General features: G+C 48.5%; 48 protein-coding genes, 1 tRNA gene and 1 pseudogene (1 of these 50 cut by a window edge). 16 read left to right on the forward strand and 34 right to left on the reverse strand.

Annotated features, from left to right (window positions below):
* The 6 genes from mobV to H6A34_RS00535 form a co-directional block, all read right to left on the reverse strand.
* Nucleotides 1-124 carry the 5' portion of a MobV family relaxase gene (gene mobV, locus H6A34_RS00510; protein ID WP_087249261.1) on the reverse strand. The gene continues 1,337 nt to the left of window position 1, outside the view, so the window shows 124 of its 1,461 coding nt (coding positions 1-124); its start codon is at nt 122-124; its stop codon lies beyond the left edge, outside the window.
* Nucleotides 125-345: 221 nt separating this feature from the next.
* Nucleotides 346-1,188 (reverse strand): hypothetical protein, encoded by an 843-nt coding sequence (locus tag H6A34_RS00515; RefSeq protein WP_087249263.1) that lies wholly within the window; start codon nt 1,186-1,188, stop codon nt 346-348.
* Nucleotides 1,189-1,288: 100 nt separating this feature from the next.
* Nucleotides 1,289-1,780 (reverse strand): hypothetical protein, encoded by a 492-nt coding sequence (locus H6A34_RS00520; protein ID WP_087249265.1) that lies wholly within the window; start codon nt 1,778-1,780, stop codon nt 1,289-1,291.
* An 18-nt stretch (nt 1,781-1,798) separates the two neighbouring features.
* On the reverse strand, nt 1,799-2,149 hold the full coding sequence (locus tag H6A34_RS00525) for a hypothetical protein (RefSeq protein WP_087249267.1): 351 nt from the start codon (nt 2,147-2,149) through the stop codon (nt 1,799-1,801).
* Nucleotides 2,146-2,598 carry a hypothetical protein gene (locus H6A34_RS00530; protein WP_087249269.1) on the reverse strand — a complete coding sequence of 151 codons (453 nt, stop codon included), beginning with the start codon at nt 2,596-2,598 and terminating at the stop codon, nt 2,146-2,148. The genes H6A34_RS00525 and H6A34_RS00530 overlap by 4 nt, the downstream gene beginning before the upstream one ends.
* Before the next feature lie 47 nt (nt 2,599-2,645).
* On the reverse strand, nt 2,646-3,749 hold the full coding sequence (locus tag H6A34_RS00535; RefSeq protein ID WP_239480703.1) for a hypothetical protein: 1,104 nt from the start codon (nt 3,747-3,749) through the stop codon (nt 2,646-2,648).
* A 381-nt stretch (nt 3,750-4,130) separates the two neighbouring features.
* Between H6A34_RS00535 and H6A34_RS00540 the strand changes: the two genes are divergently transcribed.
* Nucleotides 4,131-4,733 (forward strand): recombinase family protein, encoded by a 603-nt coding sequence (locus H6A34_RS00540; protein ID WP_087249293.1) that lies wholly within the window; start codon nt 4,131-4,133, stop codon nt 4,731-4,733.
* A gap of 83 nt (nt 4,734-4,816) precedes the next feature.
* Here the strand turns inward: H6A34_RS00540 and H6A34_RS00545 are convergent, their stop codons facing one another.
* From H6A34_RS00545 to H6A34_RS00610, 14 genes are all read right to left on the reverse strand, one after another.
* Nucleotides 4,817-5,161 carry a hypothetical protein gene (locus H6A34_RS00545; protein WP_140406908.1) on the reverse strand — a complete coding sequence of 115 codons (345 nt, stop codon included), beginning with the start codon at nt 5,159-5,161 and terminating at the stop codon, nt 4,817-4,819.
* A gap of 11 nt (nt 5,162-5,172) precedes the next feature.
* Nucleotides 5,173-5,526: a hypothetical protein gene (locus tag H6A34_RS00550; protein ID WP_087249277.1), complete on the reverse strand. Its 354-nt coding sequence runs from the start codon at nt 5,524-5,526 to the stop codon at nt 5,173-5,175.
* Between the two features lie 17 nt (nt 5,527-5,543).
* Nucleotides 5,544-5,870: a hypothetical protein gene (locus tag H6A34_RS00555; protein WP_087249279.1), complete on the reverse strand. Its 327-nt coding sequence runs from the start codon at nt 5,868-5,870 to the stop codon at nt 5,544-5,546.
* Entirely contained in the window at nt 5,867-6,109 is a 243-nt protein-coding gene (locus H6A34_RS00560; protein ID WP_087249281.1) for a hypothetical protein, read from the reverse strand. The genes H6A34_RS00555 and H6A34_RS00560 overlap by 4 nt, the downstream gene beginning before the upstream one ends.
* Nucleotides 6,110-6,120: 11 nt before the next feature.
* Nucleotides 6,121-6,408 carry a hypothetical protein gene (locus H6A34_RS00565; protein ID WP_018667469.1) on the reverse strand — a complete coding sequence of 96 codons (288 nt, stop codon included), beginning with the start codon at nt 6,406-6,408 and terminating at the stop codon, nt 6,121-6,123.
* A 407-nt stretch (nt 6,409-6,815) separates the two neighbouring features.
* On the reverse strand, nt 6,816-7,085 hold the full coding sequence (locus H6A34_RS00570; RefSeq protein WP_087249285.1) for a hypothetical protein: 270 nt from the start codon (nt 7,083-7,085) through the stop codon (nt 6,816-6,818).
* Between the two features lie 21 nt (nt 7,086-7,106).
* Nucleotides 7,107-7,595, reverse strand: a complete 489-nt coding sequence (locus H6A34_RS00575; RefSeq protein ID WP_018667466.1) for an SLOG family protein — start codon at nt 7,593-7,595, stop codon at nt 7,107-7,109.
* Nucleotides 7,592-8,155, reverse strand: a complete 564-nt coding sequence (locus tag H6A34_RS00580) for a ribonucleotide-diphosphate reductase subunit alpha (protein ID WP_420870785.1) — start codon at nt 8,153-8,155, stop codon at nt 7,592-7,594. Before H6A34_RS00580 ends, H6A34_RS00575 begins: the two co-directional genes overlap by 4 nt.
* Before the next feature lie 756 nt (nt 8,156-8,911).
* Nucleotides 8,912-13,918 carry a helicase-related protein gene (locus tag H6A34_RS00585; RefSeq protein ID WP_205102809.1) on the reverse strand — a complete coding sequence of 1,669 codons (5,007 nt, stop codon included), beginning with the start codon at nt 13,916-13,918 and terminating at the stop codon, nt 8,912-8,914.
* A 636-nt stretch (nt 13,919-14,554) separates the two neighbouring features.
* A complete protein-coding gene (locus H6A34_RS00590; RefSeq protein WP_205102811.1) occupies nt 14,555-15,823 on the reverse strand; it encodes a PcfJ domain-containing protein in 1,269 nt (422 codons plus the stop codon).
* Between the two features lie 3 nt (nt 15,824-15,826).
* Nucleotides 15,827-16,255, reverse strand: coding sequence for a PcfK-like family protein (locus tag H6A34_RS00595; protein WP_087251037.1), 429 nt, complete (start codon nt 16,253-16,255; stop codon nt 15,827-15,829).
* A gap of 5 nt (nt 16,256-16,260) precedes the next feature.
* Complete coding sequence (locus H6A34_RS00600; protein WP_087251035.1) at nt 16,261-16,512, reverse strand: DUF6926 domain-containing protein; 252 nt, start codon at nt 16,510-16,512, stop codon at nt 16,261-16,263.
* 17 nt (nt 16,513-16,529) lie between these two features.
* On the reverse strand, nt 16,530-16,709 hold the full coding sequence (locus H6A34_RS00605) for a glyoxalase (RefSeq protein ID WP_205102812.1): 180 nt from the start codon (nt 16,707-16,709) through the stop codon (nt 16,530-16,532).
* 374 nt (nt 16,710-17,083) lie between these two features.
* Nucleotides 17,084-17,473, reverse strand: coding sequence for a single-stranded DNA-binding protein (locus H6A34_RS00610; protein ID WP_087251031.1), 390 nt, complete (start codon nt 17,471-17,473; stop codon nt 17,084-17,086).
* 105 nt (nt 17,474-17,578) lie between these two features.
* Between H6A34_RS00610 and H6A34_RS00615 the strand changes: the two genes are divergently transcribed.
* From H6A34_RS00615 to H6A34_RS00625, 3 genes are all read left to right on the forward strand, one after another.
* Entirely contained in the window at nt 17,579-18,028 is a 450-nt protein-coding gene (locus H6A34_RS00615; protein ID WP_205102814.1) for a hypothetical protein, read from the forward strand.
* A gap of 180 nt (nt 18,029-18,208) precedes the next feature.
* Nucleotides 18,209-18,706, forward strand: coding sequence for a LexA family protein (locus H6A34_RS00620; RefSeq protein ID WP_087251027.1), 498 nt, complete (start codon nt 18,209-18,211; stop codon nt 18,704-18,706).
* 3 nt (nt 18,707-18,709) lie between these two features.
* Nucleotides 18,710-19,981 carry a Y-family DNA polymerase gene (locus tag H6A34_RS00625; RefSeq protein ID WP_013619409.1) on the forward strand — a complete coding sequence of 424 codons (1,272 nt, stop codon included), beginning with the start codon at nt 18,710-18,712 and terminating at the stop codon, nt 19,979-19,981.
* 512 nt (nt 19,982-20,493) lie between these two features.
* Here H6A34_RS00625 and H6A34_RS00630 read toward each other — a convergent pair.
* From H6A34_RS00630 to H6A34_RS00640, 3 genes are all read right to left on the reverse strand, one after another.
* A complete protein-coding gene (locus tag H6A34_RS00630; RefSeq protein WP_013619410.1) occupies nt 20,494-20,691 on the reverse strand; it encodes a hypothetical protein in 198 nt (65 codons plus the stop codon).
* Nucleotides 20,692-21,220: 529 nt separating this feature from the next.
* Nucleotides 21,221-22,453, reverse strand: coding sequence for a site-specific integrase (locus tag H6A34_RS00635; protein ID WP_087251025.1), 1,233 nt, complete (start codon nt 22,451-22,453; stop codon nt 21,221-21,223).
* Nucleotides 22,454-22,750: 297 nt separating this feature from the next.
* A tRNA-Ser gene (locus H6A34_RS00640) sits at nt 22,751-22,838 on the reverse strand.
* 625 nt (nt 22,839-23,463) lie between these two features.
* Between H6A34_RS00640 and pncB the strand changes: the two genes are divergently transcribed.
* Nucleotides 23,464-24,669, forward strand: coding sequence for a nicotinate phosphoribosyltransferase (pncB, locus tag H6A34_RS00645; RefSeq protein WP_021947110.1), 1,206 nt, complete (start codon nt 23,464-23,466; stop codon nt 24,667-24,669).
* Nucleotides 24,670-24,731: 62 nt separating this feature from the next.
* Here pncB and H6A34_RS00650 read toward each other — a convergent pair whose 3' ends face one another.
* The 3 genes and pseudogenes from H6A34_RS00650 to H6A34_RS00660 form a co-directional block, all read right to left on the reverse strand.
* The gene (locus tag H6A34_RS00650; RefSeq protein ID WP_205102859.1) at nt 24,732-25,313 is read right to left on the reverse strand and encodes a GNAT family N-acetyltransferase; all 582 of its coding nucleotides are present in this window, start codon (nt 25,311-25,313) and stop codon (nt 24,732-24,734) included.
* A 12-nt stretch (nt 25,314-25,325) separates the two neighbouring features.
* A pseudogene (locus H6A34_RS14860) lies at nt 25,326-25,766 on the reverse strand (GNAT family N-acetyltransferase); the annotation flags it as partial.
* 13 nt (nt 25,767-25,779) lie between these two features.
* Nucleotides 25,780-26,646 (reverse strand): mechanosensitive ion channel family protein, encoded by an 867-nt coding sequence (locus tag H6A34_RS00660; RefSeq protein WP_205102815.1) that lies wholly within the window; start codon nt 26,644-26,646, stop codon nt 25,780-25,782.
* A gap of 439 nt (nt 26,647-27,085) precedes the next feature.
* On the opposite strand from H6A34_RS00660, the gene H6A34_RS00665 reads away from it, so the two are divergent.
* The 7 genes from H6A34_RS00665 to H6A34_RS00695 all read left to right on the forward strand — a co-directional run bounded on the left by H6A34_RS00665 (nt 27,086) and on the right by H6A34_RS00695 (nt 35,053).
* A complete protein-coding gene (locus H6A34_RS00665) occupies nt 27,086-27,991 on the forward strand; it encodes a serine O-acetyltransferase (RefSeq protein ID WP_205102817.1) in 906 nt (301 codons plus the stop codon).
* A gap of 150 nt (nt 27,992-28,141) precedes the next feature.
* On the forward strand, nt 28,142-29,608 hold the full coding sequence (locus tag H6A34_RS00670; RefSeq protein WP_021948688.1) for a THUMP domain-containing class I SAM-dependent RNA methyltransferase: 1,467 nt from the start codon (nt 28,142-28,144) through the stop codon (nt 29,606-29,608).
* Entirely contained in the window at nt 29,598-31,811 is a 2,214-nt protein-coding gene (locus H6A34_RS00675) for a S9 family peptidase (protein ID WP_205102861.1), read from the forward strand. Before H6A34_RS00670 ends, H6A34_RS00675 begins: the two co-directional genes overlap by 11 nt.
* A 39-nt stretch (nt 31,812-31,850) precedes the next feature.
* Complete coding sequence (gene purD / locus H6A34_RS00680; RefSeq protein ID WP_205102819.1) at nt 31,851-33,119, forward strand: phosphoribosylamine--glycine ligase; 1,269 nt, start codon at nt 31,851-31,853, stop codon at nt 33,117-33,119.
* 105 nt (nt 33,120-33,224) lie between these two features.
* Nucleotides 33,225-34,190, forward strand: coding sequence for a hypothetical protein (locus tag H6A34_RS00685; RefSeq protein ID WP_205102821.1), 966 nt, complete (start codon nt 33,225-33,227; stop codon nt 34,188-34,190).
* Nucleotides 34,178-34,630, forward strand: a complete 453-nt coding sequence (locus H6A34_RS00690) for a YqaA family protein (RefSeq protein ID WP_021948684.1) — start codon at nt 34,178-34,180, stop codon at nt 34,628-34,630. The genes H6A34_RS00685 and H6A34_RS00690 overlap by 13 nt, the downstream gene beginning before the upstream one ends.
* 171 nt (nt 34,631-34,801) lie before the next feature.
* Nucleotides 34,802-35,053 (forward strand): hypothetical protein, encoded by a 252-nt coding sequence (locus tag H6A34_RS00695; RefSeq protein WP_205102823.1) that lies wholly within the window; start codon nt 34,802-34,804, stop codon nt 35,051-35,053.
* 427 nt (nt 35,054-35,480) lie between these two features.
* On the opposite strand, the gene H6A34_RS00700 is transcribed toward H6A34_RS00695, so the two are convergent.
* Nucleotides 35,481-36,296: an MBL fold metallo-hydrolase gene (locus tag H6A34_RS00700; protein ID WP_205102825.1), complete on the reverse strand. Its 816-nt coding sequence runs from the start codon at nt 36,294-36,296 to the stop codon at nt 35,481-35,483.
* Nucleotides 36,297-36,801: 505 nt separating this feature from the next.
* Between H6A34_RS00700 and H6A34_RS00705 the strand changes: the two genes are divergently transcribed.
* The 4 genes from H6A34_RS00705 (at nt 36,802) to H6A34_RS00720 (ending at nt 42,402) form a co-directional block, all read left to right on the forward strand.
* A complete protein-coding gene (locus H6A34_RS00705) occupies nt 36,802-40,128 on the forward strand; it encodes a protein O-mannosyl-transferase family (RefSeq protein ID WP_205102826.1) in 3,327 nt (1,108 codons plus the stop codon).
* Nucleotides 40,129-40,289: 161 nt separating this feature from the next.
* The gene (locus H6A34_RS00710; RefSeq protein WP_205102828.1) at nt 40,290-40,901 is read left to right on the forward strand and encodes a polysaccharide deacetylase family protein; all 612 of its coding nucleotides are present in this window, start codon (nt 40,290-40,292) and stop codon (nt 40,899-40,901) included.
* Entirely contained in the window at nt 40,879-41,793 is a 915-nt protein-coding gene (gene queG, locus H6A34_RS00715) for a tRNA epoxyqueuosine(34) reductase QueG (protein WP_205102830.1), read from the forward strand. The genes H6A34_RS00710 and queG overlap by 23 nt, the downstream gene beginning before the upstream one ends.
* Before the next feature lie 102 nt (nt 41,794-41,895).
* Nucleotides 41,896-42,402 carry a hypothetical protein gene (locus H6A34_RS00720; RefSeq protein ID WP_205102832.1) on the forward strand — a complete coding sequence of 169 codons (507 nt, stop codon included), beginning with the start codon at nt 41,896-41,898 and terminating at the stop codon, nt 42,400-42,402.
* A gap of 67 nt (nt 42,403-42,469) precedes the next feature.
* Here the strand turns inward: H6A34_RS00720 and H6A34_RS00725 are convergent, their stop codons facing one another.
* The 7 genes from H6A34_RS00725 to glmM all read right to left on the reverse strand — a co-directional run bounded on the left by H6A34_RS00725 (nt 42,470) and on the right by glmM (nt 48,813).
* On the reverse strand, nt 42,470-42,787 hold the full coding sequence (locus H6A34_RS00725; protein ID WP_021948367.1) for a heavy metal-binding domain-containing protein: 318 nt from the start codon (nt 42,785-42,787) through the stop codon (nt 42,470-42,472).
* A gap of 28 nt (nt 42,788-42,815) precedes the next feature.
* Complete coding sequence (locus tag H6A34_RS00730) at nt 42,816-43,553, reverse strand: HNH endonuclease (RefSeq protein WP_205102834.1); 738 nt, start codon at nt 43,551-43,553, stop codon at nt 42,816-42,818.
* Nucleotides 43,554-43,556: 3 nt separating this feature from the next.
* The gene (locus H6A34_RS00735; RefSeq protein WP_205102836.1) at nt 43,557-43,709 is read right to left on the reverse strand and encodes a hypothetical protein; all 153 of its coding nucleotides are present in this window, start codon (nt 43,707-43,709) and stop codon (nt 43,557-43,559) included.
* 158 nt (nt 43,710-43,867) lie between these two features.
* Entirely contained in the window at nt 43,868-44,359 is a 492-nt protein-coding gene (locus H6A34_RS00740; protein ID WP_205102838.1) for a very short patch repair endonuclease, read from the reverse strand.
* 72 nt (nt 44,360-44,431) lie between these two features.
* The gene (locus tag H6A34_RS00745; protein WP_205102840.1) at nt 44,432-44,593 is read right to left on the reverse strand and encodes a hypothetical protein; all 162 of its coding nucleotides are present in this window, start codon (nt 44,591-44,593) and stop codon (nt 44,432-44,434) included.
* Nucleotides 44,594-44,990: 397 nt separating this feature from the next.
* Nucleotides 44,991-47,090: a VapE domain-containing protein gene (locus tag H6A34_RS00750; protein WP_205102842.1), complete on the reverse strand. Its 2,100-nt coding sequence runs from the start codon at nt 47,088-47,090 to the stop codon at nt 44,991-44,993.
* Between the two features lie 337 nt (nt 47,091-47,427).
* On the reverse strand, nt 47,428-48,813 hold the full coding sequence (gene glmM, locus H6A34_RS00755) for a phosphoglucosamine mutase (RefSeq protein WP_205102843.1): 1,386 nt from the start codon (nt 48,811-48,813) through the stop codon (nt 47,428-47,430).
* Nucleotides 48,814-48,912 lie beyond the last annotated feature (99 nt).

Here is a 48,912-nt window from a genome sequence, read left to right on the forward strand (position 1 = left end):
TGCCGTGCCTCGTCGCCCATTCCCAACCTCTTTCCGTCCAGTTGCGCTGGTGCTCGTTGCTCTGGCCATCGCTCATGCCCTTTCCGGGCCTGATGTCAAATACCTGTTTGATGCTTTCTGCCATATAATCCGGTCGTTTTTTACAGCTTGCTGCCGCCCCCGGCGGTTCCTGCATTTTGCCCCTTTAAGGGCAAAGTGCGTATTAGGCTACGCAGGCAGAGCCTGTCTTCGTGGGCAAGCCCTGTCGTCAGGGTCGGAGGTCAAGACCTCCGTTAATACCCATCCCGTCTGTCGGGATACCATGCACTTGGTTTGACGAAACTCAGCGCGGGGGAAGCAAGACGTTTAAACTTGGTTATCTGTTCCACCTGTGGACTTGGTTCCCTCGTGCGGTTTAAGTCCGTTATGGGGCTTTTCTTGCGTTATAAAGGGAAGATAATACTGCAGAATGATGTCGGCCGTTTCATCGCCGCTACAAGTGGCTTGCGCTTTCAGTGGGGTCTCAGCCTCAATGAGCCGCAGTCCGGCAAGCGTCAGCCGCTGAAGGAAACACGCAAGGTCTTTGCCGCATTCTTCCAAGAACAGCCGTTCAAGGGCTTCATTCACCCGTGTGTTGGCTGGAATGATGCCTGTGCGTTGGAGGATGGTATGGGCTATCAGCTTATGCAGACGTTCGCCTGTGGATGCTTGCCGGTCGGAGCGTTTGCCTGTCGGTTCGGTTACGAACAGCTTGTCAGTTTCGGTTATGAAGTGTACAAGCATTTCCACCCATTCTTCAATGGTGAGGTATCCACACAGCCAGCGGTTCAAGAGCAGTTCCTCCTCCGACAACAAAGGGGTATTTATGTGTCCGTCTTCTGGCAATACACAAGTCATCGAGAGGATGAAATACCCACTGCGTCCTGTAACTTTGGCGACTTCCGATAATTCCAATTCGGTGAGGAATTTGCGCACCGTGTTACGATGCCAGTTCCAATGCTTGGCAAGCCCGCTGACCGTCAATGCCACCTGCCCTTGCGGCAAAGGCTTGGCGATGGCTGGGAACTCTTTCTTGTCCTTAGTAGAGAGGTCTAACAAGTTGCGGAACGCCGCCAGTTTCGAGTGCTTCTCGTTCGATTCGGGATTGAGGAATGCAAGCAATCCGCTGTCAATTAGGATGCGGCATCTTGCCGCTTTTTCTTCTTTCATTCTTGGGGCTGTTTTAAGCGTTATTCTGTTCAATTGAGTAAAAATGGAATGGCAGGGGAAGGACTTACATGTAAGTAATGATTCCGACAGCCTAAGTTCCTTATGACCATTTATAATAGGTGTCTACAATGCTATGAGGAAACTCCAAATAGTCATCCAACGTGTCAGGAAATGTGTTACGAGCCACCTGCGAGGGATAAAACACGGTGCCGAATACGACTGTGGCCAACGTAATGCCAAGGGGCAGCATATGCGGTACGAAGAGCAGGATTACCGCTGCCATTGCCGCCCAGGAAAGGTGATGCTTCCGTTGCAGGAAGTCAAACGCCCGTTCCGTGTTTTTGTGGGAATACAGGGCCAAACAGGCAATGGATGACAAGGCCAGTTCATGGACATTCCCAAAGAAATTCAGATGGTAGAAGTGGAACACCATGAGGGTGGCGAGCATTCCTAGCGTATAGCATCTGCGGAAGCTGCGCCTCCAAGCCATGCGCAAATAAAACTGGAGCATGGCAGGGCGTTTGCTCTTGTAGAGAAACGGCACGGCGGCATATGCAAGGATGTAAAGCATATAAAGGATTGGAATAATCATTATCTTGTGGTTTAAGGGTTACAGTTCAAGTTCCAAGTTGATGAGTTTGTGCGAGGCGAGGTGGATGATGTCCTCCGCGTCCTGCATGGAAAGCGTGCCCAGCCTGCAGCGTTCCTTGAAGCCCGGCCGCCGTTTGAGCGAGTTCACCGCACGGTCAAGACGGTATTCGGGAATATCCCACACATGCCCTTTGGGGTATGCGCCATGTGCCGTCCGTGCCACCAAGGAAAGCACCCTGCAACGGACGGGGTGCAGCCCTCCGCCGGAGTGCAGCATGAAGTTGCACTCACGGTCTGTATCCAGCACGTCCACCCAAGTGCGGCATTCATGGATGGTGGCGGCGAGTTGCCTGTACAGGACTTCCTTCATAGGCAGATGAAGTCTTTGAGCAGTTCCTCTTCCTTGACGGCGTACAGGAGTTTGCCGCCATTCGCCACTCTCGCAAGCTCCTCGCGGAGTTCGCTGCCCATCACTTCCAATGAATCGTAGAGGGTCACATAGAGCGTATCACACTCGATGCGGTCGTCGGCTTGCGCGTTCAACTTGTGCATGTGGCCGAAGCGGGGATTGGAGTAAGCACAGCACCGCTGGCCGAACGGGGTGTCTTTGCTCGGCACATGGTGGTAAAGGAGTTCCAGCTCCATCTGGTCCTCCAGCTCGTCGATAAGTTCCTCGATGGGATAAACTTTGGGCAGGCGGAAAGTGAGCAAGGCGTAATCCTCGTACACCTCCGCCCCTTGGAAAAGGCTTTGTGAAACCAACGCCGGCATCTGCAAGGATGCCAACGTTACAAAACGGTCAATTTGTTCTTTCTGCATATAGTTGTAGTATGTTTGATTAGTTTCGGAATCGTTGGGGACAAGATTTATTCATATCCCAAGATGAATGTTTTGATCAGCAGCGCGGGTAACCCGTCGGCATCCAGCGGAAGATCCGACTCTTCCAATTTGTCCAAAGCCTTGGGTGTCATTTCCGCAAGCTTTTCCATTGTCCGCATCTGTTCCTCGTCCATGAGTGCGTAAGCAAAGCCGTCCAATGAAATCCACGGTTGAAGAATCATCCACAGGTAGGCTGTAGCCTGCCCGTTATCAACCCGATGTAAACGGTGCAGACTCTCCAGACAGGCTTCCGCATTTTGCAACAACCGTCTGTTGTTACGCATCGCCAGCAGTATGACAACTTCTGATTTACCGAACACGGGATATTCATCGGCTGACAGGCTGATAATTCCGTGCATCACCTCGCCCGTTTTCTTTGTAATATCGTCAAGCGGTATGTTGCCAGTGCTCAATGTTGATAGATGGAGAAGAAACGAGCGGAAAGCCACATCCTCATTTCGTAGGAAGTCAATGGCATCATGCTTGGTGCGGATGCCTTTAGCAAGTGAGCCATCCAGCAATCGGTTGTATTTGCCGATAACTTCTTTCGCGCTTCCTTTCAAAGGAGCGGCTGTACCGGCATCGTGGTAGAACAGATGGACGGAAGCCACTAACTTTTGAGACACTGAATCCATCTCTATGTCATTCAATCCTCGCACCACGGCAAGGTAGTCGGAATAGCTCCACGTTCGGCTGTCAATCAAGCGAGACATTTGAAATTTGATGGAATCCCCAATGGAAATATGCCTGGCATCGGCATGGGCAGTCGTGTCACTTTCTAAGGTTGCCGAAACGGCAGTCTTCAATTTGCGCCATTCCTGTACCAGTGATATAAGTTCTTCCACGTTCAAGGCCTTTTTTGACTTGATTATCGTGAACAATTCGTTATAAGAGACCAAGGCATCGCCTATTGAACTGGGGGAATCATTGGAAACAGGTTGGCAACTTGCCAGCAATGTTGCCATAAAAGACAAAATGAAGATTAAAGTATGATTTTTTAGAGTCGGAAAGACATGGCATTTTCCACTCATAAAGTGCAGAAATTTTGTTGGCCATTTGGTGGCTGGTTCATCCGATAGTATCCGTTTCATCTTGGCAAATTTGATTTTGACGGTGCAAAATTATACCTTGCAGGCCATAATACCATATCTCTCCTACAACATTATCCATTCTTAGAAAATCATACTCCAAGTATGGTTTTTGTATTTGTCTGTCAGCCAGTTAGTGGCTAAAATGTGCTATAAAAAAGGAAATGATTGCGAGAACAGGAATTTATGGAATTACAGCTATTCAAACGTAAATAATCAGCCCGGACATTTGCCACAACAAACAGGCAACACCCAAACTGGACAAAGAGCCAAACAGGTGACATATGAAAAGAGAATTAAATTGGAAATTCAGCTTGGAGATGCAGGTTTTATCCTGCAAAAATCATACTTTTGCAGTCAGAATTAAATTTGGACTTAAACTATATGGCTAAGATTGGTTACATGCCGTATCTTCCCAAGTATGCGGAGGGAGCGGCTGATAGGAAGTGGATGGAGGATTTCGGCTGTGAGAACATCGTGGAAGAACAGCCGGTTGAAGGAGCGTACCGCTTGGGGTGGGACAGACTTTTGGCAAACATTGGCAAAGGCGACACGTTGGTCATATCTAAATTCGCCCATGTTGTCAAGGGAGCAAGGCAGTTGTCATTCTTTTTGGAACTCTGCCGGATAAAATCCGTGCGCCTTGTTTCCTTGCATGACGGCATTGATTCAGGCAATGAACTGTTCCCGGAAACCAAAGTGTCTGATGTATTGAGTATGGTGGCCAAGCTGCCCGAAGAAGCCAACGCCGTGCGCAAGATGGTTTCCAAACCGGGCAGGCTGACAAAAGGGATTAAAGTGCTTTCACAGGCTGCATACGGTCGAATGGAAAGGAAGAAACTGGTGGTAAACATGTACAAATGCGGCTATACCATCGAGGACATTTGGAAATCCAGCGGTTTCCGAAGCCGCAGTTCCATCTTCCGCGTATTGAAGGATGCTGGAGTGGAGTTGAAACGTTCCCGAAACAAGATGAAAGACAACTAAAACAGGGGTTAGAAAAGATTTTATAATAGGACTGTGCGCAAGTGTGATGGGACACCCATTGGCATCCCATCCACTCAGAAAAGTCAAGCGGTCTGCTTTTGCCGCGCCAAGGTGTTTCGGACGGCATCGTTCACTTGCATCAGCCAAATGTGGCTACCGCATGGAAGTTGCTGTTCGTCCAAGATAAAGGGCAGGGAATGGTCTGCCACTTGTACTTTCAACCGTTCTCCGTCAAAGCTAAGCCCTGTTAGCGTTCTGCTGCGTGTGCGACCGTCTTCGTCAGTCCAACCCATGCGGATATCACCGCCCAATGGCACGGATTGGAGTTGCCCCTCTTGAATTGTTTGCTTGACGGCTTGCAGGGCGTTGTGCTTCATGCTGTCAAGGACAGCCCCGATGGATTGGGGCGTAGATGTTCTTGTAATCATAAGTTGTCCGTTTATGAAAAACATTCCTTCCAAAGAAACCGTTGATACTCGGCTTCGTCCTTGCCCCGCTCGATGGCTTCATCAATGACACGGCCAAGTTCGTCGAAATACACTTCCTCGCCGATGCACTCTGTGCCGGCATAGTTCTGCAAATAAACCTCGTAGTAGTCCAATGCGTTGTAAGCGATGATGACATTGCCACTGAACAACCGTCCTTGCACATGGAATTTAAGGGCTGCCATGCCCTTGTATTCCGTTGCCACAAAATTTTCGATGCCCCATGAACGAATGACATTCAACGGGGTCATGCCCACCAGTTGGTCTTTGATGGTATTCGCCATCTGCAATACAAAATCTTTATCCATATTCAATTTTATTATGATTAGTCAAAATTTTCTTCTTCCTCGATGATTACATGGACGCTCCTTTTGCCATAGATGCGCCAGAATGCTTGCACTATGATGTCAAACAGTCTGTCGCTTTCCGTGTACCCAATGTCCAGCTCCTTCGTCCAATAGTCGAAGCTGAAATCAGCCGTTTCGCCCGAATAACGGTCAGCCGTGTTGTAAACCGTTACATCCACATAGTCGGTCGTGCCACTTTGTAGGCTTACCAAATGCCCATAATAACAGAACTCCATGTTGTTGGAGGGGCTGGTGGTAATTTTCTCCGCCAGCCTGCGAATGTAATTGTATCTTTTCCTGTTCATAGCGGCACCATTTCATCAATTCCTACCGTAAACCCATAGCCGTCCTCCGTGCGGAACTCATACAGCCGTTCAAGGTCGTGAAGCACTTCGCCTTTGCCGAAATTCTCTATTGCTCCCTCTATCTCCACATTCATGGCGGCTTTCGCACGTTCAAGGGTGGCATACAAGGCATGGCAGTCTGACACGCAGTCATTTTGTTCAATCAAGGTGTAAACCAGATACACAGCGTTCTTTTCCATAGTCCAATGTTTTAGATGTGTGGGATATAATGTCCGTTCTCTTCCAAGTAAGCCACGATGTCTTTTGCTTCCTCATGCGATGCACGGTTGCGGTCATCATACCGCCTTTTGTCATCGGCTATCACCACCAGGCACTCCTTCAATAGCTTATAGAGTTTTTGCTGCAAAGTCGGGTGCATCAGTGGGATGGAGGCGGCAAAGGTTGCATAGTCAAAGCCGTAGTCGTTCAACGCATTTTCCACCTGCATGGCAAGGCGGTACTCTTTCGTTTCTTTGAGGTTGTCAAATTTCTTGTTCATATCCGTAGATGTTTAAGTGAAACTTTTCCCTTTCATCGGCTCCTTTCCCCGAAGCCTGTTTGGGATTTACGGATGCTTGGTCCGGACATCGGTCCTGCTTCACCTGACGCTTTTTCTTGCCGAATACGCTCCGCAGGAGGAAGATTCTGCAAGAAATCCATTTCAAAGCGTGACAGGTCAAGCGCGATGCCCGACATTCGCAGCCGGAAAGCCAAACAGTGAGGGACAAGAGCGAAATGCCATGCAGACAGGTATAAAAGGAGCAGTGGTTGGCTATGAGAAGATAAGGGAATTAGGCAAGTATAACAGGGATAAAACCGGGTAAAGCAAGTGCTATAAGTGGAACCAGGCTGGGTAGTCCATACAGGGAGGCCGTACTCCGACCTCTCCCACATGGATTTTCTTTGTCAGAACCATTCGAGATTATCCCTCCTTAGCTCCTCCACCAGCTCTTTGTCGGGCAAGGCAAGGGTACGCTCATCGGTGAAGAAAAAAATCTCATCGTAGATGTCCGATGCTTCCTTACTGGTAAATTCCTCGTTCTCGTCCTCGAAACTGCCGGGGTGCAAAGCATCAAGCAGGGCTGTGCTGCCTATAATCAGATATTCGCCTTGGTTGTCTTTCACCATGCGGCATGGGTACTCCACACCGCCAAATTCAATATTCGCTGTAATCATACGTTTGTATGGTTAAATGGGTTAGTATAAATTGGTTATCTCCAAATTCATGCGCTTTGCCCTGCGGCAAGTATAGAACGTGCCGCCTTTCGGCTCGCCATTGTAGTAGGCGATGATGTGGCTGGCTCGCTCCAGCATATAGTCGTTACGCCGAAGGAAACAGCCGTCAAAGTAAGTTTCGCTCAAGCATACCATATCGTCAGCCTTGCCAAGAATGGAACGATACCTCTCTTTGTCCGCAGGGTTGAACTTGCAGGATTGCCCACGGAAAGGAATGACGGCTGTCAGCCGGATGTCGGAATAGTCGGCTTTCATCGCCAACAGTGTTTCAGCCGCAAGCATGTCAAAGCCTGCCGCCATGCCGCAAAGGAAGTGGCGGATGCCCGAATGGTAGCAACCCGTGATTGCCCTTTCAAGATTGGTTTTCAACTGCTGTCTGTCCTTGTAGCGGATAAAACGGTGTCCTGTGAACGCTGCCGTCTTTGTAATGTCTGTCCGTATCATCATCATACCTTGTAGAATGTCTTTGCCAAGAACAAACCGCCCAACACGTTTGCCCCACACGCTTCCAAGTTGTCGGCTGTGGTGGCATAGGATATGCCTTTGGTGATGATGTCGTCAAAGAGCAACACATCTTTGCCCTTGAAGAAATCAGTGTCATAGTCTGCCATTTGTGCCGTCCGAGCCTCGGTTTCGTCCTTTCGGTGTTCGTGTACTGCCAACCGTCCTGCCGACACCTGCATATGGGGATAGCCGTTGATGGCATGGGTGAGTTCGCATACCCTTTCCGAAAAACGCTTGTAGCGCAGTTCGTTCTTCTCTTGCGTTGATGCAGGTACACAGGTGAATACGATGCTTGTGAGCCGACTGCCGAAAAGTTCTTGCAAGTGTCTGGCAGTCATTTGGGCTACTTGCTCGTATGCCCGTCCGTCCTTGAAATTCCAAATGGTCTGCCGGTCAGCCTTTTGCTGCTCACCCACGTTCTTGATGCGTACAGGATAGTATTTCATCAGCCACACCATTATTTTGTTCGCCTGTCCTATTATGTTTTTGTCCATCGCCATTAATATTGAGGGTTTAACTTCTTTCCCTGTCTTCGGCTTCCTTACAAGCCTGCATCGGGGTTATTTTTCTGCCCCGTCAATGGGCAAAGGACAACCGGCAAATCCGGTGGTGGAAATACGCTTTCAGTGCAGCGGAAAGGAAGATTTCCACCAACCACCCGTGGCGGCTTGCCGGATTTGCAAGGATTGGACACGGCCTGTTAGTTTTGCAGGAAAATAATCCGAAGCAGGTGCAGAAACCGCAATGGCATCAGACAAGTATAAAAGGTGGAGCGTTTTGTAAAAGGGATTCGTCGATAAAACTGGACTATAACAGTATTCCGGCTTGGGTGGGTCAAACAAACCCTGCTAGGCAGACAAAAGAGGACGCTTGTTGGGCGGGGGACAGGCATACGAGGTTGTTTCAGCAAGGCTGAAGTTCCCGTGTGCCTGCCAAGGACAACGTGCGTCCGTCTGTCCTCCTTGTGTGGGTCTGCCCAATGGACAGACGTGCGTAAGAACAGGCTTCCGCTGATTATTCCGGGTCGGGAAACCGGATATGCTTGGTATAAAGGAAGATGGCAAAGTCCATATAAAAGGCAGGGAAAATACAAGTGGCGGAAACCGCAGGTATAAATTGCTTTGGGCAGCTATATATAATAGGTATAGGGCAGCTTGTCTCCCGTCGGCTTGGGCTGCCAACAAAGACAAGCTCTGGCAAATGGGAAAATCCCCTGCCGTGTTTCTCAACAAAGCAGGGGAAAGTGTCAAATATGAAGTTGGCTATGCCGCCGGTACTGCCACTGGCTCGGTGCCTGGTGTCGGTACGGTTGGGCGTTCCGCTTCTTCAAGGGTGCGGTTGATGCGCTCCTCCAATTCCTTACACTCCTGTTTGAGCCGTTTCAGTTCTTCTTCCTTGCTCCAACGCCGTGCCATCACTTGTCGCAAGGTGGTGATTTCTTCCTCCAAATGTTTTTGCCGCTCGGCTTGGCGTTCCATTAGCTTGGGTATGTTTTCCAAAGTGGTCTGTGGGAACACCGCAGCCGCCGCAAAACTTGGTGGCAATGAGCCGGACTTGCCGCACTTGTATTTCAAGCCGCTCTTGCCCTCCACGAAAAACGTGTTGCGGTCAAAGCTGCCGTCAAGACGGTACTCGCTGCGCACCAACAGCCGTAAGCCATTGTAACTGCCAACGGACGTAAAGTCGCCACGGTGTTTCCTTGAAATTGAATGCAAGGCTCGTCCTGTTTCTTCGGCTGTCAGTTGGGCATTGCCGTTTACCTCAATGCTGCAATCCTCCTTACGGCTGTTGAAATACTCCCAATCTTCTGTCATGCGCCCGATGTTGCGCTTGCAGTTGTCAATCTCTTGACGGTTGCTCTCCGCCTTACGTTCCGCACGGTAACGTTCCTTGTTGCAAACTGCCTGTTCCTTTTCCAACTGCATAATCTTGTTGTCGAGCTTCGCCTTGTCCAAAAGGTCGGTGTTGCCCGAAAGGATGGCCACGAACTCGGCAAAATTCATGCCTGTGTCCTCGTCCATACCGTCCTCGTCTATGCGGCGCACGGCTATCGTGCCGTTGTTGATTTGGTTGATGAAAAGCTGCTTGTTGCGCAAGAGGTTGAACTTGTAGGCATCCAAGGTCTTTTCCGTGCCGTAGATGATGATGTCAACCACGTTGCCGCCCCACTGCTTCACGGTATTGCCTTTGCGTACCGCCCGACCGTTGCGTTGCTCCAAATCGGCCGGCCTCCAGGGTACCTCCAAATGATGCACCGCCACTGCCCTCTGTTGGGCATTCACACCTGTGCCGAGCATGGAGGTAGAACCGAACAGCACACGGATAGTGCCGTTGTTCATGCCCTCAAAAATCTTCTTCCTTGCCTTTTCGGTCTTGGCGGTTTGGATGAATTGTATCTCATTGGCCGGAACACCCATTGCAACCAACTTGTCCTTGATGTCTTGGCAAACATTCCACTCATTAGGCTTGTAAGTGGAAAGGTCGCTGAAAACGAACTGTGTACCACGGTGAGCGTTTGATTTCACATAATACTCATAGATGGTCTGTGCGCAGCGTGAGGCTTTGTTGGCAGGGTCATCGCTGAACTGGTCACTCAACAGACGCATATCCAACGCCATCTTCCTTGCCACGTTAGTAGCAATCAGCATCTTTGCCTTGTCCATGTGTTCGGGCGCAGGGGCTTCCAAGCCCAAATCCGACCATTCACCGCTGTTGGCAAAACGTACCAACCGTTCTATCATCGCCTCCTGTTCCATGGTCGGTTTGTCCGAAAGGAAACGCACGTTCTTGTCGGGGATATCAAGATTTATCATTTCTGCCGTGCGGTAATCCGTGATTTCACGCAGGAAAGCCGCCAATTCCGGCACTTTGATGTAGGTACGGAAACGCTCTTTGCGTTTGATAGAACCTGTCACGTTCAACTCGTAGTCAGTCGTTTTCTTAGTAAATATAGCAGCCCATGCGTCAAAGCAACTCACACGCTGCTTGGCAAGCTCTTTCGGGCGCAGGTACTTGAAAAGCACGTACAATTCGGTCAAAGCATTTACGACCACCGTACCCGACAGGAACGTAGCCCCCAAGTCCTTTCCTGTGCGTTCTTGTATGTCACGGATGGCAATCAGCAGGTTCATAGCACGCTGTGAACCTTGGTTGTTGCCGATGCCCGCAACCCTCGTGTGGCGTGTCTGGAACATCAAGTTCTTGAAGTAGTGCGACTCATCTACAAATATGTGGTCTATGCCCATCGTATGAAAGTCTATGCCTCCGTCTTTCTTCTCCTCAATGCGTGTTTTCAACGACAGGAGGTTTGCCGACAGGTTCTCTTGCCGCTTCTCCAACGCTTTCTGCATACGGCGGTTGCGCCACCCCATGCCGCTTTCTTCCAGCACCTGCAAGGAGCGTTCCACATCGTCAAGTTCCTGTTGCATGATGCCGAACATTGTTTCTTCCGACTGCGGTATCTTTGCGAACTGGTCATGCGTCAGAATGATGCAGTCCCAATTATTGTTCTTGATTTTGCTGAAAAGTTCCTCACGGTTGGCAGGGGTGAAGTCCTCCTTGCCGGGATAGAGCAACTTTGCCGATGGGTAAGCCTTGCGGAAACAGTCGGCTATTTCATGCACGTTGGCTTTCAGCCCTATTATCAAAGGCTTCTGTACCAACCCCAAGCGTTTCATTTCGTATGCCGCCACGCACATCACCATTGTTTTACCTGCGCCTACCTCATGCCAGCACACACCGCCGCCATTCTGCTTAATCATCCAGATGGCGTCTTTCTGCGAGGGGTATAAGTCATCGTAAGGGAACTGTGCAAAGGAAAGGCGGGGGAATGTTTGCGCCGAACCGTCATAGGACGGACGCACATAACAGTTGAAACGCTCGTTGTAGAGCCTTACCAACTCGTCACGGACGGCGATAGGCTGGCTGTCAAGCCAAGCGTTGAACTTGCCCCTTATCTCCTGTATCTTGGTTGCCACCTCCTGCATGGCTTCTTCATCGGGTACTTTCACCCATTCACCGCCACGCATCACCTCTTTTTTTATTTCGGGTATGGTGTCATGCAGGGCATGGGCAAACAGTTTCTCGCCTGTGTAACCGTGCGAGGCATAGATGTTGTATGCGGCAGGGGAATATCCATGTAAGGAAATAACATAGGTGTCGTTCACGTCAAAGTACACCACATCGACCTTGACATCAAACAGGTATTCGGCAAAGTCGGCATAGACTTCTGTCGGAATCCACCGCTCGCCCATGTTGAAGTCAAGCTCCTCATAAGGTATCAGTTCGGGCGTGACCTCTTCCAACGCCCTTACCGTCTTTTCAGTCCAAGCCCTTGCCTGTCCTGCAAGGCTATGGATATGTCCGGCGAACGCTTTGCATTTCTCCACCACGTTACCTGCAAGTATGCGCCCCTTTTCTTCCCATGCGCTGGTTTCAGGGTTGTAGAACATTTCGCCCTCCAACGCCTCTATCACCTCGCTCTCGCTGCATCCTGTCGATTGCGCAAGGTAAACCATATCCACCCTGCCGTAATAGTTCAAGCTGCTTGCCAACGCTTCCATCGGGGCAAGGCGTACCGATGTGTCTATTTTCTTGAAAGCCACAGGCTCGCGCATGATGTCGGATTTCATCACCTCGCCACGCACTTGCATTTCGATGGAATACACCTCAAAGCCCAAGCTGTCAAGCGTCATCATTTCTTTGTTGCCGTCCGTGTGGAAATTGCCCCACTTGGTCACAAACGCATCGTATGTCTTGTTCAGCCGTTCACGGAGCAAGGGTTGTTCTTCCCTTGTTTCCGCTTCGCTTTCCGACAACTCGAAGTAAGCCTTTCGCACGGGAAGGTAGTCCTTTGCCCGTTCCATGTCCGCACCGTTGACTTTTATCGGGTTAAACCATGCGGTCATTTCGGAAAAACGGTCGGTTCTTCTGCTTTGTATAGTGCCAAGTTGCCCCTCGAACAGCACCAATGCACCGTCTTTCATCCAACCGGGCATTTCGTCCGTGTAGGGTCGTTTGCCAGTGTTTGGCTTGTACTGTGCCGCTGCCGTGGCTTCCCCGAAAAGGTCAAAGAGGGATAGCATCGCTCCCTGCTGCGGCTGCGCTTGCTTTTGCCAACCAAACAGGAAGGGCTTGAAATAGTGGGTGAAATTGGCTCTCAATATCTCGGCAAGCCGTTGGTGTATGGCTTCTTCTGTGCCGTTCCACTCGTACTTGCGCACCAACTTGCCGAATTGGTTTGTGCCGATGGCCGTGCCTGTGGACAACGTGCTTTGTGGTAAGGAGAATGCCTTGTTTGCGTGTTCTGTTTCCAGCCCCTGCGATGTGCGCTCCCTGCACGTTTCCAAGAACAGGCGTTCCCTTGTGGTGAGGTTTTGCTTGTGGCTGTCCTTTTGCAAGATGATAAGGTCGCTGCCTACCTCGATGCCGCCGGTCTGCATGAAAAGCGTGTCGGGCAAGCGCAGGGCGGTGATGATATGGGCGTGATGCACCAGATAGTCACGCACAAAGCGATTGGATGGGCTGTCAGCCACGCCCCTTGACGTGATGAAAGCCAGCAAGCCGCCCTCATTTAACAGTTCCATCGCCTTGATGAAGAAATAGTTGTGAATGGCTTTAAGGGATTGTTTGTAAGGCGTTCCCCTGCGTTCAAAGTCCGCATCGAACACGTTTATCGTGCCGAAAGGTATGTTGGACGCTATCACATCGAATGAGCCGTGTTCCAACTCCTGTGCGCCAATGGTTTCAAAGCCGTCAACAATCACCCTTGCATCGGGGTGCAAGGCTGAAAGCACAAGCCCTGTCGCCAAGTCCTTTTCAAACGCTGCCTTGTAAGTGTCGGACATAGAAACTGGCAGGAAGCCACCAATTCCTGCGGATGGTTCAAGAAAGGATTTCATTAACAAACCGTTGGCTTGGAACGTGGCTTGTATTTGGTCGGTCACCGCCTCTATGAGAAATTTCGGGGTATAGAAAGCGGTAAGGACGGATGCCTTTATGCTATCCACAAGCTCCCTGTATAGTGTTTCGTCGTCTTGTGCTATGGCTTGCAATACGCACACAAGATGGTCTAAAGTCTGTTTCATCTTGTCGGACATGGGGGCATTTGTTCCTAAATCCAATACTTCCTTGATGCCCCCAAATCCCGAATACAGGGAGAGGGTTTCACGTTCGACTGCTGTCGCCGTCCTTTTCTCGTTCCGCACCCGATAGGCTGTTTCGATAGCTGCTGTGTTCGCCGCCAATGCTTGCAATTTGTTGTAGTTCATATTCTTCATATTTGACAGATTTTGTTCTTTCCCCTGCTATCGGCCATATTTCGATGGCTCTTGTAGGTTATTTTTCTGCCTCCGGAATGGGGCGGAATGGCTTTTCGGCAAATCGGACGGCAGAAATACGCTTGGAGTGAAGCCCCAAGGAAGATTTCTGCCAAGGCCGGTTTGCAACGGCAAGCCACGCCACATTTATTTTGCAGCAAAATAACCTGCAGGGCATCGATTGGCAGGATGACAAAAAGATGAAAGGGTAGAAAAGGAGATATACTACCCTAAAACAGTATATGTTAAGTGGAATATAAAAGGGATATAACAGGCTCGGCTTGCAAAAAAAGAACTGACGGGTTGCCGGGCAAACTAAAGGGGAACTCGCCATTTCCTTGTCAGCGGACTTGTACGCCGGCAGGAAAGGGTGTGTTCACGTTTGCCCATGCCGCAGAAGCCTCGCCGCCGTTTACAGCGGCATGGCCTGCGGCACAGCCCGTCATACCTGTGATATAGGGCAAGCCGTGGGTATCAAAGATGGATATAAGTGGGATGGGCTTTTATAAAAGGGATGTAACAGGAGAAGGCAGGGAGGCAGGGCACACCGGGAATATTCCCGATATGCCTTACCTTACCCAATGGTGATTAAGCACTAATCTGCTTCCTAATCAAGTTCATATTGCTGTTTACAAGGTTGACGATGCGCTCGTGGTATTCTGTGTTTTTGTTGCATAAGCCACGGCTTTGTACCACGCATAATCTTTCCAAGTCAACCTCCACAGTTTCAATACGTTTCCCATCAATGGTAGCCGATAATATCAGCGAGTTCTCCTTGCGGTAGTATGCGTTGGCATATACACAATGGTGCATCAGCGTACCCTCTTCCGCTATCTCGGCCACGCTTTCCAACACTCTGACTTTCAGCGTTCCGTCCGTGATGAGGATGCCGAAGAACTTGCCTTTCTGCAACAGGTACTCTTTCTCATATTGGGCGGCTTCCTTTCGGCGCAACGCCAGACGTTCACGTTCCTCCTTGCGGTTGCGCTGTTCCACCAATTTGTCGTGTTCCGCTTTCAAGTCGGCAGGGCAGACATATTTCGGGCTGCGTGTGTCCTTGCCCATTCGCCTAAGCAGGTCAATGGTATCGCACCACATTGAGCCGTCAGTAATGGTATATCCATTCCGCAGGCAGATTTTCACAGACGGCCAGTAATCGTCCAGACAAGTTGATGAGTGCAGGCAATAGCGCAACAAGTCATATTGTCCGGCTTTCAGTAGAGTTTCAACTTTCGGGTCGGTCAGCAATGCCGGTATGAGTTTTGCCGATTCAATGTCTTGCAAGTCGCTGCGGAAACCGTTTCTTTGCAAAGTGTCGATAACGCTGTATCTCGGATAGGTGTCAAAAGTGGCAATATGGCGGTACACTTCGTTGTCTCCCCGAATGGCCATTGGCGAAACGAAAGAAAAGGTGTCCATGTACCTGCCCAATATGCGCTGAATGGCTACAAGCGTCTGTTTGCCTTTGTCGTTCCACCAATACTGCCCGATTTCCAAGGCGTAAGGGTGCGCCTTGCAGCCTTTCTCCATTTCCACCACAAGCAGGAACATTCGCAGGGTTTGGTACTTCCCACACTTGTCAAGCAGGGTAAAATATGCCTTTTGCCGTATTTTGCGGACAAGGGTATTCTTGACCTCCAGCTTTGCGTGGCACTTCGGGCAGGTGCAATGCCCTGTCGCTTTTTCTCTTACCCATTCATGGCCGCAGTCCATGCAGGTTGTCCGACCCTTGGGCAGTCGGTGTGCAAAATGGCTGACACACTCACGGAATGCCCAAGCAAGCTGTGCCTTGCTCAAGGGGCGGAGCTTGCCGCTTTGGGCAAGTACAGCTTTCTCGAATTTGTTGCGTGGTTTCATCGTTCAAAAGCCGAATAAGTTAGGTTCTGTTTGTTTGGTCTCCTGTGGTTTTGCCGCCGACTTGCTCTTACGTTGCTGCATCTTGCGCAATTCCTCGGCTTGGTATTGGCTGATAGCCCTCTGCCGTGCCTCGGCTTTCTCTTCCTCGGTCAGTTCAATACGGTTGTTGACTATCACCTCGCAGTTGACGGGCTTGCCTATGTCTATGATGTCCTCGTCATAAAAATGGCAGGCGAGCGAATACACGTCATCGTCAGCCATGCCGACACAGCCCTCATTGGCCATTGCTTTGACTTGGTTGAGTATGAACGTGATGCAATCGTCCAAGTTCTTGTTTTCCTTGACATAAGCCACTGCAAAGAGTTCGTCCGTCTTGGCTCTTTCGTCCAAATAGCTCTTGATGGCCTGTTTGAAATGTTCAGTTCCTTTCATGGTTGTCATTGTTTGGTGGGTTGGATATAAAAGATGTCGCAGTCCACTACCTCTGTCGGCAAGCCGAAAGCAGGGCAAGGTGAAAAATAGGGTTGCAGGTTGCATTCACTGTCCATGACGGGCGAAACTACTTGTACGCCCATGTCCTTGTACCAGCGGTCGATGGTTTGTAGTTCTTCCTCTGTCAGTCCGCATGCATCTCCATTGACAAGGTAGCACAGACTCCATGTCGGTATCTTTTCGATTGTCTTTTCCATATGGGTATGCTTTGGGGTTAATTAATCTCTATCTCGTCAGGATAAACCACTATCTCCGCTCCGCTGCTCACTTGGACGATATAGCCTTTGTCGGTCTGTCCGACTATGGTTGCCGAGCGGTAGCCTTTCCACGGGGTCAGCACCCAGCAATGCTTGCCGTAATCCTCAAATTCCTCTCTGTTGTCGTAATCGTACATATTGGTGTATGTTTTTGATGTTAAACTTTCCCTGTCATCGGTCCTTCTTGCCGTGACCGATTTGGGGTTTTATCGATGCGGCGGCTCGGCTATCGGGAAAGCCTCATGCGGCGGCTTTTGTTGCCAATTACGCTCCGCAAGGAGGAAGAATTTGCAAGAAATCCACTTCAAGCCGCCGCCATCAGGCGCGATGGCCGACCTTTGCATCAGTAAAACTAAACGGTGACGGCTGGAGGGCGGGATAAGGAATAGCCGGTATAACAAAGCGGGTAATGGTAGAACAGGTAGCTAATCATTTTAAAAGGAGCAAGGCTTCACGTGCATTGAGCACGAAAAAAGCGGCCGAAGCCGCTCTTTTCGAAGAAGGAAGCGGTCTATGCCGCCTCCTTCTGTTTCTTGGCGCGAGCCTTAGGTTGGGGCTTCTCGGCCTTCTCCTGTTTCTCCACCGCCTCGTAGAACTTCTTGGCCACGAACTTGATGCCGTTCTGCTTCATACCGTTCTTGTCGGTCCATTCTTCGGGCTTCAAATAGCCCTCTATGGTGAGCAGCGTACCTTTTTTCAGCAACTCGAACGATGCGCTGCCGCTCTTGCGCCAGGCTTCCACGTTGATGAAAGCGGACACGCGGTTGGTGGCGTTGTCCTTGGTTTCCTTGCGGCCGATTGCCATCGGGAAACTGGCTACATCGTTGTTGGTGAACGTGCGGATTTCAGCGTCCTTTGCTACAAAACCTGTGATGATGAAAGAATTTTCTACTTGCTTCATGACTGTAAGTTTTTAGAAGTTGAACAATTAATTTTTACGGATGCAAGAAGATATTGCAGGCATAGGGTAGCACCAAGGGAGGCACGCAAATACGCAACATTTTATGTGAAGCGGAAAATGTCGGAAGATTTTCGTGACACGCCATTGGTCAGAACGTCAGTGTCCCGTAACGCCATCGGCGAGCTGCATTATATCTTTGCATCATGGAAAAATATTGTGGCTTCGATAAACGACGGCCATGTAAGAAGCAACACGAAAATTCAGCCACAGGTTGTGATGAAGGATGCTAATAATCCGCCTGCCAAAAGAAAAAAGCCCGTTCCGATAGCTCTGCAACGGGTCAGGTATGAAACGGCGATTCCAACCACCTCTTTCATTATGGAAGCCGCAAGGGCGGACGCGATACCGATATTGCCAGAAAAAAAGGCCGCTCTACCATTGGAGAGGAGATGCCTGAAGATAAGACTGACGGATAGGGAATGTGGACAGAACAGCTGTCGGTGTGCCGGTTCCGAGGCAACGGAAGAAATTAAGGAAAGCCGGCTATCAACCTAAACCCAAGATACGATGAAAGAATGGCGCACGACTGCCATCGGGAAAGAGCATCGGTCGCCTTTGGCGAAATGTAAGCCAATAAAAGGCGTAAAAGTGTGGAAACTCATAAAATAAAGACGGACAAGCGCATAAAAATGGTATTTTTGCAAAACGAATGGTAATGCAACAAGAGAACAGGAAATGGAAGATTCACATAAAACAGTCGTCAATGAATCCGGAGTAGAAAAGGAGGACGGGGTAAGGCTCATCCTCTATTCGGCCGACCTGAGCAGCGAGCTGCTGTTGGACTTTGCCGATGGTGGCATCCGTGCAGGATTCCCATCCCCTGCACAAGACTACATGACGGAGAGCATCGACCTGAACCGCGAGTTGGTTCGCCATCCCGCCACTACGTTCTATGCCCGTGCCGTAGGTGATTCTATGAAGGACTGTGGCATCGACAACGGCGACTTGTTGGTGATAGACAAGTCCATCGATCCGCAGGAGGGTGACATCGTGGTGGCCTACATTGATGGGGAATTTACATTGAAGCGGGTAAAGTTCGATGTCAAGGGTGATTGCCTTTGGCTGATGCCTGCCAACAAGGACTATCCGCCTATCAAGGTGACGGAAGAAAATAATTTCATCGTGTGGGGAGTATTGACCTACAACATCAAACGCCAATATCGGAGGAAGTGAATCATGTTCGGTCTAGTGGATTGCAACAACTTCTATTGTTCGTGTGAACGGGTCTTCAATCCGGGATTGCGCACACAGCCAGTGGTGGTGCTGTCTAACAATGACGGTTGCATCATTGCCCGCAGCAACGAGGCAAAGGCGTTGGGTATAGAAATGGGTACGCCTTTTTACCAAGCAAAAGAATTGCTGGAGCGTGAAAAGGTTGCCGTGTTCAGTTCCAATTACACACTTTATGGTGACATGAGCCGCAGGGTGATGATGCTGCTTTCGGAATTCACGCCCGAATTGATGCAATATTCCATCGATGAAGCTTTCATCGACCTTACAGGCATGGGCGGTGGAGAAGCATTGCGTGAGTACGGCAAACGCATCGTGCGTACCATTGGCAAGGGTACAGGAATCCCGGTAACGCTTGGCATAGCTCCGACCAAGACCTTGGCAAAAGTGGCAAGCAGGTATGGAAAGAAATACAAAGGTTACGGGGGTGTCTGCCTGATTGACACCGAAGAAAAGCGCATCAAGGCATTGCAAGGTTTTGACATCGCCGATGTGTGGGGCATTGGCAGACGCTCTGCCAAGAAGTTGGAATACCATGGAGTCAAAAACGCATGGGATTTCACGCAGTGGAGTGAAAGCCGGGTAAGACGGTTGCTTACCGTCACAGGTGTGAGGACATGGAAGGAACTCCGTGGCGAAAGTTGCATAAACATCAGCGAACTGCCCGAAAAGCAGAGCATCTGTACCAGCCGCAGTTTTCCCGACAAAGGTTTGTCTGAGTTGGAAGTGGTGGAAGAAGCAGTAGCCAACTTTGCCGCTTCATGTGTCCGCAAGTTGCGTGAGCAAAAGAGTCGTTGCTGCCAACTGACCGTATTCGCTTATACCAGCCGTTTCCGCAACGATGTGCCAAACCATATTATCAACCGCACAGTTACATTGCCCATGCCCACCAACGACCAATTGGAGTTGGTAGCCGCAGCAGTCCAAGCACTCCGTACTGAATGGCGTGAGAATGGAAGATACCACTACAAGAAAGCCGGTGTCATCGTGTGGGACATTAGTCCAAACACTGCCGTCCAAACTGTCCTCTTTGACTCCATAGACCGTGCCAAACAAGCTCGCCTTTCAGCGGCTATCGATGCCATCAACCAACGGAATGGTTTTAATACCGTAAAAGTGGCAAGCCAAGGCACGGACAAACGTTGGCACTTGAAATGCGAACACAAGTCAGCCCAATACTCCACAAACCTTAACGAAGTCATCAAAGTCAAAGTCTGAACAGTATTCTATTGCCTTCAAAAAAGAAAGGCTGGTGCAACTGGCAAAGTGGTTTACTCCTTTCCTTGTTCTATATATACAAGATGTCATTAAACTTAATTTCTAAAACTATTATTATTCATTACCAAAGAGATGTTGCAAGAGGTTTACTTCGTTCCTTGTAGTATATACAAGAAAATTTAAACCTACTTTTTAAATTCCTGCTTGCGCAATCAAGTCCGGATAGGGCTTTTAGGTAAATCAGTCAACAAGTACTCACCGACAACAGCCATAACTTTTCTTTTGGAAGGAAAAAACAAATTGAATCCACTACTTTTGTACACTTGATAGGTCAACTCTCTTCTGACGACACGCAATTGCCTTGACATACTATTTGATTCCATTATCTGGAAGGATGTCGTCAAGCGTCATAACATGCAGAACACGACTGACGCAGTTCACCGTCATTTTTCCAGTCCTTTGCGAGCTTTACTCTTTCGATTCATGAATTTTCCTAACTATAATATTGATTTTTAATAATTCTCTTCACATATGTTATCAAGTTCCCTGATTATACATGATACACTTTTTCCAGTCAGACATTCAATGTCATACAGCAAATCCACCAAAAAGTGATATGCCTTACTTCCGGCTTCCGTAAATTCTCCCGTACTGTCGAATACCTCACCGACACATCCAATTCCTTGTAGCAATTCTTCCAATGTCTTCATCCGTTTTTGAATTTAAGTTTACTTTCCCTCTGTTCGACGTCCTTCAATCGGAAGCCGCTTCGGTTTTTCGGTGCAGTAAAAGGTTGCCGAAAAAGCCATTCCCGATGTTTTTTCCGGTAAATTACTCTTGCAATGCAAGGAAGAATTTGCCGGAAATGCACTTCAAAACGGAGGGAACAGGCGCGGCAACCTATATTCGCACAAGATAAAACCTCTGGCGGTGGCGGTATGGAGGCTGCAACATGGAATGTTCGGACTGATATAAAGGGCAAGAGGCTTGAGAAGCAAGGTCTATAGAAAGGGTTGGTAAGCATATATATAAGGATAACGGCAGACTTCAAGCCGACATTTCTTTGTAACTTACAACCGGTAAAATAGGAACAACCCGACACAAAATATCATGCAGGACGGATTGCTCCGCTCTGCATCAGAACTGAATTAGTCATAACTTAATTTGTTTGATGTTGTAAAATTACTCTTTTTATATTAACAGTCAGATTAAATCTTGACTAATTCAGATAATTATTGTTTAGTCTGATGTTAAATGTGTAGCTGCATCATTGAAACAATCTAGTTTCTCAGATAAATTCATCATGTCATGCTCTATCTTTTTATTGGTGATGCGGGCATAAATTTGTGTTGTTTTTATATTTGCATGACCTAACATCTTTGATACCGATTCTACGGGCACCCCTTTGCTGAGCATCATTGTGGCGAACGTGTGTCTTGCGAGATGATAGGTCAACCGTTTTCTTATTCCACATAAATCCGCGATTTCTTTCAAATACGCATTCATCTTCTGATTAGAAAGAATGGGCAGTAATTTCCCGTCTTTTGTTTTGCCTTTGTACTTGTTGATAATCATTAAAGGAATGTCCAGCAATAAAATATTGCTTTCGACATGGGTTTTCTGCCTCCTTGTCATTATCCATTTCTTCCCGTCAAGAGTTACAATGTTGTCTTGGGTCAGATTTGCCACATCTATGTATGCAAGCCCACAGAAACACGAAAATATGAATATATCACGGACGGATTCCAAACGTGGAGTGGAAAACTCTTTTTCCATGATTCTTGTAATTTCATCGTCTGTGAGGAAACCCCTGTCAACGGATTCGAGATGGAAACGATGCTGGGCGAATGGATCGTGCGTCAATACGCCGCACTTTTGTGCAAATATGACTACGGTCTTAAAAAACTTCAATGTCTTGGTTGCACTATTGGGCTTAAGACTGACCACTGTGCGCAGGTAAATATCAAAGTCATGAATGATTACATGGGTCAATTCAGACGGCATTATATCCTTGCGACCATATTTCAGTTTCAAGAAATTCTCAAAGTGTTTTCCAGCCGCAGAATATTTGTGATATGTGGCCAGCGTTTTCCCTTTACCAACTTGAGCCTTGATGTCCTCAAGGTACTTGCCGTAGAAATCGAGGAAAGTTGTACATTCCTTGTTCTTGCCAAGATAAATGCTTTTTATCTTATCAAGGGTAAGATCCTTGTCAAACTGGTGCTTTAGGAAGATATTCCGCAAATCTGATGAAATGTTGTCAATTTGGGCATTGGTGTTCAAGACCTCGGAAGTACGTCCTTTAAGGCGATTTGTTTCGTTTGACCATTTTGTCTTGTCAACGTTGATTCCTGCAGACCCGACAGTAAGCATTTTTCCATTAAGATAAATCCGTATCATCAACGGTGATTTACCTTCCTTGTTTACGTAATTTGTGCGTATATAATACGACACCTTAAAAATAAGTCTCATAATAACACGTTATTTGTGTAGCGCTTTGGCCACAAAGTTAAACATAAATATCTGATATTAAGCGACTTACAAGGCGTCAATATGGGCTTCAAAAGTACGTCTCTGCTACATTTTTTTGGCGGTTGGTCTTCCTGTAGCAGGAAATGTAGCAGGAAATGACCGAAATGTGACTGCCAACCGATGCATTTATACCGTCAAGATTTGGCGTATATACATGAAAAAAGCACCGTAATCACTTGATTTACGGTGCTTTATAAGCTTTTCGACCCCTTATTTGAATGTCTCCGTTCGGAGCCTTGGCGGAGAGAGAGGGATTCGAACCCCCGGTGCCTCTCAGCACGACGGTTTTCAAGACCGTTGTAATCGACCACTCTACCATCTCTCCTTTGTCGGGAAGACAAGCTTTGTGTTCAAAAGCGAGTGCAAAGGTAGCAACTTTTCCTGACACATCCAAATTTTTTTGTAGTTTTTTGCATTTTATTGTGTCGCAATATATATAAACAGGCATTTCAAGTTGACTTTTCCGATATTACACAACCGAAAATCTTATATAGCCATAACGCCGCTATCCAGTCGGTTGAAATTACGCATCTGACGACAGCCAATAGCATACCACTAACGCGGCAGGCAAAAACCGTAAGTTTTCACACCGTTTCTCCTTACTGTTACAGCCATGACGGACTGATATTTTTATATCCTTTAAGCAGAACGAGCGACTTTACTTACAAAATAAAAAGCCACCGATTGGAACGTAAAAGACGGCCCTTTACAAGATGAAAGACGGCCTTTTGCTTTGCATCCGGCGGCCTTTTATTTGGCAGAAGATTAGGTGGTTCTGTCCGAAATAGCAATTTTTACGGCCAAACATTTTGCCGCAAGCCCGTTTTTTGCTACCTTTGGCACTTATAATAATAGGCATGAAGGGTTGCGGCAGACGCGCTTTACGGAATCTTCGACATGCCATGCGCCGATAATAAGACCGGCAGTGCCCATTTTGCCGACATAATGTCATGGAACAGATAATAAAACACTTTACCGACGACGACCTGTACAAGTTCACCATGTGTTGCGCCGTTATCGACAATTTTCCGCGTGCGCAGGTGAAATACACCTTTACCGACAGGGACAACACCGTATATCCGGCAGGCTTTGCGGAAGCTTTGACCGAACAGATAGCCATGCTCGAGGACTTGAAAATCACCGACGACGAGATTGACTTCATGCGCCGCAAGTGCAGTTTCATACCCGGATGGTTCTACAACTACCTCAAGGGCTACCGCTTTAACCGCCATTGGAGCAAGGCGTGGCAGGACGACGAAGGCCACCTGCACGTCGAGTTCGAAGGCAGCTGGGCTGATACGATACTCCTCGAAGTAAAGGTCCTTGCCATCATCTCCGACCTTTATTACGAGATGACTGGGCAAAACCGCCTGTTCGATTACGACGCTTACTACGACAAGACATACCGTAAGGCCGAACGGCTGTTGGGCGCCGGGTGCATATACAGCGACTTCGGCACTCGCCGCCGGGCGTCGTTCATGGCCGAGGACACTGTAATCAGGGCCATGAAGGACTGCAACATGAGCCGCGAATGGCCGGGGCGCTTTGTCGGTACAAGCAACATCTACCTCGCCATGAAGTACGACCTTCTGCCTATCGGCACCATGGCCCATGAGTTTGTATGCGCCATTGGCGGCATGTACGGCCCGCAAATGGCCAACAACATCGCCATGAACTCATGGCGAAATACATTCCGCGGAGCGCTCGGGACATACCTCTACGACAGTTTCGGATGGGATATCTTCAGCCTGAATTTCTCCGAAGACTTCGCCAACCTGTTCAAGGGCCTGCGCGTAGACAGCGGCGACAACTATGAACAACTTATGCTCATAGTGGACAAATACCGCTCGTTCGGCATCGACCCGAGAACGAAACAAGTGATATTCAGCAACGCACTCGACACTGACAGCGCCATAGAAGTACAGCAATTCGCGAAGGATTACTGCCAGCCATCGTTCGGAATAGGAACCCACTTTACCAACGACTTCGACGGAGTGAAACCCCTCAACATCGTGATAAAGCTCGTGGCAGCCAAAATAACGGAATCATGGACGTTTTACAACGAGACCTGCAAGCTGAGCGAAGACGAGGGCAAACACACGGGAAGGCCCGAAGTCGTGAAACGGTTTATGCAAGCTCTCAATATCAACAGCTGAACATAACGTGCCGGAATATAACAAAATGGCGGACTGCCCGGATTCAGCAGTCCGCCATTTTGTTATTTGTCATTTACCGCAACACGGCATTTCCACTCGTCACGAGTCATCCGCATGAAATGCTCCGTACGCATATCACCGAGCGGAGACATCTTCTCCGGCTCGGTATGATGGAACTTAAAGCCGCACTTTTCCATCACGCGGCGCGACTGGCGGTTGCCGTCGTAGTATCCACACCATACAGCTGACAGGTTTAAGTCGGCAAAACAACGATGCAGCAGGCAGTCCACAGCTTCAGGAATAAGCCCCTGTCCCCAATAGGGCACGCCTATCCAATATCCGATTTCGGCTTCACCGGCTTTCATTGCCGCGCTGTGCATGCCGTCAGCGAACATTATGCCTACGCTGCCTACGGGTTCGCCAGTCTCCTTTAGCACTACGGCGTATGTTTCAGGAGCGGCGAAGACGGTGCGTATTATTTCGCGACTATGCTCCACCGAGGTATGCGGCGGCCATCCTGCTATCGGCCCGACATCAGGATGACTGGCGTATTTGTACAGAGCTACGGCGTCGTCCTCGCGCCATCTTCTCAGCACAAGCCGCGCGGTTGACAGGCAGACGCTTGTCTCCAGCTGCTTTCTCATCTTGTAATTAGTAAGGTATAATTTGCAGGCCCTCGCCTTTTGCTCTTTTTCAACGACATAACCTCTGTGCCTGAAAAACGGCAATGCCGTTACGCTTACGTCCGATGTTACCTCCGTAATGCCACGGCTTCTTGCGTGGGTCTCGACAACAGACAACAATGACGAGGCAACACCGCAACCCTGGCAGTCCTTGTGCACGAACATATAGTCAAGGTAGCCGTCATCGGTCATGGCCGCAAAACCGACTATCCGCCCGTCGCCGTCAGTTGCCACGATAAAATATAATTGACTAACAAGCTCGCTCCATCCCACCTTACGCTCGCCGCACGAAGCCCAGTCGGCAGCCTCTTCAGGCGAATAATCGGCAATGTTGACATTCATTATCGTATCGGCGAAGAGCGACTTGATTTCTTCAACGTCGGCCAACGAAGCCCTGCGGCAAGTTATGTCCATATCTACAGTTTGGTTACTTCGCGGCGATTATATTATAATAAGGATAAGGTATCTCGATGTTTTCCTTGTCGAAACGTTCCTTTACGGCCTTCAGCAAGTCGCACTTCAAGGCGAATGCCCCGCCGAACGTAGCCGCCCAGGCGTATGCCCTCAATGTGATAGCCGAGTCGCCGAGGTTGGTAACGCGCACTACAACCTGCGGAACACCGTTCTTTTTTTCTTCCTCCGTACGGTGGTCAAGCAGTCCCGGGTGCTTCATAACCTCGTCACGCATTATATCAATGGCACGGTTAAGGTCGACCGTATACGACACGCCTACCTCTACGAAAGCGCAAGTGGCCGTATCACCGTAGGATGAGTTGATGATGGTACTCGAGTTGATTTTATTGTTCGGGACAAGAATCATCCTGTTCTCGGCGTCACGTATAACCGTATGCCGCAATGTTATCTCCAGCACCGTGCCCTTTATTACGTTGTCAACCTCGATATAGTCGCCGAGCTTGAACGGATGGGAAAAGATTATAAACAGCCCGCCAACAATGTTGGACAAGGCGTCCTGCGAAGCCAAGCCCACGGCCATAGCCATTATTCCGGCACTGGCCAGGATGGAGTTGCTTACCTTCTCCATGCCGGGTATGAGCGAAAGGAAGCCTGCAATACCGATTATATATATCGTCGTGACCACTATCCGCTGCATGAAGCTTACCTTTGTGGCATCAAGTATGAGCTTGCCCTGCCGCCTCAGTGAACGGCGGAAAAAGTACTTGGTTACGCCGGTCAGCACCCGCACGAAGAGGTATATGACCGTGCCCTTTATCAAAAAAACTATTATCCAGCGCAGCGAAACGCCGAATATCACAGTATTCATCAGTTCGTCCATCGTTAAAACGCTTTATTCCATTACGCCACAAAGTTAGCAATTATTTCCCATACGGCAAGGGCTATGCCGTGTTTTTGCAGGAATACGGCACATGGCAAAACCCCGGAAGCATGCACGCGGCCATACTCAAAGCCCCTACCCCGACACAAGTAAACACCCATCGGCAGCCGACTCAAGGCACACAGGCGGCCCGCCGTTGGCCCGGCTGTAACTCACTGATAATCAGAGGCATTGCGAAAGGCCGTCTTTCGGGCGGTGAAAGGCGGCCTTTTACAATCCAAAAGACGGCCTTTCGCAGTGCGATTTACCGCATACAGGAAAACATGCGGCCACCGGATTGTTCGACAGAGAGCCACGGACATGATTAATAAAAGTGTAAAAAATTTGGCTCGTAACGATAAATGAATTAAATTTGCAAGCAATATTGACACACAACCGAATGAGCACCGACAACTTAACGCAAATACTAACCGGTACGATTGACCGGCTGTCAAGGCAAGAGTCGTTGAAAGAACTGTTCCACCAGCACCGCGACGGCGACCCGTTACCTTCAGGCAGGGCACTAAAAGAGATTATCGAACTGGCGCGCTCAATACTCTTTCCGGGCTTTTTCGGAAATTCCACAATAAACACCAGAACCCTCAAATACCACATAGGTGTGGACATCGAGAGGATGCACAAGCTGCTGACCGACCAGATCCTGGCCGGGCTATGCTTCATGGACAACGAATGTCCGCAAGCCGACTGCCCTCCGCTATACCGCAGGCCGCAGGCCGAAGAGATAGCGGCCAGGCTCATTGAGCGCATGCCCTACATACGCGACATTCTCGCAACGGACGTTGAGGCCGCCTACAACGGTGACCCCGCCGCCGAAAGCAGAAGCGAGATAATAGCCTGCTATCCGGTAATACGGGCTCTGGTAAACTACCGCCTTGCACACGAGCTGGTGCTGCTCGGCGTGCCGCTAATACCGCGTATCATAACGGAAATGGCCCACTCGGAGACAGGAATAGACATACACCCCGCAGCACAGATAGGCCACCACTTTACCATTGACCACGGCACGGGCGTAGTAATTGGCGCGACCTGCATTATCGGGAACAACGTCAAGCTATACCAGGGCGTCACCCTGGGCGCCAAGAGCTTCCCGCTTGACGACAACGGGAACCCTATCAAGGGCATACCCCGCCACCCGATACTCGAAGACGACGTGATAGTGTACTCCAACGCGACTATCCTCGGGCGCATAACAATAGGCAAAGGATGTGTTGTAGGGGCGAACATCTGGGTTACGGAAGACATGGAACCGATGACGAAAAAAGTAAAACGTAACGTAAAAGAATAAGGAGACAAGCCGTAACAGGGCGGCCCGCGCACACGCGACAGACAAAAAAGGGACTAAGAACGCTTACGACAAACGGCAGTACATACACCCACATACACATTTACCGTAATTCTCCAATACTAAAAAAACGAATAATCACAAAATAAAATAATGGAACAAGAATTTGAACTCATCGCCAAGACATTTATGGGTCTGGAGCCCGTCTTGGCCCAAGAGCTAACTCAACTGGGCGCAAACAACGTACAAATAGGACGACGGATGGTGTCGTTCACGGGCAACAAGGAAATGATGTATCGCGCTAACTTCCAGCTGCACACGGCAATAAGGATAATAAAACCCATCAAACACTTCAAGGCAAAGTCGGCCGACGACGTGTATGAAGAGGTGAAAAAGATAGACTGGAGCCAATACCTTGACTCGAAAAAAAGCTTTGCGGTCGACTCCGTGGTGTTCTCTGACGAGTTCCGGCACTCAAAATTCGTGTCTTACAAAGTAAAAGACGCCATCGTGGACCAGTTTCGCGAGAAGACAGGACAGCGTCCCAACATATCTGTGGCCAACCCTGACATACGCCTTAACATGCATATTGCCGAAGACCGTTGCACACTATCGCTCGACTCGAGCGGCGAAAGCCTGCACCGGCGCGGCTACAGGCAGGAGTCTGTCGAGGCGCCTCTCAACGAAGTGCTCGCAGCGGGCATGATTCTCATGACGGGATGGAAAGGGGATACAGACTTCATCGACCCCATGTGCGGTTCCGGCACACTGCTGATCGAGGCTGCATTAATAGCCCGCAACATGGCACCCGGAGTGTTCAGGAAAGAATACGCGTTCGAGAAATGGCCTGACTTTGACGCAGAACTCTTCGACCATATCTACAACGACGACTCACAAGAACGAGAGTTCAGCCACCACATCTACGGCTATGACGTAGACATGGCAGCCGTACAGACTGCACGGCTTAACGCGCGCGCGGCTGGACTGACAAAAGACATAACCATAGAACAGGCCGACTTTAAAGACTTTAAGCAACCTGCTGATAAAGCTATAATGGTTACCAACCCGCCTTATGGTGAACGTATATCCACACCAGACCTGCTCGGAACGTACCGCATGATAGGCGAAACGTTGAAACGCCAGTTCAAGAACAATGATGCATGGGTACTAAGTTACCGCGAAGAATGTTTCGACCAGATAGGCTTGAAACCATCAATCAAGATTCCGCTTTACAATGGCTCGCTTGAATGCGAGTTCCGTAAATACCAGATTTTCGAAGGAAAATTAAAGGATTTCCGCAGCGAAGGCAATATCCTCAAGACCGAGGAAGAGAAAAAGGCCATGGCCGAAAAACACCGCTTCAAGCAGAACCGTGACTTCAAGAAACGACTCGATGCAGCTGAAGAGGAAAACGAAGAGGGTGACATCCGCACGTTCAAATTCCATAAATTCGATTTCAACAACCGTGATGAAGACCGTAGGGAACGCCGACGTGCCGACCGTGAACGCCGCTCGTTTGAAGACCGCAAGGGTGGATATGACCGCCGCGGAAGCAAACCTTCAAGAGGAGGCAAAGACAGAAAAGACTTCGGGAAAAAAGGAAGACGTTATGAAGAATAAAGGTTTTAAGATATTTAATCGTGGCGCCTCACTATGCGTTATGGCGCTGTTAACAATGTTATCCATCATGACCGCCAGCGCCCAGCAGAAAGAGTTTACGTTAGAAGACCTTAACTTCGGCGGAAACAACTACCACAACATGACACCCAAGAACAGGTATCTAACGTGGTGGGGCGACCAGCTTGTACGCCTTGACGTAGAGGAATGCAGCATTGTAGACAAGAAGACAGGCAAGGAGAAGCCGCTCTTCACCGTTGACGATATCAACAAATGGGCCGGAACAACGGCCGACAGCGCCAAAATATACCATATGTTTTACGCTTCTTTCCCCTATCCGGACAAAACATTGGTGCTTGTAAACAGGAAAGGCGAACGGCTGCTCATTGACTTCAAGGCGAAAAAAACAGTATGGAGACAAAACACCGAAGGTGAAACTCATGAGGAGTGGAATCCTGCTTCACGTGCGGTAGCATTCGTAAAGGATGACAATCTGTACGTTACCGACGCTGAGGGCAAGACCCGTCAATTAACCACCGACGGAAGCCACGACATAGTTTACGGACAAAGTGTACACCGCGACGAGTTCGGCATATATAAAGGTACGTTCTGGAATCCCGACGGAATGAAGCTGGCCTTTTACAGAATGGACCAGAGCATGGTTACGGATTACCCTCTCGTAAATGTCGACACGCGCATTGCAACGGAAATACCGACCAAGTATCCTATGGCGGGAGAAACCAGTCATAAGGTCACAGTAGGTGTATATGATCTGGAAACGGGCAAGACCATTTACCTGAAAGCTGGCGATCCTACCGACCGTTACTTCACAAACATCGCGTGGAGTCCAACCGGCGAACGCATATATATGATCGAACTTAACCGTGACCAAACCGACATGGAACTGGTAAGTTACGACGCAAACACAGGCGAAAAACTGTCAACCTTGTATAAAGAGCACCACGACAAATACGTTCATCCAGTCAATCCGATAACCTTCTTGCCGTGGGATGCGGACAAGTTCATACTTCAAAGTGAGAAGGATGGATATAACCACTTGTACCTGTTCAATACAAACGGCGAACAGTTGAAGCAAATCACAAGCGGCAAATGGGTTGTGCTGGACCTTATCGGATTCGCTTCAGAACCAAATGAAGTACTGATTTTGTCTACAGAAAGCAATCCGATACAAAACAACATCTACAAAGTCAACATCGAAACAGGCGAACGCACCCTGCTCGACAACGGTCGCGGATGCCACGCCGGCACATATGGCCCTGGTGGACACCGTGCCCCTGCCCTGTCATCCACCGGCAGATATATGTATGACAGTTATTCAGAACCGGACGTTCCACGTAACATTAACATCATAGACATTGAAAAGGGCAAGAGCATTAGCTACTTCAAGGCCGAAGATCCATGGAGCGGATATAACGTCCCTGAATATTCATGCGGCACGATAAAGGCTGCCGACGGAACTACAGACTTATACTACCGTATGGTAAAACCTGTCGGATTCAACCCTGGCAAGAAGTATCCTACCGTGGTTTATGTATACGGCGGTCCCGGCACACGCAACGTAGAGGCACGCTGGCACTACGCAAGCCGCAGTTGGGAGACGTACATGGCGCAAAAAGGTTACCTGCTGTTCATCCTCGACAACCGTGGTTCATCCGACCGCGGACGCGACTTCGAACAGGCAACGTTCCGTCATTTAGGCGTAGAAGAGATGAAAGACCAGTTAAAAGGAGTTGAATACCTGAAGTCACTTGCCTACGTTGACACGACAAGAATGGGTGTTCACGGCTGGAGCTTCGGTGGATTTATGACAACATCGCTAATGACCACTTATCCAGATGTATTCAAGGTTGGTGTTGCCGGAGGCCCTGTTATAGACTGGAAGTGGTACGAGGTGATGTACGGCGAGCGCTATATGGACACGCCGCAGGCTAATCCGGAAGGCTACGCCGAGACAAGCCTCATCAACAAGGCAAAGAACTTAAAAGGCAAATTGCAGATTATCATTGGCACGGATGACCCGACTGTTGTACCGCAACATGCCCTCTCGTTCATAAAGAAATGCAATGAAGTAGGCACACAACCTGACTTCTACGTATATCCTGGCGAAGGACACAATATGATGGGACACCAAAGCGTCCATCTGCACGAAAGGATTACGCAATATTTCGAGGATTACCTGAAGTAAGAAAAAAAATAAATAAAAAGACTACTTAGCTTTAAGATTATGAAAATATTACTATTGGGAAGCGGAGGACGCGAACATGCGTTGGCATGGAAGATTGCACAGAGCCCTAAAGTGGACAAGTTATACATAGCACCTGGAAACGCAGGAACGGCGGAGGCTGGCGAAAATGTAGAAATAAAGGCTGACGATTTCGAGCGGTTAAAAGACTTTGCCGTTGCCAACGGTGTAGATATGGTCGTAGTCGGTCCCGAAGATCCACTGGTCAAAGGCATTTATGATGACTTCAAAGCTGACAAGCGTACGACCGGAATACCCGTTATCGGGCCGTCAAAGCTCGGCGCGCAGCTTGAAGGCTCAAAAGACTTTGCCAAGGGATTCATGCAACGCCACAACATTCCGACGGCAAAATACAAGACGTTCAACGGCAATACGCTTGACGAAGGACTGCGTTTCCTCGAAACACTGCAGCCGCCTTATGTACTTAAGGCCGACGGTCTGTGTGCAGGCAAGGGAGTGCTTATCGTACCGACTCTTGAAGAAGCTAAGAAAGAATTACGCGAAATGCTGGGTGGTATGTTCGGAAACGCATCGGCAAACGTTGTCATCGAGGAATTCCTTAGTGGCATTGAATGCTCTGTGTTCGTGCTTACAGACGGTAGGAACTACAAAATCTTGCCGGAAGCAAAGGACTATAAGCGTATCGGCGAGCACGACACGGGGCTCAACACGGGCGGAATGGGCAGCGTAACGCCTGTACCGTTTGCCACAAAAGAGTGGATGCAGAAAGTTGAAGACCGTATAATCCGTCCTACCGTAGAAGGACTTGCCGAAGAAGGACTCGACTACAAAGGCTTCATTTTCTTCGGACTTATCAACGTAGAGGGCGACCCGATGGTCATAGAATATAACTGCCGCATGGGCGACCCTGAGACTGAAAGCGTCATGCTGCGCCTCAAGAGTGACATTGTCGACCTGTTTGAAGGGGTTGCCAACGGCGATCTCGACAAGCGCGAAATAGAATTTGACCCGCGCGCCGCCGTCTGCGTAATGCTCGTAAGCGGAGGATACCCGGAGAAATACGCCAAGGGCTACCCCATAACCGGTATCAACGACGTTGAAGGCAGTATTGTATTCCACTCCGGCACAGCCATTAAAGACGGCCAGACTGTCACCGCCGGAGGCCGTGTCATTGCCGTTAGTTCATACGGAAAAGACAAGGACGAAGCTCTGGCCAAATCATTCAAGGAGGCACAGAAAATCAAATTCACCGATAAATACTTCCGAAGCGACATCGGAAAAGACCTTTAGAAAATTAAGAATTAAGAGTTAAGAATTAAGAAAAACAGCTTTGTCGGCAATCGCGAAACTTTCTTTTCTTAATTCTTAACTCTTAATTCTTAATTTAATAAATGCATGAAAAGACTACAGAACAGGATAGCAGAGAGCCGCTTCGCATTGCCGGTTACCGCCGTATATGCTTTGGCGACGTGGCTTATGTTGTGCGCCACAGGCTGCAGGGAGTACATCGAGCTTGCCATGTTTTCGGTGTCAACATACCTGATGGTCGAGCTCAACAACCGCAACGCACTGATTCGTGTGTACAGCAGGATGGTATCGTGCGCATTTCTCGTGCTCGGCACTATGGCCGCACCGGCCATAGGCTCAATCAACGTGCTCGCCGTACAGTTATGTTTCATCGTTGCATACCTTCTGCTGTTCAGCTGTTACCAGGACAAGAGGGCGCAAGGACGCATGTTCTACGCGTTCACCTGCATAGGCATTGCCAACATAATATTCCCGCAGGCATTGTTCTTCGTGCCCGTGATGTGGATATTGACAGGCACAAACCTCATGGCATTCAGCGGGCGCAACTTCTGGGCGTCGATAATAGGGCTTACGGCACCGTATTGGTTTCTCGCCGGATACTATGCCATAACGGGCGACTTCAATAACATTACATCACACCTGAACGTGCCGATATGGAACGTCCCGCTTGAGCAGGCGGCAAGACTGCTCGAACCGGAAGTCGCAGTACCGTTGGGCTTCATACTCCTTATGGCCGTCATTGGTACAATACATTTCCTGCGCAACAGTTATATGGACAAGATACGAACGCGCATGATTTACGAGTTTGTCATAGTCATGACGGCATTCACCACCGTATTCATTGCCCTGCAACCGCAGTACGCAGAGATTCTTACAGGCATACTGATGATTAACTCCGTGGTATTGGCCGCGCACTTCATCGCCCTTACCCATACAAAGGTCACCAACATTGCCTTCTGCGTGCTTGCGCTGGCGGCATTGGCAGCTACGGCCTTCAACTTTATCTGCAATTACGTACCACAGGCAAACAACCTTAGTCCATGGAGTCTCTGATTGAAATACTAACCGACTACGGATACATCGGCATGTTCATATCCGCCTTTCTTGCCGGCAGTATCTTTCCTCTCAGCAGCGAACTGGTAATGCTCGGCCTCCTGGCGGCCGGACTTGACCCATGGCAACTCGTTGCCTACGGCACCATTGGCAACACGCTCGGCAGCATGTTCAACTATTGGATTGGCTCATTGGGGCGTATCGACTGGATTGAAAAATACCTGCACGTAAAGAAAAAAGAGCTTGACCGCGCACAGCGCTTCCTCGCCGGACGCGGAGCGTGGATGGGATTCTTCGCCTTCCTGCCGGTAATCGGCGAAGGCATAACCATAGTATTGGGACTTATGCGCGCCAATGTCATACTGACAACCGTCAGCGTAACCATCGGCAAATTTGCCCGCTACGCCCTACTGGCGCTTGGCGTAGACATCTTTGTATAGCGCCAGCACGTGACATGCACATCCACGTGTATTGCACAGACAGGTTAGAGTGCAACCGCAGAAAAAGCATGTAAAGTACGTATTTTTTTGCCCGACGTCATGTTTTGTCGCCATAACGGAGTATTTTCGCTCCAAATAATAGACGATGACAAACCATAAAACGCCAACAACATGAAAAACAAGAAAAGTTCAAAAGGCCAAGCATACCTGGCCATGGAGCAACGCCGCAACGCCATGTACGCCATGCTGTCGAAACTCAACTCAAGCAGGGTTGTGCCAGGCGAAAGCGTTGAAACAGACTACAATGACTGTAACAACGACAACAACTACGGGTATTGCGAGCGGCACGACACGTCGTGGAACGACTGCTATCACGACCATGAGTACGACCACGATGACGACAGGGAGGACTATGACTATTGACCGCTGACGCCATCAGAGGCACGCACCAATGCAAAAGGTGGCCCTTCGCATTGTAAAAGGCCGCAAAACGGAAGCTAAAAGACGGCAAACGACAATGCGAAAGGCCTTTAGTCCGTATAAATCCGCCATGCGGAATAAAGAACATATAACAATATTACGCCGGCTCAGAACTGCCATAACCTGCATTATACCGAGGCTGTCGCTGTTAAACCATGCCTTCATCTCACCGTTGGCGGCGTTGCTTATAACATTTATACTGCCCCGCCTGACAGGCAGGCAGGCTTTAAACCGCCACGACAAACATCAAATAAAAGTCACGATTTACGTCGTTCCACACGGCAAAAAGGATATTTGCAAGACCAAACTTGCGCTTGCACGAGAAACGACACAGCAAAAAGACGCATGACTGTTTCGGGCCCGACATTACCTAACCGACAATATCTATCACCTCCAAATCATCCGGAACATACACCGTTCCGTTGAAATTGCGCCGTACTTCTTCGGTATATCTGGCCTTACGCTCCAGCAGGTTAGTGTCCTCCGTATGGTAGACAACGAGATTCTTCACGTTCAGCCGTCCGGCGCTTTTGCCTGCGTCGAGCGCCGTACTGTGGCATTTAGCGTACGGCCTGAACCGTTCGCGGTCGGCATACAGGCAGAACGCCTCGGCCATAAGCCAGTCAGCACCCTCGGCATACTTGCCCTCCGTATCGTTATAAGGTTCGTCGCCGAGGCAAACGAGGCTTACGCCACCCGGCAATATGGCACGGAAACCAAACTGTTTCTCCTTTGTAGAATGCACGTCAAAAACCTCAACGCCGATATTCCCTACGCAAAATCCGTCGCCATCACGTAACTCATGAAGGAATATCGTATTGCCCAGACATGCAAGATAAGGGCCGGGCAGGGTGTTACGGCATATCCAGTCGAGCACGCCCAGCACCTTGTCATGACCGTAGACATTAAAAATCCCATCGTACAGGCCGTCAATAATACGGTGGGCAATCATCCTGACCACCCATACAGCGCCAAGAACATGGTCCGTATGTGCATGCGTCACGAACATATCATGAATGTCATTAATGCCTACACGCGCCTTCTCCAATTGTGTCAATATGCCGTTGCCGCCGCCAGCGTCCACCAACAGCCGTGCTCCCCCTGCCTCAACGACAAAGCAGGTGTTGTAACACCGGGTGGCTGTTGCCTCACCCGTGCCGAGCATTATTATCCTACCGCTATCCATCTGTCCGCAAAGGTACTCAAAAAGGCGGAAACCAGTAAAGGCATATGACGAAAAATAGCATCATTTACGCACCGACCGGGTTACTGAACTTGCGCAAAATATCGCATAATATGTAACCAACTGGCATACAACTGATTACGGCACAACGACGAATAATCAAAAACTTTTCTTCAACAACACATCATGCTATTTTCCAAAAGACGGCTTTTTGCAAGCTAAAAGGCCGTCAATCAGGCAGCAAAATACGGCCTTTCGCAACGCAATTGACGGCCTTTTACAAAAGACTTGTCCAACAACCGGCAGACAGCATGCCTGCAACTAAACAGCAAACACCAATCTGCTCGGTTTCATCCATCACCCGTTTCCCATTGATTTAAGCGTTAAAATATAAAAAAACAACCGATACAAATCACAAAGTTTGTATCTTTGCAACTTGATAATAATCACGACGCTTAGATTGAGCAGGAAACAAGAGCGATTAACAATTAATATCACACATAATTGAATGAAACAATTTAAGTTGGTTGACAATATCCTGGGCTGGGTTGCCTTTTTCATCGCGGCCTTCGTATATTGCAGCACCATTGAGCCGACAGCCAGTTTTTGGGACTGTCCAGAATTCATTACAACAGGTTATAAGTTAGAAATAGGCCATCCGCCAGGAGCCCCGTTCTTCATGCTCACGGCAAACCTTTTCTCGCACTTCGCAAGCGACCCGACACAGGTTGCCCGAATGGTAAACACCATGAGCGCATTACTGAGCGCGACGTGTATATTGTTCCTCTTCTGGACCATAACACACCTGACGCGCAAACTGATAATGAAAGACTGGAGCGCGCTCACGACAGGCAAGATGATAGCCATCGAGGCGAGCGGACTGGTAGGAGCATTGATATATACGTTCAGCGACACTTTCTGGTTCAGCGCCGTCGAGGGCGAAGTATACGCCTATTCTTCAGCGTTTACGGCTGTTGTGTTCTGGCTGATACTCAAATGGGAAGACCATGCTGACGAGCCGCACAGCGACCGCTGGCTTATATTGATAATGTATATGACAGGACTGAGTATCGGCGTACACCTGCTCAACCTTCTCTGCGTATCGGCCATCGTGCTTGTGTTCTATTACCGCAAGTTCCCCAACGCCAACCTAAAAGGCTCGCTCATAGCCCTGCTCATATCGTTCGTGCTCATCGCCGCCATACTTTACGGCGTAGTACCGGGCATTGTGACTGTAGGCGGATGGTTCGAGCTGTTCTTCGTCAATACGCTCGGATGTCCGTTCAACACAGGAGTCATAATCTACATCATACTGCTCGTCGCCACTGTGATATGGGCCATCTACGAAAGTTATACAGGCAAGAGCTTCAAACGCAGCAACGTATCTTTCGTACTCTCGGTTGCCATGCTCGGCGTACCTTTCTACGGATACGGATGGTCAGCATTCTTTATCGGAGTGGTGGTGCTGGCCATACTGTGGTTTGTAGTCAACCGCATGATCGGCACAGGCAAAGCAAGGCGGGCACTTGTAAGCGCACGCATAAAGAACACTACATTGCTGTGCATGCTTATGCTGATGATTGGCTATTCAAGCTATGCCGTCATCGTAATACGTTCGTCGGCCAACCCGCCCATGGACCAGAACTCGCCAGAAGATATTTTCACACTCGGCACATACCTTAGCCGCGATCAGTACGGAGACAATCCGCTGGTCTACGGACAGGCATACACGTCGCAAGTGAAACTTGACATCGAGGACGGCATGTGCCGCCCACGCATGAAATATGGCGCACCGATATACCAGCGTAAAGAAAAAGCCTCGCCCGACGAGAAAGACTCTTACTTCATAGTAAGCCGCAAGCGTGACTATGTTTACGCACAAAACATGCTGTTCCCCCGCATGTGGGACGCCGGCCATGCCGAATCTTATGAGAGCTGGATGGGCGGAGTAAAAGGCACGCAGATTCCTTACGACCGTTGCGGAGAACCTGTAACGGTTAAAATGCCGACAATGCTCGAGAACCTTAAATTCTTCTTGTCTTACCAGTGCAACTTCATGTACTGGCGCTATTTCATGTGGAACTTTGCCGGACGCCAGAACGACATTCAGGGCAACGGCGAACCTGAACACGGCAACTGGATTACAGGTATCTCATGGTTTGACAACCTACGACTGGGCGATCAAAGCAAACTGCCAGACGACTTGAAGAACAACAAGGGACACAACGTGTTCTACGGCCTGCCTCTATTGCTCGGTCTGCTCGGCCTATTCTGGCAAGCTTACCGAGGACAGCGTGGCATACGCCAATTCTGGGTTGTATTCTTCCTTTTCTTCATGACCGGTCTCGCCATCGTTCTGTACCTCAACCAGACACCTATGCAACCTCGCGAACGTGACTATGCGTACGCCGGCTCGTTCTACGCATTCGCCATCTGGTGCGGCATAGGCGTGGCTGCAATAATCGACCTGCTGAAGAGATACGTAAAGATTAACGACACCGTACTTGCAAGCGCAGTCGCAGTGCTCTGTCTGCTCGTACCCATTCAAATGGCAAGCCAGACATGGGACGACCATGACCGCAGTGGACGCTACGTATGCCGCGACTTCGGACAGAACTACCTCATGTCAATGCAGGACAAGGGTAACCCGATAATATTCACCAACGGTGACAACGACACCTTCCCGCTATGGTATAACCAAGATGTTGAAGGCGTAAGGACTGATGCGCGAGTATGCAACCTAAGCTATTTAGCGACAGACTGGTATATCGACCAGATGTGCCGCGAGGCATACGACTCTCCCTCTGTTCCGATAACATGGCCACGACTTGACTACTGCTCGGGAACCAACGACTATATAGAAGTTGTGCCAGAGGCAAAACAACAGATACTCAATTTCTACAAGACCAACCCCAACGAGGCCAAAGCTACCTTCGGCGATAATCCGTTTGAGGTGAAGAACATCATGAAACATTGGGTTCGCTCTAAAGATCAAGAATATCATTTCATACCTACGGACACACTCTATATCACCATCGACAAGGAGGCCGTAAAGAAGAGCGGCATGATGATGGCTGCCGACTCAATACCCGACCGCATGGTCATTTCGCTTAAAGGCAAGAACGCTCTTTACAAGAATGACCTGATGATGCTTGAAATAATCGCACAATGTAACTGGACACGTCCGGTATATGTTGCGTCGACTGTCGGTTCGGATAATTACATGAATCTCGGCGACAACTTTGTCCTGGAAGGCCTGGCTAACCGTATTACTCCGTTCACGACCAATGTTGCCGGAGCAAAGAACTTCGACTCAGAACGCGTTTACCAGAACATGATGACCCGATTTAAATTCGGCGGAGTAGACAAGAAAGGCATATATCTTGACGAGACGGTAATGCGCATGTGCTATACACACAGGCGTCTCTTTGCACAACTTGCACTTACGCTCATTGCCGAACGGAAGAACGACAAGGCTGCAAAAGTTCTCGCTTATGCAGAAAAGGTATTGCCGACGTATAACGTGCCGGTCAACTACCTCAGTGGCGGTATTGACATAGCCAAGGCATACGCCTACATCGGCAATAAGGCGAAAGCGGCTGAATATACAAAAGCAGCCTTTGAAAACGCCCATCAGTACATGATATGGTACAACTCGCTGAAAGGAGGCCGATTCACACAGGCACAACAAGATTGCATGATGCATATTTACGTCATGAGCATGTGCGTTGACACGGCAGAAATGTTCGACAAGGCACTTGCGAAAAAACTTGAAGCTCAGTTGAATGCCGACGTGTCCGCATTCCACGCCAAAGGTGGAGTATTACCACAATAAGTTTTATAAAGAGTAAGGAGGGAAGCCGTATTAATTTAGATACGGCTTCTTTCCTCACTCATTTTAATACTTGAACAATAATAAACTCTAAGGAAAAGATAATAAGAGGCATTTTCATGCTCCGCGACTTCTTCCTTATATATTATTACCGGAAATAGGAAATGATTATAGAGCAGCCTGCAAAATGGCTACGCTGGCTTTACCCGCGGGCAACATGGCGTATGGACAAAACCGAGAAAGCCGTGTATCTGACATTTGACGACGGCCCGATACCAGAATCTACGCCATTCATTCTTGAAACTCTCGCTGAATATGGCGCCCACGCAACATTCTTCATGGTGGGCGACAATGTACGGAAATATCCGGATTTGTTCAGGCAAATCGTCGCTGCCGGCCACCAGGTAGGCAATCATACGTTCAACCATTGGGGAGGATTTAAACATACTACAAAAGCATACAGCGAGAACGCAGAAAAGGCTAACCAACTTATACATTCGCACTTGTTCCGCCCGCCACACGGATGGATGCGTATTGACCAGTACATTTGGCTCGGCAGGAAATACCGAATCGTAATGTGGGACCTTGTCACCCGTGACTACAGCAAATGGCTGACGGCCGAAGACGTGCTCAAGAACGTAAAGAGATACACACGTAACGGGTCAATCATAACGTTTCATGATTCGCTTAAAAGCATAGACAAGCTACGCTACGCCTTGCCGGAAGCACTGAAGTGGATGAAAGAACAAGGGTATGAATTCAAGACTTTCGAGTGAACAGATAAAGGCCGAGGCAAATGCTCTCGGCTTTTCTACTTGCGGAGTGGCAAAGGCCGAACCGGTTGACAGCTTAAACGGTGATGTATTCCGCCGGTGGCTTGACTCCAAGGGCTATGCCGATATGGATTATATGGCGCACAACGTAGATAAACGTCTTGATCCACGGATACTAATGCCTGGCGTAAAAAGCATAGTATGCGTGGCACTAAACTACGCGCCAGCAACAAGAATGCCGCAAGGAGAACTGCAAATCGCGGCATATGCTCTAGGCTTGGACTACCATGACATCGTAAAAAAGCGCTTGCATACCCTCGCTTCACGCCTCGGTGTCACCACATATCGCGCTTTCTGCGACACGGCGCCCGTGCTCGAACGGTATTGGGCCGAGCGTGCCGGATTGGGCTGGATTGGGCGCAACCATCAACTTATAATTCCTAAAGCCGGCAGCATGTTCTTCCTCGGTGAGCTCTTCCTCGATATAGAACTCGAATATGACCATCCGGTAAAATCACGCTGCGGCACATGCCACGCCTGCATTGACGCCTGCCCCACAGGCGCATTACGCCGCGACGGAATGTTTTGTTCATCACGCTGCCTGTCATACCAGACAATAGAAAACCGCGGCGAGATTCCACCAGACATTTCAGCATGCATGGGAGACATGATGTACGGATGTGACCGTTGTCAAAATGCCTGTCCATGGAACAGATTTGCAGCCCCGAACAATACACCCCAGCTGCAACCCAAAAACGAATTGCTCGGCATGACACGTACCGACTGGAAAAACCTGACAATAGAACAATACCGAAAACTGTTCAAAGGTAGTGCCGTGAAAAGGGCTAAATATGAAGGACTCATAAGGAACATCAAGTGTATAATTAAGAATTAAGAGTTAAGAATTAAGAAAAAATGCCTTGCAAATAAATAATATAACGTAACTTTGCCAACAAAACATACTTTCTTAATTCTTAACTCTTAATTCATAATTAGAATGATAGGAAAAGACATTGCCATAGCCGCGCTTGTAAGGGCTTTCTTCAAATACTATGTCACAGGAATACTTGAGACACAGACGGATATTGACATACAGGAGCGTTTCGAGCCTAAAAACATCAAGCATGTGATGCTTAACCATTACGAACATATATCCCAACATTTCAATCAAGAAGCATTTTATGCAATATCCCGCATGAACTACGAGGCTGACGAAGTAGAACTGTTAATCAAGGATTTCATAACTCCCGAGACTACAGACATGGATCTCGTACGCTTTGCGTGCCGCACCGACGAACTATATAATGTAATGGTTGAGGAATACAAACGTAACTTCACCAATCTGCTTGCAGGCTGCATCGAGACACAAGAAGACCACGTAAAGTCTTATACCCGTGCACCGTCACTCGGAGAAATAGACATCGACAAAGCCGAAAGCATTATCAACCGCATGGCAACAAGAGCTTACGAATTGGGTAAGGAAGAGTTAAAAGTTAAGAATTAAGAGTTAAGAATTAAGAGAAATAGACCTATTGCATATTTTCTTAATTCTTAACTCTTAATTCTTAATTTTAAAGTACCACCGCCGTTCCGCTGCATGTCACCATCAGCATAGAACCGCCCTGCCCTACCGTCTCATAGTCAAGGTCAATGCCCACAACGGCATTGGCTCCAAGTTCTGCAGCACGTTCTTCCATCTCGCGCATGGCAGACTCTTTCGCGTCACGCAACACTTTCTCGTATGTACCGCTACGACCGCCGAAAAAGTCACGCAATCCCGCCATAAAATCCTTCAGCACGTTAGCGCCGACAATAGTCTCTCCCGTCACCACGCCCTTGTATTCAAGAATGCGGCGCCCATCAATAGTTGGTGTTGTTGATAATAGCATGTTTAATTAGATTAAGTTAAACTAAATATTACTCAATAAAACAATTCTCATTATGATATTTTAAATACTTCTTGTGTGAACTTTCAATATTTATTAAACGTAATCTTGTATTTAATCTTAAAATTTGAATATCAGACTTTGATATAAGTCTCGAAAAAACAGCATTACCATTTAAATCAAAAGTCATGTAACCTAAATCAAACAACTTATCATAATTTGGTAAAAGCAAAAGGCCGTTATAAACGTCCAGTCTTTCTTCATTATCCGAATCACGCCATGGTTTTATATGCGAAGCGACCAATATACTAATAAATCGACATGAAGATACGGCACATCCGTGCCAATAATCTATCAAACGTTTACGAAACTCACCTTGCCCAATTCTCGATAAAACAATGGCTTCTTTTTCCGTTTTAAGTAAATCTGTATTATTTTTAATTGCATTAATTTCCGCTAGTACACTATCTTCATATTTTTTACAATAATCTGATTTTAAAAAAGCTAAAAACTTGTTTAATCCTGCACGAAAATCACCCATTGCATGTTTCGTTGAATACTTTTCACGCTTTAAACGAGAAACTTCCTCAAGATTCATTATTTCATCTATTAACTCAGATGTCATATCTGAATCTAATTTGTATCCACATACATCAGTGAGATATTTTAGCCTAGAAATATAATCACAACTGGTTTTCTTTGCTAAACCACCTTCTGTTATCATATAATGATAAAAAAGCGATTGTAATGAATCAAAATCACGAACCATAATCTAATGTTTATCCAATTCATCCATTGCCTCACATAATAAACGTAAAACTACATCATATTCTTGAAGCAAATCATCATCACAAACTGAATCATATTCATCATTAATCAATGAATATGCAGAACTCAATGCTTCATATATTTTTCTTTCATTCATAACTACGCGAATTTACTATAATTTTTAAACAAACTAGCATAAATTGTAAAAAACATATTTTATTTACACAAATAGAATCAACATATATGCATGATTCCTATTTATCAACATTTAGTCTTACAAAAAACATAGGATACATAAATATTTGCCTAAACTTTTTAATGGATGTCCGGTTCCGCCGCCATGCCGTAATTATCATCTTCTATCGGTTTATAATGCACTGTGTGATCTTCAAGGTATATATGGTTAAGTGTAAATTCAAGAGACTTGAGTGTTGACTCACGCCTTGCGGATGACAATTCGCATTCCCATACGGTAATGCAGTGCCAGCCCATATCGGCCAATTTACGTTGTTCTTCCTTGTCACGTTGTTTGTTACGATTTATCTTTTCAGTCCAAAACTCCTGTCTCGTTTTAGGCAAATGGCCTTTCTGGCAGTCATGCCCGTGCCAAAAGCAGCCGTTCACGAATATGCAGGTTCGATATTTACGGAGCACGATGTCGGGATGTCCCGGCAGGCGTGGATGGTTTATCCGATACCTGAAACCATGCGCAAACAAGTATTTGCGTACAATCATCTCAGGCTTGGTATTCCTTGAACGGATAGCCGACATAATCTTACTACGCTTCTCTTTTGAGATTTTCTCCATTCCCGAAAATATTTAAACAACACAACACGCAACACCGCTAAAATCTGAGTTCATTTTTACCTACGTCGCTTTTTACTCCTGAATAGATTGATAATTACCGCTATCGCAAATAGAGGGATAAGCAGCAACGACCACCATCTCAGCACCGATATGACATAAAGTAAACAAAGGATAAATATTACAACCCAAATCATGAATGCAAATATAAGCATTACTATGATTATAGTCAGCCAAAGGCACGGCGTTTTTAATTTTGCATTCATATATTTTAACACTACAGCAACGCCAAAGCGATTTCTGAAAAGCCACCTTTTAGGAGGTAAAACGTGGTCTTTTACAACATGAAAGACCGTTAATCATAAGACAAAGAAGGGGCGTTTTACTGATTGACAATTGACTTGAGTTTCTCTGTCATCCGTCAGTTATGCACTTATCTTATTCATTTTCAGGATTTTATCGGCTGACAGTAATTTACGGCATTACCGTCAGCCCGTGTCAGGCTATGCGTCAGCATGGCTATATCAAGACTCATCGCTGACACTGCCCGACACTTTAGCGGAGATATCTGTCAGCCTGTAAATGATTTATTTTCAGTATGATACGGACGCAACTGACGGCTGACAGATATGCTCTAAACTTTTATTCTTTTTATCATATAGCAGGTTCCATGCTCGGTGTGGCGTCCTTTATATCCGCATGCCTTCAACCTGCGGCCTATCTCCACGGCGGTAACTCTTGACGGCGGAATGTCAGGACACTCTCCGCATACAACCGCCGCTATCTCTGATGCCGTCAGCTCTTGCGCGGCCTCGCCCTCCTCGGGCTGGCGGAACATCGACTGAAGAACCTCGTCAATGTTGTTATGACGCAAGAAACGGCGGTTATACTCCATCAGGCGGAGTTCTGCCGTGGTGTCAAGATAGTATGCGTAGCCGTGGCGTATCTCGCCGACGAGTTGGGCATAAAGCTGGTCGTAGGCTACGGGCGATGTGAAGTCAATATCACCCGTTATGTTGGCGCAGATAAAGCGGCGGCTACCGGTAGGATCTGTCAGCGGACAAGGACTGTTGGTGGTGCCGATGAAGCTGGCATAACGCCGCTCGGTTGTAAACGTGCGGCCGTAAGCCTTTATGGCGGTAACGTCGCCTTTTGAGAACAGATATTTCATTAACGGTTGGCGACGGGCAGAATAACGGTCGAACTCGTCGATGTTGATAAGGGCGAAGCTCGACAGGCCAAGCATTACGGCGTTGTCGTTCTTGAAGTCTATACGGTCGTTCTGGTACGGCTGTAATGACTCCGGCAGGATTATTTTTGTAAACGACGTCTTGCCGCAACCCTGCCGCCCGATGAGCAATGGCACAAGGGCGTTGCCATGGTTGCTGTCGAGCCCCATCCAGTGAGCCACCATTGAGCGCATCCACACTGAGAAGAACTCTGTCCAATAAGGATTGTCAGTAGGCACACGAGCGGCAAAAGCCTTGAGGCGGTCGCGTCCGTCCCACTCCGGAAGCGAGGCGATATAATCGTTAACGGGGTCATACGGCTCAACCAGTTCGGAGTTGACACGCTCCTTGATGTCGCGCGCCCACACACGTATGCCCTCACGCTGGGCCATAGTCGCAATGGCGTTGATAACCTCCTGAGTCACGGGGCGATAGTATGTGTCGTAAGCTCCGAGTGGCTTGTACTGGGTAACGCCGGTCAACACGTTGCGGCGCAAACGGAAACGTTTACGCATGAAGTGGTCGGTCTTCATCGCCGTGAGCGCCGGCAAAGGGACGTACGCCGTTGGATTTGCGTGAACAAGATTGTTGCCGTAGGCCTGGTTGAAAAGCAACGTAATGAGCTCGCCGTCACGGTTGATAAGGTCGAGCGTCATGGCACGGTCGACACACATCTGCTGTGGCAATCCAGAGTGGCGGCAATAACGGGCGAGCAAGGATATCGCCCTCTCCTCAAAGAGGGCATCGTCAAGACTTAATCCTGAATCAAGCACGCTGTCCCAACACGAATAGAAGATGTAACGGTATGCCTCGTCATGCGACTTACCCGGCAAGGGCGACTCGTCAACGTCCCGGACATCGGCCGCACGATATGCCGCCACAGGCTTTGACAGGTCAACAGTGAACGCCACTGCCCCAGGGGCGTAATATACACCTGCATCGGCGCTCATCAGGCACATCGTATCGTCCGCCTGAACCTGCACGTGCATGTTGACTCCCAACTGCGACGAATAGACATAATGCAGGCGACGCACGCCTTCAGTCATCATCCGAACGTATGCGGTTGCGTCAGAATCAGACACTCCATCATGCGCCACCACACGGCACACAACCTCTACAGAACGGCCGTTGGCACCGACAAAGGCCATCATCGTAAACGGCTGACGCGCAGCCTCGTTACGCAGGGATACAGCCGTTGGGAAGTCGGCAAGGTTGTCTATCTCAAGTAATACAAGTCCATTACGCCCCACCAAACGCCGCACGCCACCCTGGCGACGGTATTCGGAGGCGAAACACAGGCGCGGAATGCGGTTATCCGCCGTATCGACAGCCCACTGACGCGCCTCTCCGCCACGCCCGACAGACAACATCCGCGGCGACGCGCACCGGTAGTCGGATATTGCATCTGCATAATCACCGTCACGGATAATACTCACCAACTCATCTACACCGCAAGCCGTAATGCGCTCGCCGTTAAGAAAATTCTTGAATACGCTTACTTTCATGTTCTTAGTTCTTAAATAGTTACCACACAAGGAGATACAGGTTTGCCGGTTATCGCCTCACTTAATTTGGCAAAAGTATAAAACATGAACTTACCGTAAAAGAACGAACGCAATATAAAATGCGGTATATTTTAAGAGTGAATGACAATCAAAAATATTTTGCTTGAAAAGAATATGAATGTCCGCATTATGCCAACGACAATGACAATATTAAAGGATTAAACAGACAAAACAAACCGTCACTCCGAGTCAAGCACGAAATGACGGTTTGCCTTGTTGATTTAGATTGGAATAATGACATCCGGCATTATGAGGATATCCATAAAATATAAAAAACTTACATCATCTCCTCGACAACCTTCATTATCTGTTTGCCGAGCGCATCGGCCTCTTCCATCGTTTTAGCCTCGCTATATACACGGATAATAGGTTCGGTGTTTGACTTACGAAGATGAACCCACTTATCTGGGAAATCTATCTTAACGCCGTCGATATCGTTCACCTGCTGATCGGCGTACATATCCTTTACCTTCACAAGTATCGCGTCGATGTCGGTCGAGGGAGTAAGGTCAATACGGTTTTTCGCTATAAAATAATTGGGGTATGTGGCACGCAATTCGCTCACCTTACACCCTTTATGCGCCAATGACGAGAGGAATAATGCTATGCCGACAAGCGCGTCGCGGCCATAATGGCATTCGGGATAAATAACACCGCCATTGCCTTCGCCGCCAATCACGGCGCCCACTTCCTTCATCTTGGTAGTAACGTTCACTTCGCCAACGGCAGCGGCCGTGTACTTTCCGCCATAACGTTCGGTCACGTCACGCAGGGCACGCGTACTGCTGAGGTTACTTACCGTATTGCCCGGGGTATGGCTGAGCACATAATCGGCAACAGACACAAGCGTATATTCCTCGCCGAACATACGGCCGTCCTCACAGATAAAAGCAAGACGGTCAACGTCCGGGTCAACTACGATACCGAGGTCGAATCCACCTCCACGCATCCGTTCCATTATGCCGCCGAGATTCTTCTCAAGAGGTTCTGGATTATGGGCGAAATTACCATCGGGAGTTCCGTTTAAGACCTCATACTCAACTCCAAGATCCTTTAACAGATCCGGCAAAATAACTCCGCCTACACTGTTTACCGTATCTACGCATACTCGGAAGCGCGCATTCCGCACAGCCTCAACGTCAACCAGCGGCAAAGCCAGAACCGCATCGATATGCTTGCGGTTATATGTTTCGTCAAGCTCGTACTTGCCGAGAGTGTCAACATCTGCGTATATAAAGCTTTCTTTTTCGGCTATGGCAAGCACTTCGTTACCGTCTGCCTTGCTGAGAAATTCACCTTTATTATTCAACAACTTGAGAGCATTCCACTGGCGCGGGTTATGGCTGGCCGTAATTATTATACCACCGTCTGCCCCAGACATTGTAACGGCAAGTTCGGTAGTCGGAGTAGTGGCAAGACCGATATCAAGCACGTCAAAACCAACGCCCATAAGCGTACCGCAAACAACATTGCGCACCATGTCGCCGGAAATACGTGCATCACGGCCTACAACAATCTTCCCCCTGCAGCCTGCCCCACCCTGCTTACGAATGAACATGGCATAGGCAGTGGTAAACTTAACTATGTCAAGCGGATTAAGCGTGTCACCAGTATGTCCGCCAATTGTACCACGAATACCAGATATTGATTTTATTAATGTCATAATATGAGAATTAAGAGTTAAAAATTAAGAGTTAAGAATTAAGAGTTAAGAATTAAGAGTTAAGAATTAAGAGTTAAGAATTAAGAGTTAAGAATTAAG

This window comes from Marseilla massiliensis (assembly GCF_016899855.1).
Taxonomy (GTDB): Bacteria; Bacteroidota; Bacteroidia; order Bacteroidales; family Bacteroidaceae; genus Prevotella.

Coding starts and splice junctions, on each gene's coding strand:
- H6A34_RS00515 (WP_087249263.1), bottom strand. CDS start 1,188: ATGAAAGAAGAAAAAGCGGCAAGATGCCGCATCCTAATTGACAGCGGA.
- H6A34_RS00520 (WP_087249265.1), bottom strand. CDS start 1,780: ATGATTATTCCAATCCTTTATATGCTTTACATCCTTGCATATGCCGCC.
- H6A34_RS00525 (WP_087249267.1), bottom strand. CDS start 2,149: ATGAAGGAAGTCCTGTACAGGCAACTCGCCGCCACCATCCATGAATGC.
- H6A34_RS00530 (WP_087249269.1), bottom strand. CDS start 2,598: ATGCAGAAAGAACAAATTGACCGTTTTGTAACGTTGGCATCCTTGCAG.
- H6A34_RS00535 (WP_239480703.1), bottom strand. CDS start 3,749: ATGAAACGGATACTATCGGATGAACCAGCCACCAAATGGCCAACAAAA.
- H6A34_RS00540 (WP_087249293.1), top strand. CDS start 4,131: ATGGCTAAGATTGGTTACATGCCGTATCTTCCCAAGTATGCGGAGGGA.
- H6A34_RS00545 (WP_140406908.1), bottom strand. CDS start 5,161: ATGATTACAAGAACATCTACGCCCCAATCCATCGGGGCTGTCCTTGAC.
- H6A34_RS00550 (WP_087249277.1), bottom strand. CDS start 5,526: ATGGATAAAGATTTTGTATTGCAGATGGCGAATACCATCAAAGACCAA.
- H6A34_RS00555 (WP_087249279.1), bottom strand. CDS start 5,870: ATGAACAGGAAAAGATACAATTACATTCGCAGGCTGGCGGAGAAAATT.
- H6A34_RS00560 (WP_087249281.1), bottom strand. CDS start 6,109: ATGGAAAAGAACGCTGTGTATCTGGTTTACACCTTGATTGAACAAAAT.
- H6A34_RS00565 (WP_018667469.1), bottom strand. CDS start 6,408: ATGAACAAGAAATTTGACAACCTCAAAGAAACGAAAGAGTACCGCCTT.
- H6A34_RS00570 (WP_087249285.1), bottom strand. CDS start 7,085: ATGATTACAGCGAATATTGAATTTGGCGGTGTGGAGTACCCATGCCGC.
- H6A34_RS00575 (WP_018667466.1), bottom strand. CDS start 7,595: ATGATGATGATACGGACAGACATTACAAAGACGGCAGCGTTCACAGGA.
- H6A34_RS00585 (WP_205102809.1), bottom strand. CDS start 13,918: ATGAACTACAACAAATTGCAAGCATTGGCGGCGAACACAGCAGCTATC.
- H6A34_RS00590 (WP_205102811.1), bottom strand. CDS start 15,823: ATGAAACCACGCAACAAATTCGAGAAAGCTGTACTTGCCCAAAGCGGC.
- H6A34_RS00595 (WP_087251037.1), bottom strand. CDS start 16,255: ATGAAAGGAACTGAACATTTCAAACAGGCCATCAAGAGCTATTTGGAC.
- H6A34_RS00600 (WP_087251035.1), bottom strand. CDS start 16,512: ATGGAAAAGACAATCGAAAAGATACCGACATGGAGTCTGTGCTACCTT.
- H6A34_RS00605 (WP_205102812.1), bottom strand. CDS start 16,709: ATGTACGATTACGACAACAGAGAGGAATTTGAGGATTACGGCAAGCAT.
- H6A34_RS00610 (WP_087251031.1), bottom strand. CDS start 17,473: ATGAAGCAAGTAGAAAATTCTTTCATCATCACAGGTTTTGTAGCAAAG.
- H6A34_RS00620 (WP_087251027.1), top strand. CDS start 18,209: ATGGAAGATTCACATAAAACAGTCGTCAATGAATCCGGAGTAGAAAAG.
- H6A34_RS00625 (WP_013619409.1), top strand. CDS start 18,710: ATGTTCGGTCTAGTGGATTGCAACAACTTCTATTGTTCGTGTGAACGG.
- H6A34_RS00630 (WP_013619410.1), bottom strand. CDS start 20,691: ATGAAGACATTGGAAGAATTGCTACAAGGAATTGGATGTGTCGGTGAG.
- H6A34_RS00635 (WP_087251025.1), bottom strand. CDS start 22,453: ATGAGACTTATTTTTAAGGTGTCGTATTATATACGCACAAATTACGTA.
- pncB (WP_021947110.1), top strand. CDS start 23,464: ATGGAACAGATAATAAAACACTTTACCGACGACGACCTGTACAAGTTC.
- H6A34_RS00650 (WP_205102859.1), bottom strand. CDS start 25,313: ATGAGAAAGCAGCTGGAGACAAGCGTCTGCCTGTCAACCGCGCGGCTT.
- H6A34_RS00660 (WP_205102815.1), bottom strand. CDS start 26,646: ATGGACGAACTGATGAATACTGTGATATTCGGCGTTTCGCTGCGCTGG.
- H6A34_RS00665 (WP_205102817.1), top strand. CDS start 27,086: ATGAGCACCGACAACTTAACGCAAATACTAACCGGTACGATTGACCGG.
- H6A34_RS00670 (WP_021948688.1), top strand. CDS start 28,142: ATGGAACAAGAATTTGAACTCATCGCCAAGACATTTATGGGTCTGGAG.
- H6A34_RS00675 (WP_205102861.1), top strand. CDS start 29,598: ATGAAGAATAAAGGTTTTAAGATATTTAATCGTGGCGCCTCACTATGC.
- purD (WP_205102819.1), top strand. CDS start 31,851: ATGAAAATATTACTATTGGGAAGCGGAGGACGCGAACATGCGTTGGCA.
- H6A34_RS00685 (WP_205102821.1), top strand. CDS start 33,225: ATGAAAAGACTACAGAACAGGATAGCAGAGAGCCGCTTCGCATTGCCG.
- H6A34_RS00690 (WP_021948684.1), top strand. CDS start 34,178: ATGGAGTCTCTGATTGAAATACTAACCGACTACGGATACATCGGCATG.
- H6A34_RS00695 (WP_205102823.1), top strand. CDS start 34,802: ATGAAAAACAAGAAAAGTTCAAAAGGCCAAGCATACCTGGCCATGGAG.
- H6A34_RS00700 (WP_205102825.1), bottom strand. CDS start 36,296: ATGGATAGCGGTAGGATAATAATGCTCGGCACGGGTGAGGCAACAGCC.
- H6A34_RS00705 (WP_205102826.1), top strand. CDS start 36,802: ATGAAACAATTTAAGTTGGTTGACAATATCCTGGGCTGGGTTGCCTTT.
- H6A34_RS00710 (WP_205102828.1), top strand. CDS start 40,290: ATGATTATAGAGCAGCCTGCAAAATGGCTACGCTGGCTTTACCCGCGG.
- queG (WP_205102830.1), top strand. CDS start 40,879: ATGAATTCAAGACTTTCGAGTGAACAGATAAAGGCCGAGGCAAATGCT.
- H6A34_RS00720 (WP_205102832.1), top strand. CDS start 41,896: ATGATAGGAAAAGACATTGCCATAGCCGCGCTTGTAAGGGCTTTCTTC.
- H6A34_RS00725 (WP_021948367.1), bottom strand. CDS start 42,787: ATGCTATTATCAACAACACCAACTATTGATGGGCGCCGCATTCTTGAA.
- H6A34_RS00730 (WP_205102834.1), bottom strand. CDS start 43,553: ATGGTTCGTGATTTTGATTCATTACAATCGCTTTTTTATCATTATATG.
- H6A34_RS00735 (WP_205102836.1), bottom strand. CDS start 43,709: ATGAATGAAAGAAAAATATATGAAGCATTGAGTTCTGCATATTCATTG.
- H6A34_RS00740 (WP_205102838.1), bottom strand. CDS start 44,359: ATGGAGAAAATCTCAAAAGAGAAGCGTAGTAAGATTATGTCGGCTATC.
- H6A34_RS00750 (WP_205102842.1), bottom strand. CDS start 47,090: ATGAAAGTAAGCGTATTCAAGAATTTTCTTAACGGCGAGCGCATTACG.
- glmM (WP_205102843.1), bottom strand. CDS start 48,813: ATGACATTAATAAAATCAATATCTGGTATTCGTGGTACAATTGGCGGA.